Source organism: Gracilibacillus pellucidus, assembly GCF_033949965.1.
GTDB lineage: Bacteria > Bacillota > Bacilli > Bacillales > Amphibacillaceae > Gracilibacillus > Gracilibacillus pellucidus.
In genome coordinates this window covers 115,344-173,014 of sequence record NZ_JAWZSR010000007.1, presented here as the reverse complement: position 1 = coordinate 173,014, position 57,671 = coordinate 115,344, and the positions used below count along the sequence as shown (strand labels likewise).

At 36.5% G+C, this 57,671-nt stretch carries 56 protein-coding genes and 1 riboswitch (2 of these 57 cut by a window edge); of the genes, 24 read left to right on the top strand and 32 right to left on the bottom strand.

The features are described 5' to 3' along the window. The 7 genes from SH601_RS12965 to SH601_RS12935 all read right to left on the bottom strand — a co-directional run. On the bottom strand, positions 1 to 314 hold the 5' end (the start) of the coding sequence (locus SH601_RS12965; RefSeq protein WP_319958750.1) for a transporter substrate-binding domain-containing protein. Its footprint begins 547 nt before the window's first position; the window shows 314 of its 861 coding nt (coding positions 1-314); its start codon is at positions 312 to 314; its stop codon lies beyond the left edge, outside the window. A gap of 143 nt (positions 315 to 457) precedes the next feature. Continuing rightward, a complete protein-coding gene (locus tag SH601_RS12960; protein ID WP_319958749.1) occupies positions 458 to 1,309 on the bottom strand; it encodes a YihY/virulence factor BrkB family protein in 852 nt (283 codons plus the stop codon). Next, entirely contained in the window at positions 1,290 to 1,580 is a 291-nt protein-coding gene (locus SH601_RS12955) for a YtxH domain-containing protein (protein ID WP_319958748.1), read from the bottom strand. Before SH601_RS12955 ends, SH601_RS12960 begins: the two co-directional genes overlap by 20 nt. Positions 1,581 to 1,602: 22 nt before the next feature. Then, positions 1,603 to 2,082, bottom strand: coding sequence for a low molecular weight protein-tyrosine-phosphatase (locus SH601_RS12950; protein WP_319958747.1), 480 nt, complete (start codon positions 2,080 to 2,082; stop codon positions 1,603 to 1,605). A 41-nt stretch (positions 2,083 to 2,123) separates the two neighbouring features. Continuing rightward, positions 2,124 to 3,761 carry a putative bifunctional diguanylate cyclase/phosphodiesterase gene (locus SH601_RS12945; protein WP_319958746.1) on the bottom strand — a complete coding sequence of 546 codons (1,638 nt, stop codon included), beginning with the start codon at positions 3,759 to 3,761 and terminating at the stop codon, positions 2,124 to 2,126. Positions 3,762 to 3,838: 77 nt separating this feature from the next. Then, positions 3,839 to 4,207: a DnaJ family domain-containing protein gene (locus SH601_RS12940; RefSeq protein ID WP_319958745.1), complete on the bottom strand. Its 369-nt coding sequence runs from the start codon at positions 4,205 to 4,207 to the stop codon at positions 3,839 to 3,841. A gap of 6 nt (positions 4,208 to 4,213) precedes the next feature. Beyond that, a complete protein-coding gene (locus SH601_RS12935; RefSeq protein ID WP_319958744.1) occupies positions 4,214 to 4,864 on the bottom strand; it encodes an MOSC domain-containing protein in 651 nt (216 codons plus the stop codon). A 214-nt stretch (positions 4,865 to 5,078) separates the two neighbouring features. Between SH601_RS12935 and mreBH the strand changes: the two genes are divergently transcribed. Next, positions 5,079 to 6,089, top strand: coding sequence for a rod-share determining protein MreBH (gene mreBH / locus SH601_RS12930; protein ID WP_319958743.1), 1,011 nt, complete (start codon positions 5,079 to 5,081; stop codon positions 6,087 to 6,089). A 42-nt stretch (positions 6,090 to 6,131) separates the two neighbouring features. Then, positions 6,132 to 6,359 carry a DUF2164 domain-containing protein gene (locus SH601_RS12925; protein ID WP_319958742.1) on the top strand — a complete coding sequence of 76 codons (228 nt, stop codon included), beginning with the start codon at positions 6,132 to 6,134 and terminating at the stop codon, positions 6,357 to 6,359. 47 nt (positions 6,360 to 6,406) lie between these two features. Here SH601_RS12925 and SH601_RS12920 read toward each other — a convergent pair whose 3' ends face one another. The 3 genes from SH601_RS12920 to SH601_RS12910 all read right to left on the bottom strand — a co-directional run bounded on the left by SH601_RS12920 (position 6,407) and on the right by SH601_RS12910 (position 9,679). Further along, positions 6,407 to 6,856 carry an immunoglobulin-like domain-containing protein gene (locus tag SH601_RS12920; RefSeq protein WP_319958741.1) on the bottom strand — a complete coding sequence of 150 codons (450 nt, stop codon included), beginning with the start codon at positions 6,854 to 6,856 and terminating at the stop codon, positions 6,407 to 6,409. A 146-nt stretch (positions 6,857 to 7,002) separates the two neighbouring features. Continuing rightward, complete coding sequence (locus SH601_RS12915; protein WP_319958740.1) at positions 7,003 to 8,613, bottom strand: RICIN domain-containing protein; 1,611 nt, start codon at positions 8,611 to 8,613, stop codon at positions 7,003 to 7,005. Positions 8,614 to 8,908: 295 nt separating this feature from the next. Then, on the bottom strand, positions 8,909 to 9,679 hold the full coding sequence (locus SH601_RS12910) for a TIGR01457 family HAD-type hydrolase (protein ID WP_319958739.1): 771 nt from the start codon (positions 9,677 to 9,679) through the stop codon (positions 8,909 to 8,911). 254 nt (positions 9,680 to 9,933) lie between these two features. Between SH601_RS12910 and zwf the strand changes: the two genes are divergently transcribed. The 3 genes from zwf (at position 9,934) to SH601_RS12895 (ending at position 13,584) form a co-directional block, all read left to right on the top strand. Beyond that, a complete protein-coding gene (zwf, locus tag SH601_RS12905; RefSeq protein ID WP_319958738.1) occupies positions 9,934 to 11,418 on the top strand; it encodes a glucose-6-phosphate dehydrogenase in 1,485 nt (494 codons plus the stop codon). 125 nt (positions 11,419 to 11,543) lie between these two features. Further along, positions 11,544 to 12,101, top strand: coding sequence for a tyrosine-type recombinase/integrase (locus tag SH601_RS12900; RefSeq protein WP_319958737.1), 558 nt, complete (start codon positions 11,544 to 11,546; stop codon positions 12,099 to 12,101). A 16-nt stretch (positions 12,102 to 12,117) separates the two neighbouring features. Continuing rightward, positions 12,118 to 13,584, top strand: coding sequence for a potassium/proton antiporter (locus SH601_RS12895; protein WP_319958736.1), 1,467 nt, complete (start codon positions 12,118 to 12,120; stop codon positions 13,582 to 13,584). A gap of 27 nt (positions 13,585 to 13,611) precedes the next feature. On the opposite strand, the gene SH601_RS12890 is transcribed toward SH601_RS12895, so the two are convergent. The 3 genes from SH601_RS12890 to SH601_RS12880 all read right to left on the bottom strand — a co-directional run bounded on the left by SH601_RS12890 (position 13,612) and on the right by SH601_RS12880 (position 16,132). After that, entirely contained in the window at positions 13,612 to 13,776 is a 165-nt protein-coding gene (locus SH601_RS12890; RefSeq protein WP_319958735.1) for a hypothetical protein, read from the bottom strand. A gap of 45 nt (positions 13,777 to 13,821) precedes the next feature. After that, on the bottom strand, positions 13,822 to 15,243 hold the full coding sequence (gene gndA / locus SH601_RS12885; protein ID WP_319958734.1) for an NADP-dependent phosphogluconate dehydrogenase: 1,422 nt from the start codon (positions 15,241 to 15,243) through the stop codon (positions 13,822 to 13,824). A gap of 157 nt (positions 15,244 to 15,400) precedes the next feature. After that, positions 15,401 to 16,132: a Cof-type HAD-IIB family hydrolase gene (locus tag SH601_RS12880; RefSeq protein ID WP_319958733.1), complete on the bottom strand. Its 732-nt coding sequence runs from the start codon at positions 16,130 to 16,132 to the stop codon at positions 15,401 to 15,403. A gap of 182 nt (positions 16,133 to 16,314) precedes the next feature. On the opposite strand from SH601_RS12880, the gene SH601_RS12875 reads away from it, so the two are divergent. After that, the gene (locus SH601_RS12875; protein ID WP_319958732.1) at positions 16,315 to 16,587 is read left to right on the top strand and encodes an ACT domain-containing protein; all 273 of its coding nucleotides are present in this window, start codon (positions 16,315 to 16,317) and stop codon (positions 16,585 to 16,587) included. Positions 16,588 to 16,599: 12 nt separating this feature from the next. Continuing rightward, positions 16,600 to 17,961: a PFL family protein gene (locus SH601_RS12870; RefSeq protein ID WP_319958731.1), complete on the top strand. Its 1,362-nt coding sequence runs from the start codon at positions 16,600 to 16,602 to the stop codon at positions 17,959 to 17,961. Positions 17,962 to 18,026: 65 nt separating this feature from the next. Here SH601_RS12870 and SH601_RS12865 read toward each other — a convergent pair whose 3' ends face one another. Further along, positions 18,027 to 19,577, bottom strand: a complete 1,551-nt coding sequence (locus SH601_RS12865; RefSeq protein WP_319958730.1) for a PTS sugar transporter — start codon at positions 19,575 to 19,577, stop codon at positions 18,027 to 18,029. Positions 19,578 to 19,768: 191 nt separating this feature from the next. Next, a riboswitch (SAM riboswitch) is annotated at positions 19,769 to 19,875 on the top strand. 85 nt (positions 19,876 to 19,960) lie between these two features. On the opposite strand from SH601_RS12865, the gene SH601_RS12860 reads away from it, so the two are divergent. The 4 genes from SH601_RS12860 to SH601_RS12845 all read left to right on the top strand — a co-directional run bounded on the left by SH601_RS12860 (position 19,961) and on the right by SH601_RS12845 (position 23,021). After that, complete coding sequence (locus SH601_RS12860) at positions 19,961 to 20,986, top strand: methionine ABC transporter ATP-binding protein (RefSeq protein WP_319958729.1); 1,026 nt, start codon at positions 19,961 to 19,963, stop codon at positions 20,984 to 20,986. Further along, entirely contained in the window at positions 20,979 to 21,647 is a 669-nt protein-coding gene (locus SH601_RS12855) for a methionine ABC transporter permease (RefSeq protein WP_319958728.1), read from the top strand. The genes SH601_RS12860 and SH601_RS12855 overlap by 8 nt, the downstream gene beginning before the upstream one ends. 27 nt (positions 21,648 to 21,674) lie before the next feature. Beyond that, the gene (locus tag SH601_RS12850; protein WP_319958727.1) at positions 21,675 to 22,523 is read left to right on the top strand and encodes a MetQ/NlpA family ABC transporter substrate-binding protein; all 849 of its coding nucleotides are present in this window, start codon (positions 21,675 to 21,677) and stop codon (positions 22,521 to 22,523) included. A 120-nt stretch (positions 22,524 to 22,643) separates the two neighbouring features. Further along, positions 22,644 to 23,021, top strand: a complete 378-nt coding sequence (locus SH601_RS12845; protein WP_319958726.1) for an SLAP domain-containing protein — start codon at positions 22,644 to 22,646, stop codon at positions 23,019 to 23,021. Positions 23,022 to 23,032: 11 nt separating this feature from the next. Here SH601_RS12845 and SH601_RS12840 read toward each other — a convergent pair whose 3' ends face one another. Both SH601_RS12840 and SH601_RS12835 read right to left on the bottom strand, forming a co-directional pair. Continuing rightward, a complete protein-coding gene (locus tag SH601_RS12840) occupies positions 23,033 to 24,628 on the bottom strand; it encodes an ABC transporter permease (RefSeq protein WP_319958725.1) in 1,596 nt (531 codons plus the stop codon). Between the two features lie 4 nt (positions 24,629 to 24,632). Beyond that, entirely contained in the window at positions 24,633 to 25,520 is an 888-nt protein-coding gene (locus SH601_RS12835) for an ABC transporter ATP-binding protein (protein ID WP_319958724.1), read from the bottom strand. 144 nt (positions 25,521 to 25,664) lie between these two features. On the opposite strand from SH601_RS12835, the gene SH601_RS12830 reads away from it, so the two are divergent. Further along, complete coding sequence (locus SH601_RS12830) at positions 25,665 to 26,249, top strand: TetR/AcrR family transcriptional regulator (RefSeq protein ID WP_319958723.1); 585 nt, start codon at positions 25,665 to 25,667, stop codon at positions 26,247 to 26,249. A gap of 4 nt (positions 26,250 to 26,253) precedes the next feature. On the opposite strand, the gene SH601_RS12825 is transcribed toward SH601_RS12830, so the two are convergent. Genes SH601_RS12825 through SH601_RS12815 form a run of 3 tightly spaced genes read right to left on the bottom strand, consistent with a single transcriptional unit; the run spans position 26,254 to position 28,878 of the window. Beyond that, on the bottom strand, positions 26,254 to 27,090 hold the full coding sequence (locus SH601_RS12825; RefSeq protein WP_319958722.1) for an ATP-grasp domain-containing protein: 837 nt from the start codon (positions 27,088 to 27,090) through the stop codon (positions 26,254 to 26,256). Then, complete coding sequence (locus SH601_RS12820) at positions 27,087 to 27,968, bottom strand: ATP-grasp domain-containing protein (RefSeq protein WP_319958721.1); 882 nt, start codon at positions 27,966 to 27,968, stop codon at positions 27,087 to 27,089. Before SH601_RS12820 ends, SH601_RS12825 begins: the two co-directional genes overlap by 4 nt. Next, the gene (locus SH601_RS12815; RefSeq protein WP_319958720.1) at positions 27,958 to 28,878 is read right to left on the bottom strand and encodes a D-alanyl-D-alanine carboxypeptidase family protein; all 921 of its coding nucleotides are present in this window, start codon (positions 28,876 to 28,878) and stop codon (positions 27,958 to 27,960) included. Before SH601_RS12815 ends, SH601_RS12820 begins: the two co-directional genes overlap by 11 nt. Before the next feature lie 621 nt (positions 28,879 to 29,499). Between SH601_RS12815 and SH601_RS12810 the strand changes: the two genes are divergently transcribed. After that, positions 29,500 to 32,523 carry an efflux RND transporter permease subunit gene (locus tag SH601_RS12810; RefSeq protein ID WP_319958719.1) on the top strand — a complete coding sequence of 1,008 codons (3,024 nt, stop codon included), beginning with the start codon at positions 29,500 to 29,502 and terminating at the stop codon, positions 32,521 to 32,523. Between the two features lie 100 nt (positions 32,524 to 32,623). Here SH601_RS12810 and fabI read toward each other — a convergent pair whose 3' ends face one another. After that, positions 32,624 to 33,403, bottom strand: a complete 780-nt coding sequence (gene fabI, locus SH601_RS12805) for an enoyl-ACP reductase FabI (protein WP_319958718.1) — start codon at positions 33,401 to 33,403, stop codon at positions 32,624 to 32,626. A 178-nt stretch (positions 33,404 to 33,581) separates the two neighbouring features. Here fabI and SH601_RS12800 point away from each other — a divergent pair, with 178 nt between their 5' ends. Then, the gene (locus tag SH601_RS12800; protein ID WP_319958717.1) at positions 33,582 to 33,806 is read left to right on the top strand and encodes a hypothetical protein; all 225 of its coding nucleotides are present in this window, start codon (positions 33,582 to 33,584) and stop codon (positions 33,804 to 33,806) included. Between the two features lie 110 nt (positions 33,807 to 33,916). Beyond that, a complete protein-coding gene (locus SH601_RS12795) occupies positions 33,917 to 35,287 on the top strand; it encodes an alanine/glycine:cation symporter family protein (RefSeq protein ID WP_319958715.1) in 1,371 nt (456 codons plus the stop codon). Between the two features lie 575 nt (positions 35,288 to 35,862). Here SH601_RS12795 and SH601_RS12790 read toward each other — a convergent pair. The 4 genes from SH601_RS12790 to SH601_RS12775 form a co-directional block, all read right to left on the bottom strand. After that, positions 35,863 to 37,326: a protein adenylyltransferase SelO gene (locus SH601_RS12790; protein WP_319958714.1), complete on the bottom strand. Its 1,464-nt coding sequence runs from the start codon at positions 37,324 to 37,326 to the stop codon at positions 35,863 to 35,865. A gap of 122 nt (positions 37,327 to 37,448) precedes the next feature. Then, positions 37,449 to 38,435, bottom strand: a complete 987-nt coding sequence (locus SH601_RS12785; protein ID WP_319958713.1) for a GNAT family N-acetyltransferase — start codon at positions 38,433 to 38,435, stop codon at positions 37,449 to 37,451. Between the two features lie 44 nt (positions 38,436 to 38,479). Further along, on the bottom strand, positions 38,480 to 39,118 hold the full coding sequence (locus tag SH601_RS12780) for a hypothetical protein (protein ID WP_319958712.1): 639 nt from the start codon (positions 39,116 to 39,118) through the stop codon (positions 38,480 to 38,482). A 373-nt stretch (positions 39,119 to 39,491) separates the two neighbouring features. Beyond that, positions 39,492 to 39,836: an ASCH domain-containing protein gene (locus SH601_RS12775; protein WP_319958710.1), complete on the bottom strand. Its 345-nt coding sequence runs from the start codon at positions 39,834 to 39,836 to the stop codon at positions 39,492 to 39,494. Positions 39,837 to 40,267: 431 nt separating this feature from the next. Between SH601_RS12775 and SH601_RS12770 the strand changes: the two genes are divergently transcribed. Both SH601_RS12770 and SH601_RS12765 read left to right on the top strand, forming a co-directional pair. After that, positions 40,268 to 41,728 (top strand): hypothetical protein, encoded by a 1,461-nt coding sequence (locus tag SH601_RS12770; protein WP_319958709.1) that lies wholly within the window; start codon positions 40,268 to 40,270, stop codon positions 41,726 to 41,728. A 57-nt stretch (positions 41,729 to 41,785) separates the two neighbouring features. Then, complete coding sequence (locus SH601_RS12765) at positions 41,786 to 42,391, top strand: alpha/beta fold hydrolase (RefSeq protein WP_319958708.1); 606 nt, start codon at positions 41,786 to 41,788, stop codon at positions 42,389 to 42,391. A gap of 48 nt (positions 42,392 to 42,439) precedes the next feature. On the opposite strand, the gene SH601_RS12760 is transcribed toward SH601_RS12765, so the two are convergent. Continuing rightward, complete coding sequence (locus SH601_RS12760; RefSeq protein WP_319958771.1) at positions 42,440 to 42,982, bottom strand: GNAT family N-acetyltransferase; 543 nt, start codon at positions 42,980 to 42,982, stop codon at positions 42,440 to 42,442. A 125-nt stretch (positions 42,983 to 43,107) separates the two neighbouring features. Between SH601_RS12760 and SH601_RS12755 the strand changes: the two genes are divergently transcribed. From SH601_RS12755 to SH601_RS12735, 5 genes are all read left to right on the top strand, one after another. Beyond that, positions 43,108 to 43,542, top strand: coding sequence for a MarR family winged helix-turn-helix transcriptional regulator (locus SH601_RS12755; RefSeq protein ID WP_319958707.1), 435 nt, complete (start codon positions 43,108 to 43,110; stop codon positions 43,540 to 43,542). Between the two features lie 99 nt (positions 43,543 to 43,641). Then, the gene (locus SH601_RS12750; protein WP_319958706.1) at positions 43,642 to 44,580 is read left to right on the top strand and encodes a ring-cleaving dioxygenase; all 939 of its coding nucleotides are present in this window, start codon (positions 43,642 to 43,644) and stop codon (positions 44,578 to 44,580) included. Positions 44,581 to 44,602: 22 nt separating this feature from the next. Next, positions 44,603 to 45,553, top strand: coding sequence for a ring-cleaving dioxygenase (locus SH601_RS12745; protein WP_319958705.1), 951 nt, complete (start codon positions 44,603 to 44,605; stop codon positions 45,551 to 45,553). After that, positions 45,550 to 46,152 carry an alpha/beta hydrolase gene (locus tag SH601_RS12740; RefSeq protein WP_319958704.1) on the top strand — a complete coding sequence of 201 codons (603 nt, stop codon included), beginning with the start codon at positions 45,550 to 45,552 and terminating at the stop codon, positions 46,150 to 46,152. Before SH601_RS12745 ends, SH601_RS12740 begins: the two co-directional genes overlap by 4 nt. 316 nt (positions 46,153 to 46,468) lie before the next feature. Further along, a complete protein-coding gene (locus SH601_RS12735) occupies positions 46,469 to 47,641 on the top strand; it encodes a pyridoxal phosphate-dependent aminotransferase (protein WP_319958703.1) in 1,173 nt (390 codons plus the stop codon). Between the two features lie 46 nt (positions 47,642 to 47,687). Here the strand turns inward: SH601_RS12735 and SH601_RS12730 are convergent, their stop codons facing one another. The 4 genes from SH601_RS12730 to gdhA all read right to left on the bottom strand — a co-directional run bounded on the left by SH601_RS12730 (position 47,688) and on the right by gdhA (position 52,384). Then, a complete protein-coding gene (locus tag SH601_RS12730) occupies positions 47,688 to 48,617 on the bottom strand; it encodes a glycoside hydrolase family 43 protein (RefSeq protein ID WP_319958702.1) in 930 nt (309 codons plus the stop codon). Between the two features lie 101 nt (positions 48,618 to 48,718). Beyond that, entirely contained in the window at positions 48,719 to 50,554 is a 1,836-nt protein-coding gene (gene abc-f, locus SH601_RS12725; protein WP_319958701.1) for a ribosomal protection-like ABC-F family protein, read from the bottom strand. 183 nt (positions 50,555 to 50,737) lie between these two features. After that, complete coding sequence (locus SH601_RS12720) at positions 50,738 to 50,866, bottom strand: RAxF-45 family protein (protein WP_319958700.1); 129 nt, start codon at positions 50,864 to 50,866, stop codon at positions 50,738 to 50,740. A 135-nt stretch (positions 50,867 to 51,001) separates the two neighbouring features. Beyond that, on the bottom strand, positions 51,002 to 52,384 hold the full coding sequence (gene gdhA / locus SH601_RS12715) for an NADP-specific glutamate dehydrogenase (RefSeq protein WP_319958699.1): 1,383 nt from the start codon (positions 52,382 to 52,384) through the stop codon (positions 51,002 to 51,004). 145 nt (positions 52,385 to 52,529) lie between these two features. Between gdhA and gltC the strand changes: the two genes are divergently transcribed. Then, a complete protein-coding gene (gltC, locus tag SH601_RS12710; protein WP_319958698.1) occupies positions 52,530 to 53,441 on the top strand; it encodes a glutamate biosynthesis transcriptional regulator GltC in 912 nt (303 codons plus the stop codon). Between the two features lie 216 nt (positions 53,442 to 53,657). Further along, positions 53,658 to 54,554 (top strand): PhzF family phenazine biosynthesis protein, encoded by an 897-nt coding sequence (locus SH601_RS12705; protein WP_319958697.1) that lies wholly within the window; start codon positions 53,658 to 53,660, stop codon positions 54,552 to 54,554. A gap of 67 nt (positions 54,555 to 54,621) precedes the next feature. Here SH601_RS12705 and SH601_RS12700 read toward each other — a convergent pair whose 3' ends face one another. From SH601_RS12700 to SH601_RS12690, 3 genes are all read right to left on the bottom strand, one after another. Next, positions 54,622 to 55,635, bottom strand: a complete 1,014-nt coding sequence (locus SH601_RS12700; protein WP_319958696.1) for a quercetin 2,3-dioxygenase — start codon at positions 55,633 to 55,635, stop codon at positions 54,622 to 54,624. A 180-nt stretch (positions 55,636 to 55,815) separates the two neighbouring features. After that, positions 55,816 to 56,955 (bottom strand): mannitol-1-phosphate 5-dehydrogenase, encoded by a 1,140-nt coding sequence (locus SH601_RS12695; RefSeq protein ID WP_319958695.1) that lies wholly within the window; start codon positions 56,953 to 56,955, stop codon positions 55,816 to 55,818. A 5-nt stretch (positions 56,956 to 56,960) separates the two neighbouring features. Further along, a protein-coding gene (locus SH601_RS12690) for a BglG family transcription antiterminator (protein WP_319958694.1) crosses the window boundary here: on the bottom strand, positions 56,961 to 57,671 show its final stretch. Its footprint extends 1,365 nt past the window's final position; 711 of the gene's 2,076 nt are visible here — the last part of the coding sequence; the start codon falls outside the window, past its right edge; its stop codon occupies positions 56,961 to 56,963.

The following is a 57,671-nucleotide window of genomic DNA, read 5'->3' as shown; positions in this document are numbered from 1 at the left end:
ATTCTATCGCTTTTAATTGCAGACTGCATACTATCGATACCCATAATTTCAAATTCTACATTCAAACCAAGTCGATCCGCAACTTCTCTCATAATCTCTACATCATAGCCAGTGAGATTATTGTCATCGTCATATGTTGACGCTCCAACTAATGTACCAGAAGTACCTGCAACAATCACACCTTTATCCTGAATCTCTTCCCATTTTTCTGCATTCAGTTCCTCTGATGCATTTTGCTGCTCATCATCTTGACCACATGCTGCAAGTAAACAAACTATAGCTATAAAGCTAAGCATTACTAACCATTTCTTCACTTAATAACTCCCCTTTGTTATATTATAATCACACATTAAAAGATAACAGTTTATTCTTACTATTTCAATACTTTTGCAATCTGTTTCAAACATTTATTTAAACTGTTATAGTAATAACTTATACAAAAAGAGACTGTTCTACTTTATAGAAACAGCCTCTCCACTTTCACCATATTTTCTTCTATCTGAGCATTAATTTCCCCGCCAGTAATAATAATAATACCTGAAAGATAAAACCAAATCATCAGAATAATGACTCCACCTAAGCTTCCATACGTTGCCGAGTAATTTCCTAAAGACGTTACATAATACGAAAATGCCAGTGATGTTAGTTGCCAACAAATTGTTGCAAATATTGCCCCGATGTAAATATGTCTAAAATAAACTCGTTTACTTGGAGCTAATCGGTATAATAACAGTAAAACAACAAAGAAAATAACAGAGGAAATAATCCATCTAAGCGCATTCCAAATATGCAGGAAATCTTCTGATAAACCGAATAAGGAGAATAAATAAATACCTATCATTCGCCCAAAAATCGGTAGTAAAAATGCGATAATAATGATTAATAACATCGCAAGCGTCAAAATGATGGAGATTCCTCTCATCATAATAAAGGAACGCTTTTCCTCTATATTATACGCCTTATTAAAAGAGCGAACTAACGCATTAATTCCATTAGACGCTGACCATAATGTACCAATAATCCCAACTGACAATAATCCACCACTTCTGCTCCCCATAATTTGCGATAGGTTATCATGTAATAAAGTCATAATTTCTGGTGGTGCATATGTAGAGATAAAATTCATTATATCAATACTCTCGAATGGTAAATAACCTATCAATGTAACAAGGAACATTAAAAAAGGAAATAATGATAGTAAGAAAAAGTAAGATAATTGAGCTGATAACCCAGCTACATCATCATTTGACATCCTATTTACTATTTGTTTAATAAACGTTACGAATCGATTATTTAGTATACTTGCCATCTTCATCCCGTTTTTCCGATAAATCTGGTAGTTGATGAAGTGTATCTAACACAGATGTTAAGCCTGATGATACTAGCTCTGAGTATTTAGTGTAATTATCATTTAATTGATGGACAGCATCCGCTGGATTTTTCACATAATAACTTGCTTTACTACTACAACTTTTTAGCCTAGTCTTCACATAGACCCTAGTTTGGCGATCCGTTAATGTAATAAGTCCCCCTACGATTGCTCCAGCAATGATTCCTTTTACAAGTTTTTGTCTACCCATAATCACTTCATCCTTCCTTAGTCTATTTAACGTTTAGCTGATTCTCTTGGATAATGTGAGCTAATAACTGCTCGCAACCTTCTGTTACTAACTCATATGTGTACTCAAAATTTTTCGTGAAGTATGGATCAGGAACGTTTTGTTCTTTCGGTTGTTCAACGAAATCCATCAATTTCTTAACAGTAACATCCTTAGACTGATAAGAAAATTGTCCAAGGTCATCCATGTTTTGCTGATCCATTGCGACAATATATTGGAATGTATCAAGGTCTTCTTCTTTCATTTTTCTTGCTTGTTGTCCTTCATAAGAAATATTCATTTCATCTAGCTTAGCCCTCGTGCCTTGATGTGGCGGGTTACCAATGTGCCAGTCTCCCATCCCTGCTGAGTCTATCACAAATTGATTCTCTAAGCCTTTTTCTTTTACCAGATGACGAAATACTGCTTCAGCCATTGGCGAACGGCAAATATTCCCTAAACAAATAAATAATACATTAATCATATAATACCACCTCTTTTATTATCTTAATCATCTTTTCTGTGTTACATTAACAATTTCTCTTCAATCAAATCAGGAGTTAATGGCTTGCTATAAAAGTATCCCTGATAGTAATCACATTGTTCGTTTCTTATAAAGGATAGAATATCTTCTTCCTCAACACCTTCTGCAACTACTTTCAAACCAAATGTATGTCCTAATTGTATCATTGCTTTAATGATTTCTGCACTACCTGATTGATCACGCAGTTCGCGTAAGAACGATTGATCAATCTTTAAATAGTTAATCGGGAATTTTTGTAAATATCCCATCGATGAATAGCCAGTCCCAAAATCATCAATAGAAAGTGAGATACCCATCCTTCTCAACTCGTTCATTCTTTCAATACACTCTTCGGTATTTTGCATCACACTATTTTCAGTAATTTCTATTTCTAAATAGTTAGGATCCATTCCTGTTTCTTGTATAATTTGCTTTACCCTTATTAAGAAGTTTGGCTGTTGCAGCTCTACTGCCGATATATTGACCGCAACTATTACCGGACTCGCCCCACTCTTTTGCCATTTAACAAATTGCATACAAGCTTCTTTTAATACCCATTCGCCAATTTGGGCAATCATTCCAATTTGTTCAGCGATTGGAATGAAAATAGATGGTGAGATCTTACCCTTTTTACCATGTTCCCATCTAATCAGTGCCTCTACTCCAATTATTTCATCTGTGTTAACATCTACTTTCGGCTGGTAGGACAATGTGAACTCTTTTAATTTAAACGCTTTACGAATATCTGATTCTAATAAGATTAATTCGTTATACTGCTCACTCATTTGGCGTGTATATTCAATAATACAGTTCCCACCCTGTGTCTTCCCGTAATGGATAGCAACACTTGCTCGATTTACATATTCTTCAACATTTTTCGCCTTTTCACTAAAATAATTGATACCAATCGTTCCAGTCATGTAAAAATCTTTACCAACTATTTTCATTGGCTGTCTAATTAACTGAAGCATTTTTCTAGCAAAGTTGTTTACATCTACTGGTTCATGATTCATTAACATCACAAATTCGTCCCCACCTAAACGGTATACTGGACAACCATTAGGTACATTTGCTTGTAGTCGCTCAGCAATGATCGCAATGACTCTATCTCCAGAAAATTGACCAAGTGTATCATTTACATTCTTCAAACGGTCTAATCCAAATATTACGATAGCTCTCGGTAAAGCTTTCTCACTATTTCCTTCAAGTATTTCTGTTAAATCATCGAAAAATTTTTGGCGGTTCGGGAGGTTTGTTAGCATATCATGTGTTGCCATATAGTTCATTTCATTTTCTGTTTGTTTAAATGATGTAATATCAGTTGTTGTTCCAATTACCTCTACCACTTCATTTTCCTTCACAACTGGTAATAACGTTGTACATAAATCATATTTTTTATAATGATGCTCAAAACCCACCTCTTTTCCAGTGAAAGCTTCTCGTAATTGACTTTCGTTCGATACTATAAAGTCTGCTCCGATATTTTGGGGTAACTGTAACTTGTCTTGTAACTTCCCTGAGAGAAAAGTACAATGAAATTGATCTTGATTTTTTTTAACCACAAACAGTAGATTTTTGTTATGCGCTAGGATGGTGAGTAAATCATCATTACTTGGATAAAAATTGGATGTTTGCTGCATTCTTGTCACCTTTTTTTCTTATTTTCTTTCAGTATACGTCAAATAGAGTTAGGAAAAAAGTAATAGTTCCATCCTTTTCAAAACAATCGATTCATTTTACTCTGATACTTTTGATAGGTACCTGTTTGCTTCGTTTTTCGCTTTTCTAATATTAGTTGAAATTGCAGCTCTTTCATGGAAATTTGTTTGGTTATATGTTGCTTTTCTCCTTCATCTGTGCAACATTTTAACAAATCACGTAATGATGCTAGCTCTTTATTTAGTTGTACTTCCTCTGGTAGATACCCACTGTTTCTCATTATGCGATAACTCATGCGCAAGTCATCTGGTATATGCTGCAGCGGATCTTTCTTTTGTGGCTTTCCTTTTCCTTGAAGATGATCGAAATCTCCATCTTTAATTGCCTGTTTAATCCGTTCTTCAGCAAGTTGAGAAAAAACGTCCATCGTCTTTCACCCTATCTTTTTGATTCGTTTGATCAAGCTTTCTTTCACATTTGGCGCTAATGCATTGATTTGGCTGTACTCTTCCATCTTATCTTTATTTATTCGATCATGGTATAAACAGTAGAAAATATCCTTTGGCGTTACCTTATCAGGTGCTTCCTTTGTCTTTACTAATGTATCCGATGGTTTCACCCATCCTTCTTTTAATACGCGAAAATAATAACCACTAAAACCAGTTTCGGTCACAATTGCCGGCATGTCAGGAATACCATGCACTCTAGCAATTTTATAACAAGGACGCCTTGGTTGGGAAACTTGGATTTCCGCTTCTCCCAGTGTAAAAACATCGCCAATATAGAGAGCTTCCTCTGTTAAACCTGCAATGGTAATATTTTCGCCAAAGGCTGGATAATCAAATGTCTGGTCATACTTTTTCTGCCAAAATGAATAATGTTCCTTAGCGTACATAAGTAATGCTTTTTCAGGTCCACCATGGTTTTTTCGATCTGCCTGTCCATCATGTTCAAAACCTGTAAAAGTTAAATAATTCGCATGATCGACTGGCTTCTTTATAAACCCTGTCTCCAATTCCTTCCCCTCTATGCTGTAAACTTGTGGTTTCCCCACATTCAAAGATACTATTTGATAAGCTATCATCATCATCCTCCTCATCCTTATTTTTATTATAGAGGTTGTTGAAAAACGAACCAAATAATATGAGTATCTTTTCATGTAAAAAATTTCCACCACATAAACGGTCATAATTACAGAACCAATAAAGAACAATTATATATAGTAAGATTTTAGCCAGAGGGAGTTAACACTATTTACTCCTCGATAATAAGGATTATATTTTATTGGAGGTAACATCATGTTTTCAACAACAGAAATTGGAATAGACTTAGGTACAGCTAATATTCTTATATATACAAAAAATAAGGGAATTATCTTAAATGAACCGTCTGTTGTCGCTGTAGACACTAGAACAAACCAAGTAGTTGCAGTAGGTAACGAAGCAAAAAGTATGATCGGAAAAACACCTAGAAATATTGTACCCATTCGCCCATTAAAAGACGGAGTGATTGCAGATTTTGATATGACTGCACAAATGCTTAAAGCCTTCTTAAAGAAAGTGAGCAAAAAAACCGGTGTATCTACTCGTAAACCAAGTGTTGTCGTATGTACACCCGCAGGCAGTACAGCAGTTGAACGACGAGCGATCGATAACGCCGTAAAAAGCTTCGGTGCTAAAGATGTCCACTTAATTGAAGAACCTGTCGCTGCTGCAATTGGGGCAGACTTACCTGTTGCAGAACCACAAGCAAGTATGATAGTCGATATCGGTGGTGGAACGAGCGAAGTCGGCATTATTTCCTTCGGTGGTGTTGTTTCAAGTCGATCTGTGCGCGTTGGTGGTGACCATATGGATGAGGAAATCATTCAATATGTAAAAAGAAAACATAATGTGTTAATTGGTGAAAGTACAGCAGAAAAAGTAAAAATGGAAATTGGTTATGCAACTCCAGAACATCCCGAGGAAACAATGGAAGTTAGAGGTCGAGATCTTGTTACAGGTTTACCTAAAGTAATTACATTACAATCAACAGAAGTTCATCGCGCTTTCCACGAAGTACTTGAATCCATTTTACAAGCAGTGACGGAAACATTAGAGAGCTGTCCACCTGAATTAAGTGGCGATATAGTCGATCAAGGGATTACCATTACTGGTGGCGGTGCACTATTAAAAGGTATGCGCGAATGGCTATCAAATGAAATCAACGATGTACCTGTTCATTTAGCAGAAAATCCATTAGAGTCTGTCGCAATTGGTACAGGCCGTTCATTACAAATGATCCAGAAGCTACAAAAGGCAATCAAATAATATGTGCTATACTAAAGGAAAAATGAAAGGAGTTTTTCCTTTATGGAATCTTTATCAAAAGCAAAACAAGAAGATATGATTGCCGCCTTACAAGATTTCTTTGTACAAGAACGCCAAGAAGAGCTTGGTAATATTGAAGCAGAATTTATGCTTGATTTTATCAAAAAAGAACTTGCTCCAGCCTTCTATAACCAAGGCGTTCGAGATGCACATCAATTTTTCAGTGAAAAGCTGGAGGATGTTTTTGAAATAGAGAAGATGGAGAAATAATAGCTACTCTGTTCGCGAGATAGAATTATCTCACGAACAGATACTAGTTATTCAATTTCAAATTCTGCCGATACCACTACTTCTGGAAGAATTGGTTTTATTACTCGATATCTTCCTGGTATAAATGAAAAATCTAGTTGATCCACAGCAACATTTTGACTATAAGATTCACCTGGCTTCACAATAACACCAATCGCCTGAAATTGCGCATCTTTTTTAAACGGAATCTGATACCAGTTACCATCTACATATATCTCTACAGAGTGTTCCAATCCAAAAGTAATATCTGTATCACTGTTATTAAAAATCTCCATCGTGATCAAATCTACATTCTCCGGATATTTGTCTTTTTCGAGGGTCATTTTGTACTCCTCTTGTTCCACTATGTCACCATACTCCGATTTTGACAACGTTTCTGTTAAATCCTCTTGACACCCAGCTAAAAATAGAAACAAAACCAATATAAACCAGATACAAGCTTTTGTTTGCTTCGACATATGCTCCTCCTTTTAAGAAGTACTTATGTACAGGATACCCTTTTTATTCCATTATGACACGTTATTAAATCAAACTAAACATGTTTCTATCTTATTAAAAAAGCTAGTCATTAGTTATTTTCTAATGACTAGCTTTTTCCACTCTATCAATTTGCAGATACGATACTCCACTGTTGATTAGCGCCTTTATTATCTTGCCATTGCACTACATTACCGCCATTGTCATTAGATCGTCCTTCTACTTCTAATGCTTTTCCACTATGACGATTAATAAACCTTACATATCCATCCTTATTTGGAACTGCTGACCATTGTTGATTTGTTCCGTTTAAATTCGACCATTGTACAATATTTGCACCATTTGCGGCAGAAAATTCATAAACATCTAATGATTTACTGCTATTTTGATTAACGATATTGTAGTAGCCTACCCCATTCCGGGTAATAGACCAATTTTGGCAGGAACAACCATTACTAGTCCATTGTTGCACATTTGCTCCATCACTTGTATCGCCCTCAGCAACTTCTAAAAGCTTTCCACTATGTCTGTTTACAAGTTGATATGCCGTATTAGCTTGCAATGATGGTGAATGAAACCTTGTATTTCCAGAGATCGTATTGCTACTACCTGCTTCATTACTTACTAAAGTTCCATTCGTATCAATACTATTATTAATAATGTTATTATGACTCGAATTACCCGTTAATCGAATACCAGGATTATTATATCCGTCATAAGTAGAGATAATATTATCTGCTACTGTATTATTACTTCCTGGAGCAAGGCGGATGATAGATTCTGGATTTAGTGAATTCTGCACAATCGTATTGTTAGTAAAGGTGTTGCCGTCTGCCTGAACTAAAATACCATGAATTCTTGAATCAATAATCGTATTACCAGTAATCGTATTATTAGTAGCACCTGTTAAAACAAAAATTCCTCTTGGATAGCTCTGAATAACATTATCTTCTACAATATTATTTGCTCCACCGTTTGGTATTCGAATTCCGCCATAACTGTCATTCTGTTGCTCGGTATTTATCACTTGGTTATTTCGCACCGTTGTGTACGTTGCACGTGATAAATTAATCCCACTTCCACCAACTGAGTTAGTAATGAGATTATCTGTTATTTCTACATTCGTAAATTCACCGACAGGGTAATTCTCTGCACCAGTCGCAATAGAATGTCCACTTGTCTGATCAAACACACTATTTGTAATGACAGAATCCCGCATTCTTCTTAAAATTGCCCCATTCGTTGCATCTTTTATTTCAATAGAATCTAATGTTAAATTACTAATTTTCGCATTAATATTAAAACCACCAACTTGACTTAACCCTTCAGAAGATCGATTGGTTCTATCTGCATCAAATGTTATATTTGAAACGCTTACATTTAAATCATCTGAATTACCGTGTAAAATTGGATTACCAACTACATAACTAGAGCCACTACCCATTTTTTTAATAACTGTTTGTCCAATACCGTCACCAACTAAGTGCACTCCTGCATGGAAACGTAATTCTTCTGCTACATAATAAGTACCCGCTGGTAAATAAACAGTTCCTTCTACACCTCGGTCATAAAAATAACGCATGGCGTTATGAAGGCGATTAGTTTGAGATACATGCTCATCTGCTGTAACACCAAATTCTGTCGCATTAACAGTCTCAGCATGTACATCTGCATTTACCGAAATAATAGAAAGTACGATTACTAAAGCAAAAAAGATAATACATTTAATAAATTTCAAAGGTAAACACTCCTCACATATTCAATTTTCTTATTACAATTAGATGTAAAAAAACTGAAAAAGAAACACAGCAATTTCCAGAGCTATAGCAGACGACTAGTATATGTTTTCACCTTATACTCCCACCTCTTTTACGCATGTCATACTTTCAATGTATCATCTCTTATCCCATCTATCAACCATACTTTATTGCAAAATTAATACATTTTTGTAGTAAAATGTGTAACTTTCACAATACCAAAATACAAAAATTGCAACACAAAAAAAGAGCCGCTCATATGACAGCTCTTTACACTTATTCACCAAACGTCCACTCCGCTAAACTATCAATCGTATACGTTGGTTTTGTTTCAATGGACTGTAAATCTTCTTTTGTTGTTACTCCCGTGTGAACTAGTAAGGAGTCAATTCCTGCATTAATACCTGCAAGAATGTCTGTCGCATAATTATCGCCAACCATTAATGTTTCTTCTTTTGATGTACCTAGAACTTCTATTGCTTGATCGACAATGATAGACTCGGGCTTGCCGATAAATTTCGGTTGAACACCTGTTGTGACAGACAAGACAGAAATTAATGAACCGGCACCCGGTAAGAAACCACGTTCTGTTGGTAAAGCTATGTCACCATTTGTCGCAACAAAATTCGCACCAGATCGAATATTCAGTGCACCTTTTGCTAACTTTTCATAGTTGATCGTGCGGTCTAATCCCATCACAACAAAATCGGCGTCTTCTTCCACAATTTCCAGACCACATTCTTCTAATGCCATATGTAATCCTTCTTCACCAACAGGATAAACTTTGGCACCTGCTTTTTGCTCTTTAATATATGTTGCTGTTGCCATACTCGTTGTAAAAACATGTTCTGTTGTACTAGGCACACCCATATCCACTAATTTCTTGGAAACATCGCTAGGGTGCTTCGTAGAATTATTTGTTAAGAAAAGATATGGCAGTCCTCTCTTCTCTAATTCTTTAACAAACTCAATTGCCTCTACTATTTTTTCCGTTCCTTTGTATACCGTCCCATCAAGGTCTATTAAAAATCCTTTATATGCTTTCATCCATATCCTCCTAAATTAATAGAATATTCAGTGTATTTTATTATGTCATTTAATTAATACATGATAGTATATATTTATAACAAAAAAGTTAATAATTATTTGTATGTTACCATGTTAATTAATTTAACAGAAGTATTTAACGTGGTAAAATATAAAAGTATGCTGTTATATTATTAAATTTGATGGTTAGAAGCATATTGTAACAACATATGCGTTAACTCGTAAATATATAATCAGAAAGGTAGTTATAGTCAATGACAACGAATAATCCGAAAGCAGTAATCGTTATTTTTGGTGCAACAGGGGATTTAGCAAATAGAAAACTATATCCTTCTATTTATCGACTATACCGAAACGGAAAGCTATCTGATAACTTTGCCGTAGTAGGTGTAGCAAGACGTCCATGGACAAATGATATATTCCGTGACAAAGTCAAAGAATCTATCGACAATTTCGACGATCCACATATTGATAAAGATGAATTTGCAAGTCACTTCCATTACAATCCGTTCGATATTCAAGATCTTGAACATTATCAAGCGCTAGATGGATTGATTAAGGAACTAGATACCAACTATCAAACAGAAGGAAATCGCCTATTCTATTTCTCTATGGCGCCTAACTTCTTTGGAACACTTGCAGCAAATCTGAAATCTGAAGGCCTTACTCAAACAGAAGGCTGGACTCGCTTAGTAATCGAAAAACCTTTCGGTCATGATTTTGAGTCAGCGCAAGAACTCAATGAGCAAATTCGTGCAGCATTCACAGAAGACCAAATTTATCGTATTGACCATTATCTTGGAAAAGAGATGGTACAAAATATCGAAGTTATCCGTTTTGCCAATGCATTGTTTGAACCGTTATGGAACAATCAGCATATTTCTAATATCCAAATCACTTCAAGTGAAACACTTGGTGTAGAAGAACGTGGACGCTATTATGATAGTGCAGGTGCATTAAAAGATATGGTCCAAAACCATATGCTTCAAATGCTTGCACTTATCGCAATGGACATGCCAATTAAATTAACACCTGCAGAAATCCGCAGTGAAAAAGTGAAAGTGCTTCGCGCATTACGCGTATTTGATGAGAAAGAAGTAGATGAGCATGTCGTACGCGGACAATATGGTGAAGGTACTGTTAATGGTGAGCAATTGCCTACATATCGTGAGGGACATGGGGTTGATCCAGAGTCCAATACAGATACGTTTGTCGCTGCGAAATTAATGATTGATAATTTCCGTTGGGCTGGCGTTCCATTCTATATCCGTACTGGTAAACGAATGGAGAAAAAAGCAACAAAAATCGTCGTAGAGTTCAAAGACTTACCAATGAATTTATACTATGATAAAGAACATGATACAAAACCAAACCTTTTAGTTATTCATGTACAGCCTGATGAAGGTATTACATTACATCTTAACGCTAAAAAAGGTGACTATAATGCATCATCTACGCCAATTACTTTAAGCTATGATAACAACGCTAAAGACAAGATGAATACACCAGAAGCATATGAAACATTATTGAATGATTGTATGCACGGTGATTCAACTAACTTCACACACTGGGATGAAGTAGCATTATCTTGGAAATTTGTTGATGTTATCGCAAATGTTTGGGCAAATAAAAAAGCAAACTTCCCTAACTATAAATCTGGAACAAACGGACCAGAAGAAGCTGATCTTCTATTAAATAAAGATGGCTTCGAATGGTGGGATGTATCACCAGAAGAATAACATCCAAAAAAGCAATCAGCTACAAACGGCTGATTGCTTTTTTTATGCAAACCGAATCAATTAGTTTATATGTTACAAAACCTTTGATATAATAGATATTAAGTAACCTACTTGGAGCGATGTTTATGGAATTTGTTTTCCCGATTAAAGATATTGATACCATTAGGAAATTAAAAGTACATTTAAAAAAACGTTCACTCCGTGATTACCTTTTATTCGTATTTGAAATTAATACGGGTATGCGTATTAATGACTTGTTAACCCTACAAGTCAAACAAGTATGGAATGGTGAACAACCGCATGAATTTATCCAGTCAACACATTACACCTTTAACAAACCTATTTATCTAAACACAAAAATATGTCAAGCACTCAAACTCTATCTCGAACAAACAAATTTATCTGCTAATGATTACTTATTCAAAACAAAAAATGCCTCCTCCCCTATTACACGGCAGCAAGCTTATCGTATTATCAATAAAGCTGCGCGAGAAATTGGAATCCATGAAAAAACGGGTATTCATACGTTACGTAAAACATTTGGATATCACGCGTATAAAAAAGGAATTGCGATCTCGATCATAAAGGATATTTACGGCCATTCCACCACAACGGAAACACTTCAATACATTGGAATCGAACGAAACCTAGAGACTTCTATTAAAGTAGATGTAAACTTATAAAGAAAGGAAAATGCCTATGACAGGAGAAACAATTGCAACAGATTATTTTATTTTAACAATAGGCTTATTATTTATTATTGGGGTAATTACAACCAAATTTTCTAGCAGAATAGGTGTACCAGTGCTTATTTTATATATTGCACTTGGAATGATTGTTGGTAGCGATGGATTTAATTTAATTTATTTTAATAACTATAGTCTGACACAATTAATCGGGATGGTAGCACTTGTTATTATTTTGTTTGAAGGTGGGCTCCAAACGAAATGGAAGAATATTCGTCCTGTTATCGGACCTTCCATTTCACTAGCTACACTTGGCGTTGTCATAACTACTGTCGTAGTAGCTGTTGCAGCTAAGTTCATTTTAAACGTAACATGGTTAGAAGGTTTTTTATTCGGTGCTATCGTCGGTTCTACTGATGCCGCTGCGGTTTTCGCTGTATTAAAAGGGCAAAATATTAAACAAAGAATTGGTTCAACACTTGAAGCAGAATCAGGTTCCAACGACCCAATGGCCATGATTTTGACTATTTCCTTTATTGAACTCATTACCAATGAACAGTCTTCCTACTTTATGCTAATTGGTTCTTTCGTTTGGCAAATGGTTGCTGGTATTATTATTGGACTGCTCTTAGGTTTCGTAGCAGTTTACTCGATCAACAAAATTAATTTAGATTCAAGTGGACTGTATCCTGTCTTTGGTTTAGCGTTTGCCTTTTTAACATTTAGTTTAACTGACATTGTACAAGGAAGTGGTTTGTTAGCTGTCTATGTATTAGCTGTTTATATCGGTAATGCAGAAATTTCGTATAGACATTCGATCTTCCGATTCAATGAAGGAATCGCATGGATCGCTCAAATTCTTATGTTTACGATATTAGGACTACTTGTTTTCCCAAGTGATTTATTTACACTTGATATTATTTGGAAAGGGTTAGTTATTTCACTTATTCTCATTCTACTTGCTCGACCAATCGCTGTATTTATTAGTACATTCAAGTTAGGTTATACCGTTAAAGAAAAAGCATTTTTATCTTGGGCCGGCTTAAAGGGTGCCGTACCAATCGTTCTAGCAACATTCCCAATGGTAGCAGAACTCGAGCATGGACGATTATTCTTTAATGTTGTATTTTTCGTTGTTCTTATCTCTGCGCTAATTCAAGGATCGACTATTTCCATTTTGGCAGAAAAATTAGGTTTATCAGGTCGTACTCGCACCGAGCCAATGCATAGTTTAGAACTAATCTCAATCGGTAAAGCGAACGCTGAAATGATTGAGTTTGAAGTACAAGATCAAGCAGCACTCGTTGAGAAACAGTTAGTAGATATTGATTTTCCAAAAGACACTTTAATAAGTGCCCTTATTCGAAATGATGAACTTGTTACACCAACAGGAGATACCACTATACAAAAAGGTGACATATTGTTTATATTGGTTTCTAAAAAGAACAAAAAGCAAGTAAAACAATTGTTAGAGCAATAGCCGTTATTGCTTGGTTGAGGATTTTGGTCATTCATCAGCGTTATGAGTTACCGGATTTTTGCTTTTGCTAATTTCCAGGCTCTCATCAGGCTTATGAGTTACCCTATTTTTCTCTTTCACCTGTTTTCGGGCACTCATTGCGCTTATGAATGAACGATTTACATTCACATATCTATATTCTTTTATAATCAATAAAAAACCTCTTACCATCATTCTAGGTAAGAGGTTTTTCTTATATTAGTCTTCTAACCATTCAGTGTGGAACACGCCTTCTTGATCAACACGTTGGTAAGTGTGAGCACCGAAGTAGTCACGTTGTGCTTGAAGAAGATTTGCTGGCAATGTTTCTGTACGGTAGCTATCATAGTAAGCTAATGCACTAGCAAAGCCTGGTACTGGAATACCACGTTCCATAGCGATTGAAAGAACTTTACGTAGCGCTGTTTGGTAGCTTTCCACGATTTCTTTGAAGTATGGATCAAGCAATAAATTCGCAAGCGCTGGATCACGGTCATATGCTTCTTTAATTTTTTGTAAGAATTGTGCACGGATGATACATCCACCACGGAAAATCATAGAAATATTTCCGTATTGTAAGTCCCAACCGTTTTCTTCAGAAGCTTCGCGCATTTGAGCGAAACCTTGTGCATAAGAAACAATTTTACTCATATAAAGTGCTTTACGGATAGCTTCAACAAGCTCATCTTTATCGCCTTCATATGGTTTTTCCTGTGCTGATGGACCTTGTAATACTTTGCTTGCATGTACACGTTCTTCTTTCATAGCTGAAATGAAACGAGCAAATACAGATTCAGTGATTACTGGTAATGGCACACCTAAGTCTAATGAGCTTTGGCTTGTCCATTTTCCTGTACCTTTTTGACCTGCAGTATCAAGGATAACATCTACCATTGGTTTACCAGTTTCTTTGTCTTTCTTCTTGAAGATATCTGCTGTAATTTCGATTAGGTAACTATCTAGTTCCCCTTTGTTCCACTCAGCGAATACTTCATGAAGCTCATCTGCTCCAAGACCAAGTACATTTTTCATGATGAAATATGCTTCACAGATTAACTGCATATCACCATATTCAATACCGTTGTGTACCATTTTTACATAGTGACCAGCACCATTTGGTCCGATGTACGTTACACATGGATCTTCATTCACTTTAGCAGAGATTGCTTCAAAAATAGGTGCAACTTTATCATATGCTTCTTTTTGTCCACCTGGCATAATAGAAGGTCCTTTAAGAGCTCCTTCTTCCCCACCAGATACACCAGTTCCGATGAAGTGAATACCAGATTCATCTAACTCTGCGTTACGACGCATTGTATCTTTGAAGAACGTATTACCACCGTCAATTAAAATGTCACCTTCATCAAGAAGTGGTTTTAAAGAAGCAATTGTCGCATCCGTTGCTGGACCAGCTTGTACCATAAGCATGATCTTACGAGGTTTTTCTAAAGAATCAACGAATTCCTCGATCGTTTCTGCACCGACAAAGTTTTTACCTTTTGCCTCATTATTCAAAAAGTCTTCTGTTTTTTGATAAGTTCTATTAAATACTGCTACAGAGTAGCCTCTGCTTTCTACGTTAAGAGCAAGGTTTTTACCCATAACAGCAAGACCTATCACACCAAATTGTTGTTTTGACATCCTCTTTATTCGCTCCTTTTTAAAGTCACTATGTAATATCCATATCTATTTTAGCACGAAATGAAAGATAACAGTAGTGATCTGACTATTTCACTTTATATTATATCTTATTTACTTAAAAACAAGCACTGAAAGCAATATCCAACGGCTTTTTCACCTATAAAACCCATTCCTCAATTGCTCTTGCTACACCATCTTGATGATTGGATGTCGTTTCCCAGTCTGCAACACTTTTTACTTTTTCTTGTGCATTCCCCATCGCAACACCAAGCCCAGCTTGTTCAATCATTTTGATATCATTTAAACTGTCTCCCATAGCCATTACTTGCGACATATTTATATCAAGACGCTCACAAACTACCTCAATAGCAGCTGCTTTATTCACACCAACTGCATTGACTTCAATATTAGTTGGACTGGAGTTACTTAGTTCAATACCTTCCCAGCTTTCTATCGTTTGCCAAATCTTATCTTTTGTTTGCTGCTCTCTTGTATCAAAGCCGAATTTTAACCATTGATGTGCTAAAATATCTTCTGGTACTTCCCCACGCCAGATTTGATCTGTTGAGGATAGCCATGCCCATGTTTGATGTTTCTCTTTTAATTCAACGAGTTTTTCAATGACACGTGCATCAAGTGTTTGTCGAGCAATTAGTTCACCTGTCATCGTCCATACTTCACTTCCATTAACCGTAATTAAATAATGAATATCTAATTCTTTTGCAATATCAGAGCTTGTCTGATAATGTCTTCCTGTAGAAATAATTACTTCTACACCTTTTTCACGTGCTTTTTGGATTGCTTTTTTATTTGTTTCAGATACTTGATGGTCATTACCTAACAAAGTACCATCCATGTCTAAAGCAATTAATTTTATATCCTTTTTCATGAAAAAACTCCTTCCATCAGGCATTCTTCTTTATTGTATGCGATGATTTGTTATTTAGCAAAAAAGGAAGCTTAGGGTATAATAAAGTGAGACCTATCAGAAAGATGTAGGAGATTTGCAGACGTTTGCACTATGATAAAAAACGAAAGCATACCATTACAACAAAAAATGAGGTGACATATATGGAAAAAAGAGCAGTAGTCAGTGTAGTTGGTAAAGACCAAGTAGGAATTATCGCGAAAGTAACAACAATCATTTCAGATAATGATGTCAATATTTTAGATATTAGCCAAACCATTCTTGAAGGATTCTTCACCATGATTATGTTGATTGAAATCAAAGATCCGAGTAGTCTTGAAACATTACAAAAAAAATTCCAACCGCTTGAGCAAGAACTAGGACTAAAAATCAACATTCAATTAGAAGATGTCTTTCAAGCAATGCATCGCGTATAAGGAGGAAAACAGATGCCAATAGCGTTTACGGAAATTCAAGAAACGATACGTATGGTGGAAATGGAACACCTTGATATTCGTACAGTAACGATGGGAATCAGCTTACGTGACTGTGCCGACCATGATTTCGAAAAAGTAAAACAAAAAGTATACGAAAAAATTACTAGCTACGCGAAAGATCTACAGTCGACAGCTAATCAAGTAGCGAAAGAATATGGTGTGCCGATTATTAACAAGCGAATTGCCATCTCTCCTGCTGCAGAACTATTAGGTAACGCAACAAAAGAACAAGCAATTGAATTAGCAGAAACATTAGACAAAGCAGCACAAGCATTAGAAGTAGACTTTATTGGTGGTTTTTCAGCCCTCGTACATAAAGGTATTTCTAAAGGAGAGCAAATCTTGCTTGATGCTTTGCCAGAAGCTTTAAGTAAAACCGAGCGTGTTTGTTCCTCTATCTCTATTGCTACAACTAGAACAGGTATTAATATGGATGCAGTGGCACAAATGGGACAGATTATTCACCAAACAGCAGAATTAACAAAGGACAATAACAGTATTGGTTGTGCAAAATTAGTTGTTTTCTGTAATCCAGTTGAGGATAATCCATTTATGGCAGGTGCTTTTCATGGAGCTGGTGAAGGGGAAGCTGTCTTAAGTGTTGGTGTAAGTGGACCGGGAGTTGTGCTTAATGCATTGAAACGATACCCTGATGCAGACCTTGGTGAAGTATCAGATGTTATTAAGAAAACAGCGTTCAAAATAACAAGAGCTGGTGAAATTATTGGTCGTGTTGTAGCAGAACGTTTAAATGTACCATTTGGTATTATGGACCTTTCTTTAGCACCAACCAATGCACAAAATGATAGTGTAGCTGAGATTTTAGAAGAAATCGGCCTAGAGCGTGTTGGTACACACGGTACAATCGCTGCTTTAGCATTAATGAATGACGCAGTGAAAAAAGGTGGCGCAATGGCTAGTTCTTATGTAGGTGGTCTTAGTGGTGCATTTATTCCAGTCAGTGAAGATAACGGTATGATCCGTGGTATTGAGGACGGTGCACTAAGCCTTTCTAAATTAGAGGCAATGACATGTGTCTGCTCCGTTGGACTTGATATGATTGCCTTAGAAGGAAACGCAAGTCCTGAAACATTATCAGCGATTATTGCCGATGAAGCTGCAATTGGTATGATTAATAAGAAAACAACGGCAGTACGTGTAATTCCTGTTGTCGGAAAAGAAGAAGGCGAAACAGTCGAATTCGGTGGTTTACTTGGACGTGCACCAATTATCGGTGTGAATCCATTCTCTTCTGAGAAGCTCATCAAACGTGGTGGTAGAGTTCCAGCACCATTACAATCATTGATTAATTAAACGAACTTTCTTTCATACAAACAGAAAGCCGAGCAATTTCCAAAAAAAGAATTGCTCGGCTTTTGTTATTTTTTCTTATGAAATGTATTCACAATTAATGTAATCGTAAATGCTATTAGCAATGGAACAATCATCGCGATAATAAATCCAACAGCATTATTCGCTAATAATGGTGCTGTAAAAGTTGGTACGTATGCTGTTCCTCTTATATCAAATAAGCCAACTAACGCACCTCCGACACTACCTGATAGTAACGCACCTGCAAATATCCATTTGTTAGAAAACATAAAAGGATATGCAGATTCTACAAATGTACCGAATCCCATATTAATAGTAAAACCTGGCGCTGCAACTGCTGCTTCCCCTTTATCACGTGGACGAATAATATTAGCTAAATTAATTCCAGCTGCAACCATCACTAGCCCAACCATATCAACTGCACCTAAGAAGCTATTCCCTGTTCGTTCCATCTCTAGTAAAACGATTGGCAATATCGCTGCATGATACACTCCTCCAATTATTGCTGGCCAGATAAGTACACCTGCAATTGCACCTGCTAAAATAGGATTGAAGGCAACAGCTGTTTCAATCAATTCTTTAATCCCATCGCCGATAAATAAAGCTATCGGAGCAATGAAATAATAAACTAACAATCCTGCTATTAAACCCGCAACACCACCTGCAGCAATATTAACCGTAGTCATCGGAAAACGCCACTCAACGAATTTTCCAAATAAGAAACGAACAAGTAATCCTGCTAAAATACCAGCAATCATCCCACCGATAATTCCACCATCAATTGCGAGCACTCCTGCTATTACGCCCGCAACGATTGATACTTCATCTAATTCTGATACTTGTTTTGCTGCTATTACTGCAATCATAACCGGCAGCGCCCCAATTAATAAATCAAACACATCACCCAAAGGATCGAAACCCGGTATTTTACTTAACGCTAATACTAGCGCCATCGCAATAAAACCAGGTAAAGCAGACATCATAATTCCTCTAATATTAATATTTTTCAAGCCTGTTCCCGTTGTCATGTGCTCATCATGTTTACCAAGAATTGGTTTATATGAAATAGCTAACTTTTTACTTAAAGCAGTAACAAAGGAAACCGCTCGTGTACGGTTAGTTGTACCTGTCGTACCTGAAGTGGAAATAACGTTAGCTCCCTTACTAGCGATATGTGCCATCGACGTACCACCGGTTCCAACGATTGGTATCTGCCCTCTTACCGCAGCATCGATCACTTGTTTATTCGTTTCCTCTGGATCACCACTCAATACAATTAAACCATCTACATTACCTTGGTCTATTTTTTCAGCAATCTTCGTATCTAGTAATTTTGCTTCTTGATTAATCCCTATCAAGCGCTCCTTATTACTTTTAACAAAATTGCCCTCTTCATCTATCGCCCATAATCTAGCATTTGTTTTATTTTCTTTTGCATTATCCATTGATTCATCAGCACCGATAAATTGCACAGCGGTTATTTCTAATCCTGCGCTGTCAGCTTGTATCCTAATCTCTTCAAGTAACCTGTCTGGATCTTTCCCACCTAAATTAAATAGATTCCCCCCACTACTTCCTACAATGATGATATTCTTCATAGCTATTTCCCCCACGGATGAAATGTATTTCTATTTTTGAAAGTCTGTTTTCTATTATAGACTACATCGTTTTATCACGCTAGTGTGATAAAGTATTTTCTCTTTATTCTGAATAATTTAACTTTTTGATTATGAATTGACGAATATTTCGTATAATGATATGATATAATGCATAAAAATGTATACGAAATCTCTTATCAAGAGTGGTGGAGGGACTGGCCCTATGAAACCCGGCAACCGTCAGCAAAACTGACAGGTGCTAATTCCATCAAGGCTTATACGCTTTGAAAGATGAGAGGACAATTGACTTAGTATCCCTTCTGTCCTCTTGAACAGAAGGGATTTTTTATAGGTATAATACCTACACAGAGAGGAGTGTTAACATGATTCGTATTAAACATTTATCGAAACGTTATAAGACGAAAAATCAAGAAGTTCAAGCCGTTGATAATGTTTCACTTGATATAGCCAAAGGCGAAATCTTCGGCGTGATTGGGTACAGTGGTGCTGGGAAAAGTACGTTTGTCCGACTGATCAATCGTTTAGAAGAACCGACAGACGGTTCAATCCTGATTCATGATAAAGATATTACCAAAATGCCAAGCAATCAGTTAAGAGAGAAACGACAAAAGATTGGTATGATCTTTCAGCATTTCAACTTATTATGGTCTCGTACTGTTTATGACAATATCGCGTTTCCATTAGAAATTGCTGGGGTGCCGAAGTCCAAGCGAAAAGAAAAGGTATTGGAATTAATTAATCTTGTCGGACTTGCTGGTAAGGAGAACGCTTATCCTTCACAATTAAGTGGTGGTCAAAAGCAACGGGTTGGTATTGCAAGAGCATTGGCTAATGACCCAGAAGTTTTATTGTGTGACGAAGCAACTTCCGCACTTGACCCAGAAACGACCGATGATATTTTAGATTTACTCGTTTCCATTAACAAGAAACTCGGACTTACAATCATTTTGATTACGCACGAAATGAATGTTATTCAAAAAATCTGTCATCGTGTTGCCGTTATGGAAAATGGAAAAGTTGTAGAAACTGGCGAGGTACTCGACGTTTTCGTAAAACCAACATCTAAAACAACAAAACGATTTGTACAGCAGCTTAATCCATTAGAACATGAAAAAGATAACTTAGCTGCATTTATCAATGACCGTGAAGATAGTGAAGTAGTCAAACTACACTTTATCGGTGACCGGGCAAAACGAGCACTTATTAGTGAAGTAGCAAAAACATTCGATGTAGAAATTAACATCTTACAAGGTTCTGTTACACCGACACAAGAAGGAGCTTACGGTACATTATTTGTCGAATTAATCGGTGAGAATAGCGTGTTACAAGAAACAATTGACTATATGAAAAACACCGGTGTGGAAGTTGAGGTGTTAAGAAATGTTTGAAACATTATTTCCTAATGTTGTAATGGAAGATATGTGGGTTGCAACACTTGAAACATTGTACATGACAATTATTGCTGGTATTGGCACTTTTGTGTTAGGTATTCTCCTCGGATTGTTATTATTTCTTACTGACCAAGGTAATTTATGGGAGAATAAATTCATTAATTTTATTACAGGGCTTGTTGTCAATGTGTTTCGTGCCATACCATTTATCATACTAATCTTATTGCTATTCCCGTTCACTGATTTCCTAATGGGAACTATTCGTGGCTGGAAAGCTGCATTACCTGCATTGATTATCGGTGCTGCTCCATTTTATGCTCGCCTTGTCGAGATTGGTCTAAAAGAGGTCGACAAAGGGGTAATCGAAGCAGCTAAATCGATGGGTGCCAAAGCATCTACTATTATTTTCAAGGTTCTCTTACCAGAATCAATGCCTGCAATTATCTCTGGTATTACCGTTACAACCATTTCATTAGTTGGTTACACAGCAATGGCAGGTGTAATCGGAGCTGGCGGTTTAGGTGACTTAGCTTATATGAAAGGTTTCCAAAGCTGGAATTTTGATGTAGTATTTGTATGTACTGTGTTCATTGTTATACTTGTATTTATTTTTCAATTTATTGGGGACATGCTATCCAAAGCGATAGATAAAAGATAAAAGTGATTCATGAAAGGATGACAAACGATGAAAAAACTATTAGCTGTATTGTTTACAACATTATTACTGTTTGTTCTAGCGGCCTGCGGGACTTCTGAAGAGGAAGAAAGTTCTAATAATGAAGGAGAAACTTCAGGTGATTTAACAGAAATTGTCGTTGGTGCTTCTGCTGTACCACACACAGAAATCCTTGAAAAGGCTGTTCCATTATTAAAAGAAGAAGGTATTGACCTACAAATCGAAACATACCAAGATTTTGTCCTACCTAACCAGGATTTGGATAGTGGTCTAATAGATGCTAACTATTATCAACATATACCTTTCTTAGAAAATGAAAGAAATGAAAAAGGTTATGACTTCGCTAACCTTGGTGGAATTCATATTGAACCAATCGGTATTTATTCTAAAGGCATTGAAAGTATAGATGATATTGAAGAAGGTACTGTATTTATCATGAGTCGTAATACTCCTGAACATGGTCGTATCTTATCATTACTTCAGGAAGCAGATTTAATCACACTAGATGAAAATGTGAATCCTGATGATGCTACGGTAGATGATGTTGTTGATAATCCATTAGATTTAGAATTTGAAACAAGAATTGAGCCAGCATTCCTAACACAAAACTACGAAAGAGAAGAAGATGCACTTGTTGCTATCAACACAAACTATGCTATTGAGTTTGGCCTTGTTCCAACAGAAGATGCATTAATTCTTGAAGAATCTGATTCACCATATGCTAACTTAATTGTTGCACGCTCAGAAGATGAAGATAATGAAGCATTACACAAACTTGTGGAAGTTTTACGTTCAGAAGAAATCCAAACGTTTATGGAAGAAGAATATAACGGTGCTATTATTCCTGTTAATGAATAAGCTAAGAATGTAGCGTAAAGGTCGAACGAATCTGTTCGGCCTTTTTCTTTTACACTGTTTTTTCTTCATATTATAGCCTTCCCATTATTTACTGATATAATGATGATTGGAGGTGTATTCATGCAAAAGTTATTTTTTGAAGATGCGTGGGACAGAACGATTAGTAAAGAAGATCGTTTAAACATAAAGAAGGTTTTTGAACAAACTAAAAAAAATGCTGAAGAGGGGATTACGTTTGTTCCGGTTAGAAGTGCAATTAATCATCGCAATGACTTACTCATTATCAGTTTAATTCATAATTTCCAACCGGAAGGAACAAACTTAACAAACATTACCATCCAACTTTTTCAAGGAGACAGGCACATTGCTAGTCGCCATATCAAGGAAGAACGACTTCGATTGTCAGCTAAAACAAGCATGCCGTGGACTTTTATCTTCCCTGAAATAGGCTATGAAAACCAACATCCTACTCATTATTCATTGAAGGTGGAGCATTAATTCTGCCCCACCTATCCTATTTCGTCTCGATTACGATAACCAATTTGACTAATGACTAATACGACAATACTGATTATGAGCAACACAATTAATGGTATCCACGTAAATTCTTCTACCGGAATTTGTGGGATGTAATGAAAACTAGATAAGCTCGCTAACCAATTAGGAATATCTAACATCCCACCTAAATACACCGTAAAGAAGGAGAAAACTAAATACCCCCATATAAACGACGTCCATTTAGGTAAGAAAGCGAACAAAAGATTCGCTAACGCTAAAATAATCAGCATCGCTGGTAAATAGGACATACCGGCCTTTAAGAAGTTCGTAAATGGGATTGGATCGTCCATCACCGCTGCACCTGCTACCCACAATCCATATATAGCAATGACTAAAGAAATGACTCCAACCAATAGGGAAATCGTCAAATAGTAACTCATTAATTGATAACGTGAAATCCCTGTCGTTAATAAATGATCGTTCCGCTCCTTCTTCTCTTCTGCGCGAATCTTCAAAAACAGTAACACCATCGGAATGGTTGCGAAGATGGCGATTATCACCATTAACATAGTCATAAACTGTTCTGTTAACGTATAATCTGGATGCTCTCCTAACATTTGCTGCAACATATCATTATCAGCAAAAAATGATTCTAAATCACCTAAAACAGAACCATAAGAAGCACCAAGTACAAACATAGCGACTAACCAGGCAACAATGGCAACACGTTGCAAACGTAGCAGTAACCCAAAAGGTGATAACAATAACTTCGAGGCCTCTTTCCTGCCTAATCTGGCTGGCAGTAAACTAGAACCTAAATCACGTCGATTGTGCAGATAAAAAGCAAGTAGAGATAGAATTAGTGTCATCATCATTGCTACAAACACTGGCCACCAATAATTTTCCACATATACTTCTGCTCGCAATATCAAACCTAATGGTGAGAACAAACTTACTATTTCACTACTTACATCACCAATAGCTCGAATTAAATAAGCAACGAGTAATACCGTGATAGATAATCCCAATGCTGCACGTGATGTTTCCGTCAATTGTGTAATGACTGCCGTAATCGCCGCAAACATCCAACCTGAGATGGTTAGAATCACACCATACATTAGCGAGCCTGTTACATCCATACCTTCTACATTCAAGATAATTAAACTAACTGTTGTCACAACTCCGATTAACAGGTTAACAAAAGCAACCAATATACCTGCACTGCTTAAGCTTGCTAATCTGCCAACTGGTAAGGAACGAATTAATTCATATTTCCCTTCTTCTTCTTGTTTTCGTGTTAATTTAATCATCATAAAAATACTCATTAAACAAAGCACAATTGCAGTAAATAGGAGCATTTGATTAGCCATCATCGCACCAGTTGTATAATTATCTATACCATAAACTGGTCCTACCATCGCAACCATTACAGGGTTTTCTAATGTTTGTGCCATTGTATTTCGCTCTGCTTCCGAACCAAATAGCCCATTGAATGATCCTGCTACTAATACCGTCATTCCAACAATAGAAATCATCCAAATGATACTAGCTAACCAATTTTGTCGAAAATGGAACTTCAACAGTAATGGCAATTGATGAAACAGCATATCATCACTCCTTCTCCATCTGATAGTGACGCATAAATAAATCTTCTAATGTCGGTGGAGTACTTTCCATTCGCTTTACCCCTAAATTGCCAACTAATTGCATGACATGTCCAAGTTCTTCTGGATCTACTTGAAATGTGTAAACACCAGATTGTTCATTGAATTGATGAACTCCACGATGCTCCTTAAGGGATATAGCTGATTCAACTGTTTCGATTACCATATTCGTTCTTGTTAAGTGACGTAATTCTTCTAGCGTACCTGTTTCAATCATCTCACCTTGTCTAATGATGCCAACACGATCACAAAGCTTTTCTACTTCCGATAAAATGTGACTGGATAATAGAACACTTTTCCCTTCACTTTTCACTTCTTTTACACATTGCTGAAAATGTTGCTCCATTAATGGATCTAATCCTGACGTTGGTTCATCTAAAATAAACAAATCAGCATTAGAAGCAAAAGCAGCAATTAAAGCAACCTTCTGTCTGTTACCTTTTGAGTAAGTGCCTGCCTTTTTACGAGGATCAAGCTGAAACCGTTCAATCAATTGGTCACGCTTTTCTTTGTTAATCCCACCTCGGAACGTTAAAAAAGTATCAATGATCTCCCCACCTGATAAGTTTTCCCATAGATGTACATCTCCTGGTACGTATGCAACCTTACGATGAATGTCCACAGCATCTTTCCAGACATCTTTGCCAAAGATTTTCGCACTTCCTGAAGTTGCTTGAATAATTCCTAATAACACACGAATAGTCGTCGATTTCCCGGCACCATTCGGCCCAATAAAGCCATAAACTTCCCCTTTATTCACTTCAAGATCAATACCATTCAATGCAGTAAACGTACCAAATTTCTTCGTTACCCCTTTTACCTCCATCATGTTCATATCAAAACCTCCTAAGTTTTGAAATATTCAACCTTATATATTTCATAATATAGAAACTCCTATCGTTTATCAAGCATTTTTTGAAATAATTAGATTGTTACATTTCATAATTTTGTTTAAAATAGAAGAGAAGAGGTGACAGTAATGGATGGATTTAAAAAACGAACCGAACAGAAAATGAAGAACATATTAGAAACATCCCTGCAACTTTTTACCGAAAAGGGCATTAAAAATGTACCAATTGCCACAATAGCAAGGGAAGCAAATGTTTCACAAGTTACGATATATAATTATTTTGAAAGTAAAAATAATCTTATTTATGAAACAATGGTATATTTTGTGGAGAGGGAATATCAGAAATTCCAAGATGTTATGGATAGTGATCTGCGTTTTCCTCAAAAAATTGAAGCGTTTGTTTTCAACAAAACACAAGACGCAGTAAAAATAAATGAAGAATTATATCAATATATAATGAATAGTTTTACTACTGAGGGATCATTTCTCGCAAGAATGTATCAAGAAAAAACGATTCCACTATTCACGCAATTAATTGATGAGGGGAAACAATCAGGCTATATTGATCCGAACATCTCCAATACAGCCATCATGATGTATATTCAAATGTTTACTGAATATATGAAAAAAGACGAAGCAGTCGAACAGATATTACCATTAACAGAAGATGTTACGAAATTATTCTTTTATGGATTAATGGGAAAACGAGACTGAAAATTTACTGGACACTTTTCATATTGTGCAAAATATATTCGATATACAGCTTGGCAATATTTATATCTGTCAAGCTTGTCAGTGTTCTGCTACCAACAATGTCCTCTATTTCGTTGAACAAAAGATTATCCTTTTCATCAAAGACAAAATCAATACCTGCAAAATCAACAGGGAAAATAGTAATGATTTTTTGAACTAGTTCATGTTGTTCAGCAGATAATTGATACAAACTAGCTTTCCCACCAAGCGTATAGTTAGCTCGAAAATCGGTAGTAGACTCACGTAGTACACTACCAATTATTTGATCTCCCATGACGAAAACACGTAAATCTTTTCCAGGTGTTGCTTTTTTCTGTACAATATATCGCTCATGCACAAGTGGCAGAAGATCTGCTACTGATTCGATCAAATAAACTTGGTTACCACCTCTTCCACTAACTGCCTTTACAACAACAGGAGAGGCAAACGAACTTGCTAACAACTCTTCCTTACTGACAAACTGTGTATCTATCATCGGAATGCTATATTTCGCTAGTAATTGATGGGTTCTAGCCTTATCATTCGCAACAGTTGCTACCCTCGACTGATTAAAAACACGTATACCTAGCAAGTCAAGTTGTTCTGACAAAAGGGGATCAATTGCACGCATGATTACAAATGCAGGATTAGTCTTGCCTTGCCACTCTACAAAAAGCTGACCATTTCGTACTCCATACACTAATTCATGATGCATAACAAGATCTAGTTCAATCCCTAGGAGCTGTGCTTCTGTAATCAGCCAATCAATAAATCCATGATTTTTATTAGCATCTTCCTTGCGGTAAATCAACCATGCCTTCATGAAATAGTCTCCTTTATATACTTCAGCATCGCTTGTGTCAAATCAATCCCCGTACAATCGTAAATATTTTTAAAATGGGCATTAGAATTAATTTCACAGAGGATTGGTTCACCATTTTCACCAATTAGTAAGTCCACACCTGCAAAATCTGCACCGACTAATTTTGTACATGTTATTGCTAGGTCTTTTTCTTGTTCACTTGGCTGATAAGTATACATCTTCCCACCTGCTGTAACATTTGCTCGAAAATCATGATCAGACTTACGTAACATCGCTGCCTTTACTTCATCTCCTACAACATTTAAGCGGAGATCTTTACCATAACTTGTCTGAATAAATTCTTGAAAAAGGAATGGTTTGTTTCCAAGCTCTGTCACTTTATCATATAATTCTTGCTCATTATGAATTAAGTAAACTTGCTCACCAAATGAGCCAAATGCTTCTTTGATTACCATAGGAAATCCAAGGCTCTCTATTACATGTGATAAATGAGAAGTATCTGTTAAATCTATAAATATTTTCGGTGCAATAATAGTCTTCGGCATACGGATACCATGTCCTGCAAGTTGTTGATACGTTAATGCTTTATCATCACAGATTTCTATAGCGCTCGCTTGATTAAACAATCTAAGTCCCAACTCCTCTAACTGTCGGGCCAAAAACAAGTCTTTATCCCAAAAGAAAACGAAATCTGGCAATTCTATCGGAGGCTTAATTATAGCTTTTCCTCCTTCAATAAGAACAACCAGCTCGTTATTTTTCATTGGTGTTAATTCGATATCGAACGCTAGTGCCGTTGTCTTCAGCCATTCTACTTGCTCTGAAAACTTTTTACTGTAAAGATTTCCATTGTAAATGATCCATCCTCTATGTTGCATTATGCTTCTCCTTGTTATCTTTATCGTCCCAATCAAATGCTTCTTCATATAACTCTGTTGTTTCGGTAAAACGTTCGGTCATAGAGGACGTCCCCATTACAACAGAAATTAATCGGACTCCATCTCTTTCCACTGTTCCTGTAAAACCGTAACCAGCTATATCCGTATAACCAGTTTTTAAACCATCAACTCCATCAAAAGCAAACTCTCCATCTAGCATCCAATTCGTATTCGGATATGAATGACCATTCGCTTGATAGCTAGGCTGCTCTATTACTTGCAATAATCCCGGGAACGTGTCAACTAAGTATTTTGCTAACCATGCCAAATCATGTGCAGACATTTTATTTGCATCCTCAACATTCCCTACTGAATAGTATTCATCTAAATCTTTATTATCCAGTCCTGTACTATTAACAAATGATGAATCACGTAAATCAAGTTGTGCTGCTCGTTCGTTCATTTTTGCTACAAATAACTTTTCGCTATTGCTAACCGTTTCTGCTAGTGCGATAGCAGCCCCATTTGCTGAATGTATTGCCATTGCCTCAAATAACTCTCGTACCGTATAGCTAGTATCTTTCGACAAGTCAACTGAAGCAAATCCGGGCTGATGTGAAATATGATAAGCATAGTCACTAATTTCTACCTCGCTATCCCAATCAATTGTTCCACTCGCAATTGCTTCTAAAACAAGTAATTCTGTCATCATTTTCGACATACTCGCTGTCGGTAATGCTTTATCACTATTCTTTTCATAAATGACATGACCTGTTTCCGCATTCATCAACATAACAGAGTTCGCTTCTAATTCCACTCCATCAATATGCCAAAATCTATCTAACGGTTTTGTCGGGAAAGTTAATTCCTTCTTTATTTTTTGTGAATGAGGAGATGTTTGAGCAGACATTGCTCCATTCTCCCCTGTAGTTTGATTACAACCACATAACATTATTAAAAGTATAAGAAAAGCGCCAGATGCCCGTTTAGAAACGTCGCGGCTGGAGCAAATCAACTGAGATAAAGGAATCACGGTGAGCTCGCGATCCGATGATGACTTATCGTAGGGAGATTCGTGAAGTCGCCTAGTTTCTGGGCGCTTGGAGCTAGACAGACACCAAGATTTTATACTTTCTTTCCATATTATAAAAAAACGTTTCATTCGTTTATACCACCATAGTTTATGTTATATTTAAAAGTTGTGTTTTTTTGATAAGACACACCCTTTAGTATAGCATAAAGTAATAGATCTATCAGTTCAAAACTCGATAAAACAACAGTGCAATCAGTTAAAAAATTATGGATGATTACACCATAGTAAAACATCAACTACGCCTCTAGTCTTAGAAAAGTTACGCCCGAAGGACAATACCTCAAGTACCACTCAACCGTTACAATAAAATTGCTAGAAATATTAAGTCTTCATCTTACATATTCTCAAATGTACAGCATGAAATTTCATACAACATAAACATCTCAGTTTCTTTAGAAGGCTTACAAAATATTTATGAAAAATCAGGAGGAGATATTATTGAAGTGGCTAGCTTTTATTGTCAAACGGAAAATTCTTGTTAGTTTAGTTGTTGTGTTAGTTTTAGTATTAGGCATTCAAGCGATACTTAAACTTGACCAAGAACTGATGCCCCCTATTAACATGGATGCGGCATATGTCGATATCAATGCCGGAGATATGACGGCAATTGATGTAGAACAAACGATTACTAATCCTTTAGAGCGCCAACTCGAAGGGATCGATGGGGTTGAGACTATTACCTCTAACTCTTCCATTGGTCAAAGCACTACCACGATTACACTTGCAACAGATCAGGGCGAGGAAGTGATTCCTGAAATAGAAAATGCCGTCCAAGCACTTGCTGCTGATACGAGCACTATTCAAAATTATGCCGCAGGATTATACTCTACATCTGGAGGCTATGAATTTTACCTCGATTTATCTGGCGACGATATGGTAGAGATAACAAACTTTGCCGAAGAGGTATTAAAACCTCGGCTTGAAAATCTAAAAGAAGTGCAAGAAGTTGCTTTAGAAGGAGCTTATCAAGAAGAAATTGTCGTATCATTTAATCGTGATGAAGTGATCGATCAAGGAATCGATCTCCAGCATGTTATTGCAACTATTAACGAAGCAAATACCGAATCCACCATTGGACAATTAGAAAGTGAAGAGGACAGTCCTTCATTAAGATGGATTTCTTCGGTTGACTCAACTAATGCCTTAAAGAATTTACCCATTCAAACCTCAGACGATATCATTAGCCTAGATGATATTGCAGATATTTCTCTTCAACCACAAGAAAACAATTCCGTTGTATGGAAAAATGGATCAAAAGATTTTATATTAGTGCAAATCAGCCGTTCTTCTGGCTCCACCGAAATTGACATGTCCCATGCTGTTCGAGATGAAATTGATCAAATAAAAGAAGAAGGACTAATCGATGAATTTGCACTACATGAAATAGTAGCACAAGCTGATTATGTAGAAGAAGCACTTAGTGGAGTTACCGCAAATATTATTATTGGTGCGATCTTATCCATCTTTATTTTATTTCTTTTCCTTCGTAATATAAGGGCAACACTCATTATCGGCTTTGCCATACCTACATCCATATTACTTACTTTTATCGCGATGTGGCTATTTGATTACAGCTTTAATATGCTATCGTTAATTGGATTAGGTTTAGGAATTGGAATGATGGTTGATTCCTCCATCGTTATTTTAGAATCGATTTACCGTAAGCTAGAACAAGGATACGATAAGCTGGATGCTATTTTACAAGGAATAAAAGAAGTAGCAACAGCTGTTATTGCTTCGATGCTAACAACAATCGTTGTCTTTGTACCTATCGGTCTAATCAGTGGTGAAATAGGAAGATTTATGATCATGTTATCAATGGTCGTAGCAATCACATTAGTCAGCTCTGCTCTTGTCTCTTTTACGGTTATTCCGACATTTGCTGATCGCTTTTTGAAAAAGAAAAATGACCGTATCAAAGTAAACAACGGTCGTCTTATAACTGGCTACACTCATTTTGTAAAATGGATTGTGAAGAAAAAGCGAAATAGTGCAGCAATCATCGGTTTATTTATTGTCATTTTAGCAGGTTCCTTCTTCCTTCTGCCAAAGATTCCGATGACAATTATGCCAGACGTTTTTAATCGTTATACCGAACTAATAACTGAATTAGAGCCTGGTGTAACACCTACAGAAAAAAATGAAATTATTGAAGAAATAAATCATACACTTAGCAACATTCAAGACGTAGAAGCTAACTATGTAATGGAAGATGAAAACATACTCATTAATATCATTAACTTAACAACAGGTGATGATATTACGAGAGAACAAAAAGAAGTCAACGAAGACATTTCAAAATCTTTACGTGAATTACAGGATACACTACCAATAGCAAGCATACAAAGCTCTGTATCTGCAGATGCAAACTTACCTATTCAACTAATCGTGAAAGGTGATGACTTAAATGAGCTTGAATCGATTGCTGATAACTTCGCAGATGAATTATCCGAGATATCAGGTATTGTCGGTGTTAATCACTCAGGAGAGCGTACTTCCATAGAAGAAGTAATTGAACTAGATGAAGAAGCCATTCAAGATAGTGGACTAAGCTCCTCTTCTGTGAAAAATTATATGGAGCAAACACTTTTAGCGATGCCTATTGATGAAATAATGTTGGATAATAAAGAAATACCTATTCAAGTAGAATGGGAAGATAAAATTACAAAGAAGAAAGCTTTACTAGACATGGAAGTACCAACATTAGAAGGTCCGAAAAAATTATCGACATTCATTAAGCTGAAGGAAACAGAGATCCCGAACCAAATTAATCACATTGATGGTTCAAGATATATTACGATATCAGCTGAGATGGAAGAAACAGACTTAGGCTCTGTTAATAGAGAGGTACAACAATTAATCGCCGACTACGACACACCTGACGGGTATCAAATAGATATCGCTGGTGATTTAGAGCAACAACAGGAATTAATGATGGAAATTCTAAGTATTATCGGGATTGCGATTTTCCTTGTTTATTTAGTAATGGCAGTTCAATTTAACCATCTATTCCATCCGATTATTGTTATGTCTATTATTCCAATGACAATCGTCGGCGTCATCTTAGGTCTGTTCTTCACTCAAAGAGAATTAAGCGCCTTATCTGCTATGGGAATTATTATGCTAATCGGAATTGTATTGAACAATGCAATTTTGTTCATTGACCGTACGAAACAACTAAGAAGTGAAGGTTATATCGTTACAGATGCTCTAGTCGAAGCAGGCCGAAATCGAATACGTCCTATCTTTATGACTAGCTTCACTACAGCTGCAGGTATGCTTCCACTAGCCATTACAACTGGCATGTCTAGTAGTTACCAAGCACCAATGGCTACCGTTATTATATCAGGATTACTATTCGCAACATTTATCACATTGCTATTAATCCCAGCTGTTTATCGATTGTTTAGCTCGAATAAGAAATTGAAGCGTGCAGAAAGAGAGAAAGCGGAGATGGAGTGATGGATACATCCATACTTTATTTCAATTAAATTTTATAGCCACTTTCCTATTATGTAAACCAAAAGCCAAACAAACCACTCGGTCTGTTTGGCTTTTTCAATTATCCTAAAATGTTATAACCAGAGTCAACGTAAACAATTTCACCTGTTACACCTCTGGATAGGTTACTAAGCATTGCTAGTGACATGTCACCAACTTCTGCTTGAGTCACATTACGTTTTAATGGTGATTCTTCTTCGATTTTGTGTAAAATTTCATTGAATGATGGAACACCTTTTGCTGCTAATGTTTTGATTGCACCTGCAGAAATAGCATTCACACGAATATTATCTTGTCCTAAGTCCATTGCTAAATATTTAACAGTAGACTCTAATGCAGCTTTTGCAACACCCATCACATTATAGCCTGGCACGACACGCTCCGCACCTAAGTAGCTCATTGCTAAGAATGATCCACCTTCTGTCATGAATGGTTTCGCCTCGCGAGCAACAGCGATTAAACTATATGCACTAGTATCTTGTGCAAATGCGTACCCTTCACGAGATGTTTCGACAAAGCTATTATTCAAATCTTCACCATGAGCGAATGCGATAGAATGTACGACACTATGAATCGTACCAACTTCTGTACCGATTTTGCTAAATGCTTCTTTAATGCTATCGTCGTCGTTCACATCACAAGAAAGTACTAGTTTTGCTTCTAGTTCTGTTTTTTCTAGCATTTTTGTTAATTTCGTTAATGAACGTTCTTTACGATATGTAAAGATTAAATTTGCACCTGCTTGATGTAGCGATTTTGCCACTCCCCATGCTAGGCTTCGTTCATTTGCAACACCCATTATTACGACATTTTTACCTTCAAGTTTTAATAAATCTTCCATAATGCCCTCCTAATAATACCTTAATATAAGCTATTAGTACCTACTGCTAATTTATTTTTACTATAACATATTTTTGCGGAAATAAAAATAATTCCTAAGTATCAAGCCTGCTTACCACTTCTATGTATAATCCTCATCATCTGGAACAAATTAAGTAAAAAAAGATAGGTGATTACTGATGATGATAACATTAATTATTCTTTGTATTATTATAGCGTTGATTGGACTTTTTTACACGTTAAAAGTCGGGAAAAAAATGAATCAGCAAAAAAGCGACTATGACACTGATAATGAAACAGTATCCAACCACCCGATATTAATTAATCCCATTTTTCTCACCTATATTTTCGGGTTTGGCGGATTAATTCTGTTTATTATTTATCTAAGCTCTAAATACTATTAAATCAACCGTCCTAAGCTTGTTTCTGTCAAATAGATTATCACACTTGTTGACATTCTTGTTCTTTTATAAGAATATTCTAGATACAAAAAGATGAACAGGAGGGAAACGAGATGGGTTGGCTATCAACGTTTAATGAGCGAGGAGCAGCATTTTTTGATACTGTTGGTGGCTGGATTTGGGGACCGCCACTACTCGTGTTACTAGTTGGAACAGGGTTATACTTAACGTTTCGTCTAGTATTTTTACAATTTAGATTACTCCCTTACGCACTAAAACAAGTTTTTAGTAAAAACCAGGATAAAGATTCTAAAGGGGATATTAGTCACTATCAAGCTTTGACAACCGCGATGGCCGCGACAATTGGTACGGGTAATATCGCTGGTGTGGCTACAGCGGTTGTTGCTGGTGGACCTGGTGCTGTATTTTGGATGTGGATTACAGCATTAGTTGGGATGGCAACTAAATATTCAGAAGCACTATTAGCTGTTAGGTTCCGTGTGGAAAATGATAAAGGCGAAATGTCTGGTGGACCTATGTATTATTTAGAACGTGGATTAAAAAATAAATCCATCGGAAAATTTTTAGGTGTGCTATTTGCTATTTTTGCGACAATGGCCTCCTTCGGGATTGGAAACATGGTTCAATCCAACACCGCAGCTTCTTCTTTACAAGAATCCTTTTCCATTAGCCCTTTTGTAACAGGGATAGTCTTTACTGTTTTAGCCGCATTAGTAATTCTTGGTGGTATAAAGAGTATTGGAAAAGTAACAGCTTTCTTTGTACCTATCATGGGAGCTTTCTATATCTTAGGTGGACTTCTTTTAATTGTCTTAAATATTGATTTAGTTCCTAGTGCTATTCGTTTTATTTTTGAAGATGCATTTACAGGAAGTGCAGTTGGTGGCGGATTACTTGGGACTGTTATTCGTTATGGTGTTGCACGTGGTGTATTTTCCAATGAAGCAGGTCTTGGTTCTGCACCGATTGCAGCAGCTGCAGCTCGAACAGACTATCCGGCAAGGCAAGCGTTAGTTTCAATGACACAAGTTTTCTTTGATACGATTATTGTTTGTTCCATCACAGGTATTGCTATCGTTATGGCAGGCCAATGGGATGCAGGTCTAGACGGCTCTGCATTAACAAGTGCAGCATTTAGTCAGTTCTTAGGTACAGGTGGTTCCTATATTGTGACATTTGGTATTTTATTCTTTACCTTCTCTACGATTCTCGGCTGGTCGTATTACGGAGAAAAATCGATTCATTACCTTGCTGGAGCAACAGGTGTGAAAATTTATCGCTATATATTTATCGCATTCATCTTCGTCGGTGCCGTTGTTTCACTCGATGTAGTGTTTAATTTCTCTGATGTAATGAACGGCTTAATGGCCTTTCCAAACTTAATCGGTGTTTTAGCACTATCTGGTATAGTGGTTGCTGAGACGAATAAGTTTTTGAAAATCAAACGACAAGAAAAGAAATAGTCAAGAATCCGGGCCTTTCGCAGGTTCGGATTTTTTATTACTTATTAAATAACTGATACCAACTACGCCACCAATCTCTTTTATTGTATAATGACGATTAGATATCCACTCTGAATACATCAACGTCTGGGGTATCAGACCAAAAAGTAGGATTTTGCGATGAAATTGTCAATGCCATATACCTCTGTTTATTCTGACAGCCCCATTTAGAAAACACTTTATTTATTGAATCAGACTACAGATTTTGGGCTACCATAAATGATAGTGAGTTTACCTACAATATTTTATTGATGTGCGCTTCATTTTTGTTCATAAATGTGTTTATCTACAATTTCCTCTTGATACTCGCTTCGTTTTGTTCATAAATGAATTTATCTACAATTTCCTCTTGATACCCGCTTCGTTTTTGTTCATAAATGTGTTTATCTACAATTTCCTCTTGATACTCGCTTCGTTTTGTTCATAAATGAATTTATCTACAATTTCCTCTTGATACTCGCTTCGTTTTTGTTCATAAATCTACATTTCCCTCTAGTGTTTATCCTTAACAAAAAAGACTGCTAAAGAGCAGTCTTTCACGTTCCACAAAATGTTTGGAATGGTCTATCTGGTGTTGGTGGTAACACCGCAAATTCTTCTTGGTTTTCTGTATAAGCATATGGATTTGCTAATGCATCCAGTAATTTTTCCAATAAGCTGTAATCATGATGACTTACCGCTTTTTCTAAAGCGTCTTCTACTAAATAGTTTCTTGGTATAATGGAAGGATTATTGGCTTTCATTAATTGTTGCGCTTGTTCGATTGTTTCTTCTTGGTCAGCTAATCGTGCTTGCCATTTCACGTGCCATTTCTTAAACATATTTGATTGGAATAGTCTAATATCGGTATCGAATTGACCTAATGTTAGAGAGCGGAATGTATTCGTGTAATCTGCTTTATGCTGTTCCATTAAGTCTAACAAACGATAAATCAATTCCAAATCTTCTTCATTTTCACCAAACATACCTAATTTCTTACGCATACCGGACAGCCATGCCTCTTCATAAATATCTAGGTATTCTTGTAGAGCTTGTTTTGCTCCTGCTAGTGCCTTTTGTGTATCATGATCGATTAATGGCAATATTGCTTCAGCAAAACGAGTTAAGTCCCATCCACCGATATCAGGTTGATTACCATAAGCATAACGCCCTTGACGATCAATAGAACTAAAAACCGTACTCTTGTCATAAGTGTCCATAAATGCGCATGGTCCATAATCAATGGTTTCCCCACTAATTGTCACATTATCCGTGTTCATCACACCATGGATAAAGCCAACTAACTGCCATTTAGCAATTAATTGTGCTTGATTTTTGATGACGGCTTTGAAGAATGCTAAATATTTTTGTTCCTCTTCTTTTACTTCGGGATAATGGCGATCAATTGCATAATCCGCTAACTTTTTCAGATCTTCTTGTTCTCCCCATTGCCGAGCATATTGGAATGTACCGACACGAAGATGACTACTAGCAACTCTTGTTAAAATCGCACCTGGAAATTCTACTTCGCGTTCAACAGATTCTCCAGTTGATACTACAGCTAAGCTTCTATTCGTTGGAATCTTAAGCCCATGCATTGCTTCACTTATCAAATATTCACGAAGCATTGGGCCTAACGCTGCTCGTCCATCTCCTCCACGGGAATATGGCGTTTTTCCTGAACCTTTTAACTGAATATCATGTCTTTCTCCAGCTTGATCGATATGCTCACCAAGTAAAATCGCTCGTCCATCACCTAGCATCGTAAAATTACCGAACTGATGCCCTGCATATGCTTGTGCAATCGGAAGTGCTCCCGACGGTAGGCGATTTCCGGAAAAAAGATCTGCACTATCCTTTAATATAGATGCATCTATACCTAACTCTTTCGCTAAATCATGATTAAACAACACGACTTTTGGATCGGCTACAGCTGTAGGCTGCACACGCGAATAAAAAATGCCCGGTAAGCGTTGATAACTATTGTCAAAATTCCATCCTTCATTGCTTGTAATTGTCATACGTTCTCCTTTCGTGAGACAAAAAGACATCTCCTCTAATATCTCTAGCATAACATAGGAGCTTTAGTATTAATATTAGTTAAATTGGAGCTATATATTCATGAAGGTTGCTGCCACTTTCGTTAATCAATCCATCCACGTTCTCTACCATAAGCTAAAAGTGCTTCATATGGATCTTCACCTGCTAAATGTAAAACGTTACAAAAAGCCTGCTCTGTTTTCAGTCCTTGTTGCTTCAGTAAGACAATATCCTTTTTCAGCTCGGGCATCTCTTGCAAAATATTATACTCAATTAGCATATGTAAGTAAGCATATTGTTTCGTTACAGGTTGTGATTGGGCAAATAGTTCAAACTCAAACCCTTGATAAAAGAAGTTTGCCTTTACTACATGATTTCCTCTTATTTTCGTTGATTTCAATGTGAAACTATCTAAGTGACGATATAGCGATAGAAGGCGCTGTTCAAACCGTTCGAGATTATTTACTTCCATAACAATATCCAAATCTGAATCAGCTGTCGCAATATCTATCGGAATTGTTCCACACAATGTTGGATTATGCGCTTTGAAATCATCCATAACTCCTAATTTTTTGATAGCTACATATGCTTTTTGTTGTGTAATAGTACCTTTTCTCAAATAGCTCATGTTCTCTTCTATTAAGTCTTGCGTTAAGCGCATCATATCACGGCATTGGATACCATTTTCGATAATCACTTCATCATAATGTTTCACAAAAAAGTCTTTATCGATTTCTGTTATTTCAAAACCACACTTTTGATAAAGTGCTAACTGATCAATACTTGAGTTACCTGTACCTACTTCAATGGATTTATACCCATTTTGTTTAGCCGATTGGATAGCGTGTAACACTAATTGTTTGCCGCTCCCTTTTCCTTGATGAGATTCTGCTACCACTACATTGACAAGTTCTATCGTCTGTACACTTATCGGAAGTAAAATATAGACACCTACCACTGTATTTTCTAGTTCCGCAATATAGCACGTTCCCTTTGATAGGTATTCTTCAACAAGAGAAGTCGATGGATCTGCTAATAATAATAAATCCATTGGTGCATGTTCATCTTCTGTTAATTTTCTTATTTTCATGTTTTTTCACCTACACATTAGAATGCAGTAAGTATATCACAAAATCACCGTATTTTAACATCTGTTGCTACCAAACTTATCATTAATAACAACTCCATACCATTAATAAAAGCTGTACTTTCTATATTAAATGGAATTACACTTCCAATTGCCATAATAAGTGTTCCGAGCAACATCCACTTCCATTTTGCTATACGATACAGCAGAAAACCTGTCAATAATAGAATACTACTAATCGCGATAATCATAACAGCTGCCCCACCCGGTTCTCTAACTGGAACATAATGAAGAATACCATATTCCGCTAGTGGCTTTAACTCTATATGTAAAACAACAGCTATCACTTCGATAAGTATTAAGATACATGTTAATAAAATCGCGATACACCAAGCTATATTACTACTCCACTTTTTGCTCCCTACTCTTTGCAATAAACCTAAACAAAAGAGAATAAGTGTTGGCGTAATAATCGCATGAATCCAATATCTGCCCATATGTAGTTGTTCTAACAAGTTTCCTTCTCCAATATAGTTTCCCAATGCAATGACAGCATTATCAATGATTAATCCTACAATCACAACATATAGAAAACTAGTGAGACGCAGTTCTCTTTGTTTGATCAAACCCGTCAAAAGTAATATTACATACATGAGAGTAAACAAGACATAAAAATAATAATCCATTACTTTGCTCCTTCTCCTGTTAGTAATGGATAGTCTGCCCACTTCCTTTTTATTTCATTAATTTTGTACAACAAAAAAAGAGAATCCTTTAAGGAGTCTCTTCATGTTTTGATGGGTTAATGAACTCGTTAAGCACAAAAACTGCAATGACTGCCATAATAGTGCCGTAAATATAATGGCCACTAGTGAAATTAATGATTGATACGACAATTGATAAAATCAGTGAACACAAAAGAGCTATCTTGTTCATCATATCCATCCTTTTTATTTTATATTACCTAAATTATACCATAAAATCTTTTCTATAACATCAAACGAAAGGCTGATACTACAAAAAAAAGACTCCAAATAAATCGGAGTCTTTCCCACAAATCTATTCTACAGCACTAAATTCATGTACCCATACTTCCATTTTAGGTAACCACGGCATACCTGGATGAATGGATAAGATTGCTTCTTTATATGCTTCTAAGCTTTCATATCCTTCTCTAATCGCATCCTCATCTGTTAATTCACCAAGCTTTTGGCTGTATACATTATCTATTTTGAATTTTTTATCTTGTAATTCCATTATTTCACCGATATCTGCATAACGACCATTACGTCTAGTTGCTGTTTTCTCACCTTTGAGGACTTTCTCTACGTCCTCTTGAATAGTTACCAAACGGTCAACACTGCAGGTTTTCGGTGGTAATGGTTGGTTACTTTGTTTCGTCATTATCTAACACCTTACCTTTCCTTTTTCTATTATATCTTCAAACAGAGTTTGCGACAATTCTCTTACCTTTTTTTAAAGACTATATAGTATGAATAAGACTTTATCACTAACTAAAAGCAGTACATACGAACCATCACAAACCTTTCCATATATGGATAAGAAACAATATAACAGGTAAAAAGATTCAAAAATCCTTTTACCCGTTGCATGCTCTACCATTATATGTATATACTGTTTTTGGCCGGCCGATTATTAATTACCACAAAAGGTAGAAAATAGGATGACGAATAATGTCTTATAGACTACTAATATAGGAGAATCGGACTTTAATCATATAATAACATACAGCAAAACGAAATAAAGTTGGGTACTCTACTTATTTATGAACTTTTTATGAAAACAATAACAAATCTATAAAAGGTGGTATAGTAGTGAAGAAAAGTTTTGATTACAAGAAAAAAATGAATAAAAATAGAAGCAATGTCACTAAACGTGTCGCTGGATTAACATTAGCAGTTTCTATTGGTGTTGCCATTCCTGTCGCTCCTGCTACTTTAAGCTCAGCAGATCCTCTTGGGTTAACTAATTCTGTAGTTGTTAATGCTGCTGAGGTAACTGATTTACTTGATCATCATGATGTGTTAACAAGCACATATGCAGGTGATTCAACCGATCAATCATATTCAAACTATACATTGCGGAATACTGCTAATCCTACAGTAGCAATTAATTTAGATACGGATTATATCTACACGGTTAAGTTTCCAGATGAACTCGCATATTTGTTAAATAATGACCAAATAGTAGATACAATCAAAAACCAATTCGACTTTTCAGGAAAAGTCGTTGGTAATGATGGTGAGCCAGAGAGCTTCACTTCAAACAATTATGATCCCGCTCCATATGTTACTATTAATCATGCAACCAACAGTGTGGAATTTAATATAACAGAATTCCATAAAGGGTATAATCTAACTCCATATACCGAAAAAAGACCATATACAGATGTGTATGAAACATACATGTTTAGAATGCTTATGACCACAGATTATCAAGAGATCGCTCAAGGAGATTACATATTTCACATAGGCTTGACAGAAGGTTCCGTTGATCTAGATGCAGTATCAAATGCACGTGTTGAAACTTTAACAGTTGAAAGCGGACCAGTTAATACACCAGAGGATCCGGTTGATAATGAGAACCAAGATACAAATGAAGATCCTGATAATGAAACTGACCAAGAGCTTGATCTGGATTCAGACAATGACGACAACCTTGATTCTAACGAGGACTCTGATAATGAGACTGATCAAGAGCTTGATGAAGATTCAGATGATGACGACAATCTAGATTCTAACGAGGACTCTGATAATGAGACTGAACAAGAGCTTGATGAGGATTCAGATAATGACAACAACCTAGATTCTAATGATGACTCTGACAACGAGACTGATCAAGGCCTTGATGGGGATTCAGATAATGACGACAACCTTGATTCTAACGATGACTCTGATAACGAGACTGATCAAGGGCTTGATGAGGATTCGGATAATGACGACAACCTTGATTCTAATGATGACTCTGACAACGAGACTGATCAAGGACTTGATGGGGATTCAGATAATGACAACAACCTAGATTCTAATGATGACTCTGACAACGAGACTGATCAAGGACTTGATGGGGATTCAGATAATGACGACAACCTTGATTCTAACGATGACTCTGATAACGAGACTGATCAAGGGCTTGATGAGGATTCGGATAATGACGACGAGAATAAACTCCCTGATACAGCTACAAGTACATGGAAATATGGCATGGCAGGTGCTATCGCTTTATTATGTGGTATTGCAACACAGATTATAGGGCGTTTTAAACGTACAGAATAGATAACTGCACTCAGTAGGAGTTTTACGAACATTTACACCGTTATAAAGGAGGATATTATGAAATCTATTAAACACTCATTATTAGGTATTATCATACTTGCATTATTGTTTTTTGGTATTCCAATCACATCTGCTGCACAGGAATCTGACATTGATTTTGACAAACCAGTTGTCTTAGTTCACGGTATTGGTGGTTCATCTACTAATTTTTATAGTATTGAAAGAAAACTAAGAAGTGTAGGTTATAGCCGAAGTGATCTATTTGCTATTAACTTTACCGATCGATCAGGTAATAATTATCGTAACTCACGTCAATTAAGAGATTATATCGATGATGTGCTTAGAAGAACTGGTGCTGATCAAGTAAATATCATTGCACATAGCATGGGTGGTTCTAATACATTACGTTATTTAACTCAGCTTGGTGGCGTAAGTAAAGTAGATAAAGTCATTACACTCGGTGGTGCTAACCGTTTAGGTGCAACTTCTGTTCCTTCTGGTGTAGATTTCACCTCTATTTATAGTAGTTCAGATCTCATTGTATCTACTAGTCTATCTAGAATTAGTGGTGCAAACAATATTCATGTTTACGGTGTATCCCACCTCGGCCTATTAACAAATAGCCGTGTACAAAACTTAATTGTAGAAAACTTAAAAAATTAACCATAGTTAAAAGCCGCTTGGTGAGATTACCAAGTGGCTTTCTTTTATCTATTCAGACCATTCACTTGCTAGCACACCATACACCACATGATCAACAAAATGATCATATATGTATTCAGCACTTCTAATATGTCCTTCCTCGACAAATCCTAATCGCTCTGGAATATTTCTACTTTTCTGATTTCCCACTGCTGCTCTAATCTCCACTTTATTTAATTGTAGTTCTTTCAATGCATAGTCTGTTAACGCTTTTGCTACTCTTGCCATAACACCATTACCTTGATAATCTTCTCCAAGCCAATAACCAATATAAGCAATTTTATTCGTCCAATCGATACTATTGAACCCTGCTACTCCAACTATTGCACCTTTGTATAAAACAACCGTATTTAAACTCTTATTATCTGCATAGCCTCTGATACATGAATCGATAAACGCTTTTGTGTCTTCAACTTTAACTGTTCCATCAACGAAGTTTAACCATTCTCGCAAATACTCTCTCGAATGATTGATTAATTCAAACACTCTGTCTGCATCACGCAATTCAATTAATCGTAAAGATAATTCCTCATCTATCTGATGGACAAATATATTATTCCTCCTCAATGGTAAATTGAGAATATTCTACCAAAAAATAAACGAACAATCTATACTATTGACAAAATTTATATATTTTTATATAATTATCTCGAATTCGAGATAAAAGGACTGATTAAATGAACAACGAAGATTTATCATTAAAACTTTTTGTTGTTTTAACACGCGCACTTTCTTCTATTAGAAAACGTGCAGAAGAAGATATAAAAGAACTTGGGTTAAATCCTACTGAATTTGCTGTACTTGAATTTATTTATAGTAAAGGCGAACAGTCTATCCAAAAGATTGGACAAAAAGTATTAATCGCTAGCAGTAGCATTACTTATGTTGTCGATAAGCTAGAGAAAAAACAATTAATTAAAAGAAAACCTTGTCCAACCGATCGACGTATAACTTTTGTCGCATTAACAGACGAGGGACAAGCAATAATGGATGAGTTATTCCCTCAACACAAAGAATCTTTAACAAAAATATTCGAGGGATTAGATCGTGAAGAAAAACAAGTAATGATTGAACAACTAAAAAAATTAGGCTATCACGCTGAGAAAAAGTAATTTTTTTAGCCAGATATCTCGAATTCGTAATAATTATATTTCACTTAAATTAAATAGGTAATAGTAAACAATAGATAACTAATTGAGGAGTGAACCACTATGACAAAACAAACAGCTGGTATTCACCATATTACCGCAATCGTCGGACATCCACAGGAAAATGTTGATTTTTATGCAGAGGTATTAGGCTTACGTCTAGTAAAGAAAACAGTAAACTTTGATGATCCTGGAACCTATCATTTATACTTTGGGGATGATGGAGGTAAACCTGGCACAATCATCACCTTTTTCCCTTGGGCAAATGCTCGTCAAGGTAAAATTGGTGATGGACAAGTCGGCGTAACTTCTTACGTAATCCCTGAAGGTGCGATGGCATTTTGGGAGGAACGCTTAGATCAAATGGATATCCCTTATACAAAAATGAAACGATTTAACGAAGACATCCTTGCATTAAGAGATCCACACGGTCTTCATATCGAATTAGTTGCACGTGCAGAAGGCGATCCAAACAATTGGACATTCGAAGATATTACACCAGAAGTTGCAATTAAAGGATTTGGCGGAGCAACACTTTATTCTTCTCAGCCTGAAAAAACAGCAGCACTATTAGAAAATGTTTTAGGATTAGAACTTGTTGGTACCGAAGGTGATTTCCAACGTTTCCGTGCACCAGCAGCGATCGGAAACATCATCGATTTAAAAACCGTAGCAACTGGACGTGGTGATATGGGTGTTGGTACTGTTCACCATATCGCTTGGCGCGCAGAGGATGATGAAGATCAACTGGATTGGCAACAATATGTAGCAGATAATGGCTACCGTGTAACTCCTGTACAAGACAGAAATTATTTTAATGCCATTTACTTTAGAGAGCACGGCGAAATCTTATTTGAAATCGCAACAGACCCACCAGGATTTGCTTACGATGAATCATATGAGACAATGGGAGAGAAATTGATGCTACCCGAGCAATATGAAGGATTACGTAGCAAACTTAATGAACATTTAATACCTATTACCATCCAACAAGATCGTTAACTATTAGTCAGGAGGTCGTCATATGTTAAGCACAACCGGCATTCATCACATCACTGCAATGGTCAATGATGCACAAAGAACGATTGATTTTTATGCAAGTGTTCTTGGATTACGTCTAGTCAAAAAAACGATTAACTTCGATCGTCCCGAAGTGTATCATTTATACTTCGGCAATGAGACAGGTGACCCTGGAACAGTCATTACCTTCTTCCCTTGGCCCAAACAACTAAAAGGAAGAATCGGAACGGGACAAGTTGGTGTAACTAGCTATGCTATACCAGAAGATGCGTTAGCTTTCTGGCAAAACCGACTAAAAACTTTTCAAATTGAGTATCAAACAGCTACCCGTTTTGGTGAACAATATGTACAATTCGAGGATCCGGATGGATTACTAATCGAACTCGTGGAACGCAAAAACGGGAAGCTTAGCACTTGGGAATTCGGTGGTATCACTAAAGATGTTGCCATCAAAGGCTTTGCTGGTGCTATTTTATACTCTGCACAACCAAATGAAACAGCATATGTATTAGAAGATATATTAGGATTACAAACTGTTGGGCAGGAAGATGAGTTTTTACGTTTTGCTACAGATGAAAGTACTAATCAGATGATTGATATTAAATTGACTGCTTCTGTAAGAGGATTAATGGGTGCTGGTACGGTTCATCACATTGCATGGCGAGCAAAGGATGAACAAGAACATCAAAGATGGCGAGAATTACTGACTGATAAAGGATTCCATCCAACAGAATTTAAAGATCGCAACTATTTTCAAGCAATTTATGTCCAAGAAAAAGGTGGGATTCTCTTCGAAATCGCGACTGATGAGCCAGGGTTCACTGTTGACGAAGAACTAGAACACCTTGGTGAACAATTACAATTACCTGAATGGCTAGAAGCGAAACGAGAAGAACTCGAAGAACTTGTACCAACTATTGAGGTACGTACATTAGAGGAGGAGGAGCAATCATGAAACACATTTTTAATAAAGGAAAAGATGCTAGTAAACCAACATTTTTATTACTACATGGTACTGGTGGTACTGAATTAGATTTATTGCCAATTGCTGGCCAAATCGATGATCAGGCAAATGTATTAAGTGTACGAGGAAATGTGTCCGAGAACGGCATGCCACGCTTCTTTAAGAGACTTGCAGAAGGTGTGTTTGACGAGGAAGATTTAATCTTTAGAACGAAAGAATTACATGACTTTTTAGATGAAGCTGCTGAAAAATATGAGTTTGACCGCAACAATATTATTGCCATCGGATATTCTAACGGAGCAAATATCGCAGCGAGCTTAATGTTCCACTATCAAGACTCTTTAAAAGGCGGTATCTTGCACCATCCAATGGTACCGAGAAGAGGAATTGAACTACCTGATCTAACAGGAAAAAACGTCTTTATTACTGCAGGTACAAACGATCCGATTTGTCCGGCATCTGAAACAGAAGATTTACAGGCATTACTTCAATCAGCAGGAGCCGATGTTACCGTTCATTGGGAACAAAATGGACACCAACTAACATTTACTGAAGTTGCAGCGGCAAAAGAATGGTTGGCAACAAAATAGCATTTTTCCATTATTAAAATAACAGAAAACCACGTCTATGAGCATGTCTTCAATAGGCGTGGTTTTTCTACCAGTTACACCGATATCTACATCTACTTTGTCTTCTCCACCACATACTGCTAAAATAAGCCTTATAACTGCATTGATAAAGTGAGACTTCAATCCGAAACCTGGTTCCACACTTAGCTTCCTTGTTTTACGGACATTTGTACCGAAATCAACGAAGAAAAAGTGGATTTACTAAGTAGAGGACGCAACAAACTCAACAGATGCGATTCATTACATCCTCGAGAATAGATAGATGGAGCGTGATAATATGCTAGAATTTGAACAATCCTGTACATTAAAAAGATTGCCTGAACAATTTTTCGCTAAGCTAGTTCAAACTACACAAGCATTAGTCAAACAAGGACATGATGTCATCAATCTTGGACAAGGTAACCCAGATTTACCGACACCTGACTTTATTGTAGAAGCATTACAAGAAGCTAGTGAACATCCAAAATTTCATAAGTATTCTCCATTTCAAGGCTATCCTTTCTTAAAGGAAGCAATAGCTGACTTTTATCAACGAGAATACCAAGTTGAGATTGACCCAGAGACAGAAGTCGCGATCATGTTTGGCTCTAAAACAGGACTTGTAGAGATTAGTCAATGTCTATTAAACCCAAAAGAAAAAGTACTCGTACCTGACCCCGGCTACCCAGATTATATGTCAGGCATAGCCTTAACAGATGCGCTCCCTATCCATATGCCGTTGAAAGAAGAAAATCAATTTTTGCCTGATTACAAACAAATAGCAGAAACAGACTTAGATGATGCAAAATTAATGTTTTTAAATTACCCAAATAATCCTACTGCTGCTACTGCAACAAAAGATTTCTTTGATCAAACAATCGATCTTGCGAAAAAACATCACATTTGTGTCGTACATGATTTTGCCTATGGTGCAATCGGATTCGAAGATAAAAAACCACAAAGCTTCCTCCAATCAGAAGAGGCAAAAGATGTCGGCATTGAGATGTATACTTTATCGAAGACATTCAATATGGCTGGCTGGCGTGTAGCTTTTGCCGTTGGTAATCCTTCGGTTATTAAAGCAATCGAATTAATTCAAGATCATTATTATGTCAGCATTTTTGGCGCCATTCAATCTGCCGCAAAAACCGCACTAGACAAAGGAAAGAGTGCCATACACGCATTGAATCATACATATAAAGAAAGAAGAGATACTTTTTTACAACAAGCTGAGAAGATTGGTTGGCAAGGTGGAACAGCGAGTGGCTCATTTTTTATTTGGATGCCTACACCAAAAGGATATACATCCGAAGCATTTGCTAATCTTTTACTAGAAAAAGCACATGTTGTCGTTGCCCCTGGTAATGGCTTTGGTCCAAGTGGAGAAGGCTATGTTCGAATTGGTTTACTAGGTGAACCTGAACGATTACGCGAAGCATGTGACAGAATTGGAAAATTGTCATTATTTTAATAGGTGTACGGTTGAGGATAGCGCACCCCAACCGTATACATCATTATTACACACTAGTTTTTCCATACGCATGCACTAAAGCATCGTATTCATCTACTGTAATCGGAAGCACACCACCATGCTTGGAGTGAACAGGAATATCCATGTCTTGTTCACTCTTTGTATACTGAGCACCAATCAAATCATCCGTAAAATAAGGGATATATCGCTTCTCCACTGCATAATGGTCAAGCAATAAACACCATCTATCCTCTCCTATTAATTTAAAACAAGCTGGTCCTTCCACTCCAACGATAGAAGATAAATTAGTCGTTAACGGCGTGAATTCTCCTAATAAATGATCAGAGACTTCTACGGTTATACTTTTTACCGTTTCATCCTTAGAAAATCGATAATAAAACCCATTTTCTTCTATAATCGTTGTATCAATCACATCATTATCACGTTCTATATATAATTTTGGCTTGGTAAAGCCCTGAAAATCAGTTGTTTTAGCATAATATATCTTTTGTTTATCTGCTCCATAATTTTCACGCGATGCCCAAAATACTAAAAAATCCTCTGCTTCTTGATCATAAATAGCTTCAGGTGCCCATACACACCCCGCTGTTTCTGTCCCTACCTTGACTAATCGTTGATCAGACCAATGAACAAGGTCTTCTGATTCCCAAACAGTGATATGCTGACTTCCTGACTTTTGTACTTCCTCCCAATCCTTGCGATAATACATCGATAAATCTGTGCCTATTAAGAAAAATTTGTTTTTTTTCGGTGAACGAATCAAAAATGGATCTCTCACACCACGCTCTCCTCTATTCGACCGTAATACAGGTTGCTTATTATTCAATGTTTCCCACTTGATTCCATCTTTACTTACGGAAAAATACACCTGTTCCAAATCTGGACTATTCTTGTCTTCATGAATAAAATGTACAAACAAATAGGCCTTATATTCACTTACTTCTCTTAGTTTCATGCTTATCATCCTTTTTAGTAAACGTTTTCAATTTGTCTTCTATTATCATAACATAGAATTTAGGAAGAAGAGAGGGGCCATTTTCAAGAGCCCCTCTCGGATTACTTATCTAACTGTTCACATAGTTGATTCCACTGCTTCTCTTTTTCTTCTTTCTCCTCCGATAATTGTTGGATCAAATTCCAATCATCACTTGCAAGTAATTGTTGGTCTAACTCCATTATGCTTTCTTCTAATATCCTTATCTTCTTTTCTATATTGATTGATTTCTTTTTCTCTTTAACAACGGGAGTGACATCTTCTTTTTCCCTTCGTTCAGCCATTTTCCGCTTAGCCCATGTGTAATTTCCAGCAAAATGATACAGTTGTTTTTCGTCAATCCAATATACTTCGTCAAAAAGCTTATTAAGAAAATAACGATCATGAGATACCGCTATAATTGTACCTTGAAAGCTTTCCAAGGCTTCTTCTAATACTTCACGTGATTCAATATCTAAATGGTTTGTCGGCTCATCAAGAATGAGTAAATTAATGTCTTGGTACATCATTTGTGCTAATCTTAATCGCATTCTTTCCCCACCACTTAGCTGCTCTACCTTTTTGAAGACATCATATCCATAAAACATAAATCGCGCTAGAATATGCCTTGCATCACCTTCTGTCACTTTTACCTCATCTCTAAATGTCTCGATAACCGTAGCATCTTTCGTATTGAAGAAAGTATGTTGCGATAGATATCCAATTTTCACATTACTTCCTAGCTTTACTTCTCCTTTGTCAGGCTCGAGCTGTTGCAATACTAGTTTGATTAGCGTCGTTTTTCCCGTACCATTTTCGCCAATTACTGCAACACGCTCTCCATAAGTGACATGCATATCGATGTCACGGAATAGTTGTTTTTCGTCAAAAGCTTTTGAAACTTCTTGCAGAGTGAGTACATCATTCCCACTACGATCTGCTCCATCTATCTTTAGATTCATCTTTTTCCGCTCTATTATCGGCCTTTTTAGTTTTTCCATTCTTTCTAATGCTCGCTCCATATTTCTTGCTCGTTTGTGCAAGTCTGCATTTGGTGGTGTTGCCCGATTCGCCCATTCTCTTAAACGTTTAATTGACTCTTTCATTTTCTTTATTTTTTTCTGTTGTTCCTCATAGGCCTGAAATTCTCGTAACAGTCTTGCTTCTTTTTCCTTCACAAAACCAGAAAAGTTTGTATGATAAGTCGTAATTTCTCCATTATCCATATCAATAATCTTACCAACTACCTCATCAAGGAAATATCGATCATGCGAAATAATCAGAACCGTCCCATCATATTCCTTTAAGAAATTGCCGAGCCATTCCACTGCCATTAAATCTAAATGATTCGTTGGCTCATCTAAAAGCAATAAGTCTGGTTTTTGCAATAACAGTAAGCCTAAACCGACTTTCGTTTTTTCGCCTCCACTCAGCCTTGCAAAAGGTAGTTGCAGCAACGAATAAATATTTAACCCGCGTACAATTCCCTCTATTCTAGATTCTATTTCATAACCGCCACTCAAACTAAATTGATCTTGCAACTGTCCATATTCTATAATCAATTTTTCTAGCTTATCAGCATTTTTCTCTATACTCATATTATTTTCTAGCTTTTTCATTTTTTCTTCCATTTGTAACAAAGAGTGAAAAGCTGTCTTTAATACTTCTTTAACCGTTATCTTCTCCTCGTATTGTGGAATTTGTTCAAGATAACCGATTTTCGCTCCTTTTTTCCAATGAATTTGTCCTGTATCAGGTGTTTCTACACCAGCTAGTAAGCGAATCAAAGTTGTTTTCCCACTACCATTTGGTCCAACTAAACCAACACATTCTTTTTCTTTTATTTCCATTGTTATATGCTCAAAAATAGAGCTTCCTCCATACATTTTTGCTATATTATTTACACTACATACAATCATGTAGACATCCTCCTTTAAACGTAAAAAAGGCTATGAGAAGACATAATCTTCCCATAGCCTCAAAGTTAGACTTGTTATAGAACATACAAAGATTTTGTTCTATAGACATAAAAAAGAAGAGCATGAAAAAGCTCTTCTTACATACCGTTCTATATTTGTGGGGTAAGAGATGTTTTCACTGTTTTAGCTTGCTATTGAGTTGTTAAAAAAAGGCATACGTATCCCGTTAACAACTTCAATCGCAAATTTTGCACGGCTAAAATAAAGAAATTCAGTCCAATAACCGTACGCAAAAACAGCTTGATTCATCATCTTACCACCACCTCCATTCGTTATCGTTATTTATATTTTATTCGTTCAAGGAAATCTTTTCAAGTGTTTTACCAAAAATAGTTTTTTCATCATTGTGCAAACATCAGTAAAACACCCACTGATTGACGTCTCACTTTATATAACACCTTGTGCAATCATTGCATCTGCGACTTTCACAAATCCAGCAATATTGGATCCTACCACAAGGTTTCCTGGTACTCCATATTCCTCAGATGCTTTCACACTATTATGGTAAATGTCTTTCATGATCGCCTGTAGCTTCGCATCGACTTCTTCAAATGTCCAAGAAAGCCTTGCAGAGTTTTGAGCCATTTCTAATGAGGATACCGCAACTCCACCTGCATTAGCTGCTTTCGCTGGAGCAAACAACACATTATTTTCATGGAATACATCAATTGCTTCTAATGTAGATGGCATATTAGCACCTTCACCAACTGCTTTGACTTGATTGGCAACTAATTGTTCTGCTGCTGTTTTATCAAGCTCATTTTGCGTCGCACATGGTAAGGCAATATCACAAGCTACTGACCAAATTTTTGTATGATCTTCTACAAACGTTGCATTTGGATGAATTGCTACATACTCATGAATTCTTTTATTATCTACTTCTTTTAACTGTTTAATTGTCTGTAGATCTATACCATTCTCATCATAAATATAACCACTTGAATCACTACAAGCTACAACTTTTGCTCCAAATTCGATCGCCTTTTCCATCGCATATATGGATACATTCCCTGATCCAGACACGACAACATTCGCATCCGCAAAACTTAGTCCGTTTGCTTTCAGCATTTCGTCTACAAAATAAACCGTTCCATAACCTGTTGCCTCTGTACGGCCGAGACTACCACCATAACCAATAGCCTTACCAGTTAAAACACCCGCTTCAAATGTTCCACGGATTTTTTTGTATTCACCAAACATATAGCCAATTTCTTTTGCACCTACACCAATATCTCCTGCTGGCACATCTGTATGTGGACCAATATGCTTACTTAACTCTTTCATAAAACTTTGACAAAAACGCATAATTTCATTATCAGATTTTCCTTTCGGATCGAAATCTGCTCCACCTTTACCTCCACCAATCGGTTGGCCAGTTAAGGAATTTTTGAAGATTTGTTCAAAACCAAGGAACTTAATAATACTTCCATTAACAGAAGGATGGAATCGTAAACCACCTTTATAAGGACCAATAGCACTATTAAACTGAACACGGAATCCACGGTTTACATGTGCCTTTCCTTGGTCATCTACCCACGGCACACGGAAAACAATCATTCTTTCCGGTTCTACTATTCTCTCCACTACTGCTTGCTCCATATAGGTTGGATTTTTAGTTAATACAGGAATTAAAGATTCTAATACTTCTTTAACAGCCTGATGGAATTCTTGTTCATTAGGATTACGCTGCTTTACTTTTTCAAATACTTGCTCGACATATAACTTAGCCGATTCTTCTTGTATATCTTGAACTTCTTCAAGGGTTTTCATCACGTCAGCTCCTATTAATTGATAGATTGTCTTAAAACACTTTCTTTTTAGTGTGGTTTCATTTTATAATTTTAAGTATAATAGCTTCAATATTTAAAAACGATTATATTAATGCGTTTAACGCATTTCATATGAGGTGATCCATTTGGAAATTAGACAAATTAAATACTTTATGGAAGTAGCGAAAAGAGAGCATATGACAGATGCTGCCGTTCATTTACATGTTGCACAATCGTCTATAAGCCGGCAAATATATAACCTAGAGAACGAGTTAGGAGTAGACTTATTTATCCGTGAAGGTAGAAGCGTCAAGTTGACGCCTTTAGGAGAGATTTTTTTCGAAAGAATGAATCAAGCGATGTATCTAATGGACGAAGCTAAAAGAGAGGTTCAAGAATACTTAGATCCCAAAAAAGGGACTGTCCGTATAGCTTTCCCTATCAGTATGGCGGCACATACATTACCATCCATTATTTATGCCTTCCGCAAGCGTTATCCAGAAGCCCAGTTTGAGATGAGTAATGCACTTTATTATGACCTCATTGATGGGGTTGCTGACGGCAATTTTAATCTAGCAATGATCGCGCCAATGCCTGATAAAAACAATGAAAAAATCAACGGTACCACTTTATTCACAGAAAATATCGTTGCTCTCGTTCCACTTAACCATCCATTAGCAAAAAGAAAATCAATTATGTTGGAAGAATTAAGCGAGGATCCTTTTGTCGTGCTACCAGAGGGATTTGTATTTCGCAATCAAGTTGTTGCAGCATGTGGTAAAGCAGGATTCTCTCCTAAAATATCATTTGAAGGGAAAGATATTGATGCACTAAAAGGATTAGTATCGGCAGGGTTAGGGGTAGCATTAATGCCAGAAATGACATTAGTAGATAATACCCCGGTATCAACTGTGATGATTCCTCTCACAGATCGGACCGTAACGAGAACTGTCGGAGTAATCTTTCCAACACAACGAAAACTTTTGCCGACAGAAGAGTTATTTTATGATTTCTTGCTTGAAATTTATGGAGGGTTAAGCGCATTAAAAAACGAATAGTTTTCATTGCAATAAACGCATACGACGTCATTAACTACATAAAATCAATCGGAAAATCCTATTGAACCGTTCCGTTACATGCAAAATCCGAATCATATTCTAACTTAAAAATTTGTATTTTCTGAAAATAATCATTAGACAACTATTTTTTTTCTGTTTATCAGTATACAATGACGCCTATATTATTAAAATTTAAGCAATGGGGGACAACCATTTATGAAATCAATAACTGTTTACCATTATGATGCATTTAGCAAAGAACCGGGGAAAGGAAATCCAGCAGGTGTTGTATTCGATGGGGGAAAATTGACTGATTCAGATATGCAACATATCGCTTCACAAGTTGGCTTTAATGAAACTGCTTTTCCTCTCGAATCAGAAATTGCTGATTTAAAAATTCGTTTTTTTACACCTGGGCATGAAATGAATTTATGTGGGCATGCAACAATGGCTACGGTGTTTGCCTTCCATTCAAATGGCTTACTAGATGGGAAAACAAGTATTACTATTGAAACAAAAGCAGGGATTTTACCGATTACCATTCAATCTATTGCAAAAGACGAATCATTCATTACGATGAAGCAAGCTACACCGGAATTTAAAGAGTTCAATGGTTCAAAACAGGATTTAGCCAAATCGATAGGTCTAGAAGAAATAGAGCTTCATGATGAACTGCCGATTTTATATGGAAGTACAGGAACTTGGACATTATTAGTACCAATTAAAAGCTTGAGTGCCTTTAACCGTATGAAACCTAACAATAATGAGTTCCCATCTGTATTAAAAGAAATGCCTAAAGTGTCTGTACATCCTTTTTGTATGGAAACATATGATAGGGATGCTGACATGCACGCACGACACTTCTCTTCTCCCTTTTCAGGGACTATCGAAGATGCCGTTACAGGCACTGCTTCAGGAGTAATGGGGGCGTATTATGCTACACATATAAATACCGATTTTAAAGATTCTCTGCAACTATTGATTGAACAAGGACAGGAGATTAATAAAGATGGCAGGGTTATAGTAGATGTTTCAAGGGGTAATCATTCATTTGATATCGCTATTAGAGGTAGTGCAGTTTTTGTGAAGGATTTTCAGTTATTACTAGAGTAAACATACAGAAAAGGTTTAGATAGTACTCTAAGTGGGGAGCATACTCGTTTCTCCCCACCATTTCTATTTATTCCTGATCGATAATCTTCAAATCTAGATTGTCAATATTTTCTAAAACTCTATCAAATCTTAATTGGTTTGGCTCATTTGGGAAAGTATGATATTCATACGGATCTCCTAAAGCCCGAAAGAATGGTTCAAATAGCCCTGTTGCTAGTAAACCTACCATCTTTGTATAATGAGAATCAAAGCGATAAGCGTGCACGGTATTCTCTGGTACATGGAGAAAATCACCAGGATATAATTCGATTTCTTCTCCATTAGCCCACATGGTCATCTTCCCTTCTAGACAGAAAAATGTTTCCGTATGATGTTCGTGGTAATGATCATTAATCCTTTCTCCTTTTGGACCTTCACTAGCAACAATGATAAAATGACCATCCGTATTTTTTTGAGATGTAATAATTCTGTGCAGTTGATCACCAGCTACTAAACGCTCCCCTTCTCCAGCTTCAAGCACATAAGGCGTTATGCTATCAGGAAGCTTATTATTGTCTACTAACTTAGCATTTGCCATTTCACGCTCCCATAGAAATCTAACATCCATAGTATTCGACGCCTCCATAAACTTCTCACGCGGAACTTCATTACCAGCATGGGGCGGACGTTCGACATATCGATATGGTTGACCTATGATTGAATACAAGCCGGCTGTTTCGCCATTTGCTGTATAGGATATAAATCTTGTTCGATGCCCCTGCATTCGATAACTATGGATGGTTCCAGGTGGAATATGGGCATAATCGCCAGGTAAAAGCAAATAACTCTCTTCATCTATAGAGAGTTCTAACTTGCCGTCTAGTAATAAAATTCCTTCATACGTTTGATCGTGAACATGAAATGGAAAAGAATCTCCTTTTCCACCTGAAATCAACACAATTTCAAATTTATTATCTGTACTTTTTTTATCCGCCATAAAAGTGGCCACTTGGCTCCCAAAAAGAAAGCGCTCTCCTTCTGCTGCGCGAAGTAGATAAGGTTTTTTCATCATAGGTAGTCCCGTAAACATAGTTGATTGCATACTATCACTTCTTCCTTTTCAAATTTTACCATTCTAATTAATTATAGAATATAGAAAACAAGACTTCAATTAGTAAAACACTTCACTGTTTTTTTCAATATTTCACTCATTTTGTGTCAGTAAATGAATCCAAAAGAAAAAACGGTCCAGCTTTCGTATAGCTGAACCGTTCTGCATCGTTTATTTTAACAACTCATATTGTTTAATAACTTCTTGTGTTATTTCGCTATCTTCTGGTAAATTACTTACTTCTTGTAGCACTTTAGCGATGCCATTTTCTTTAATCATTGCTTGAATTTTTACTGCTTCTGCGTCTTCTTGATGGTCAAATAGTAATGCAGCAGCAATTGCTTTTGCTAAGTTTGTGAAAGATAAACCTGCTTTTTGCGCTTCTGTAGCCGGGCGAACTAAACGATCTTCTGGTCCAAGCTTTCTCATTGGAGCACGACCTACTCTTGTCACCCCATCATTTAAATATGCATTTTTGAAGCGATTAATAATTTTCTTGATGTAGTTAAAATGATCTTCTTCATTTAAACCGTATTGTTTTACAAGATAGTCACCAGTTTCTTTTAGTGTTGCTTCTACTTGTTGTGCAATAGCTTCATCTGCTAATGTTTGATCAATAGTTGATTTACCATTTAAGTAACCTAGATATGCAATGACTGCATGTCCTGTATTTACTGTAAATAGTTTACGTTCGATAAATGGAGCTAATTCACTAACAATTGTCATTCCTTCTATCACAGGGATATCTTCTTCTGTTTCTACAACCCACTCATAGTATGGCTCTACTAATACATCAAGTGATTCGTTATCTTCTTGAATTGGTACAATACGATCCACTGCAGAATTAAAGAAGTACACTCTGCCAGCTAATCTTTCTTTCGTATCTTCATCCAAATTGTCTAAAATGTGCTGCTCTAAAATGTCTGTTGCCCCAATTTGATTTTCACAAGCAATGACATACAATTTTTCATCTGTTTGATATACTCGTTCAGCAATACCACGTGCCATTAACGGAGCAATTCTTGGTAAAATGTTTGGTCCAATCGCAGTTGTTAAGTATGTTGCATTCGTGATTGCTTCGATTACTTCATTTTCTTGTGTCATATTGTTTAACCCAGCAACATGGTTAATTGTTGTTGTCTCTTGTTGATCTGTCGCTAATTTCACTTGATAGCTCTTTTGTTCATTTAATTGATTAATAATTTGCTCTGCAATATCTACAAATGTTACGTGGTAACCTGATTCAGAAAATAGAGCACCGATAAATCCTCTACCAATATTTCCTGCACCAAAATGCACTGTTTGTTTCATTCTTATCATTCCTTTATCCATTTATTTTGGAGGTATTCGGAGAACAAATCCTCTAATTTACCTCGTATCATTGCTTCATTAGAAGATGAATAAATCATCATGGCATAGTCATCTTCTATTAGACTTGTGCTGATCAAACTAAGTATTTCTTGCTCCTTTATGCTTAGCTTTTCTGGAGAAAGCATTAAAAGTAAATTTTTCATCTCTACATTCTTGCCATCCATCCCTTTAATAAGACAAGGCTTTTCTAAATGACATACTTGAAAGACAAGCTCTTTTATTCCTTCATGTCGACAATGATACAGCCCCATATTTGTACGGGGAATTCCTAAACCACCCATTTTTTCTCGAGCTGCTAATTTATCTAATATCGGTTCCGCCTCTTCAACCAGTTGCTTACACTCCAATTCAGCTAACATTTGCTGCAACACTTGTTGGTATGTGTCAGCTTGCTTGCGATGGAGGCGAAAATGATCCATGATTGCCTCTATACTTTTTTGAACATCTTTCATTTCCTGCAACACATCTCGTAGACTGGACCTTTTTTGATTACTAGCTTTGTTAGCGTTAGAAGTATATGCCGTATGATTCGTTAATTGTTGAATATTACTCTGTAAAAAGCTTCGAATCATTTGAATGTCTTCATCACTTAAAAGTGGTGAGACTAATATATAATGCAAATCATCAAATGGTAGACGAACAGTCGAAATGACGAT

What these genes read in the sequence shown, in the direction of transcription:
- SH601_RS12960 (WP_319958749.1), bottom strand. Translation starts at nt 1,309, where the DNA reads ATGGCAAGTATACTAAATAATCGATTCGTAACGTTTATTAAACAAATA.
- SH601_RS12955 (WP_319958748.1), bottom strand. Translation starts at nt 1,580, where the DNA reads ATGGGTAGACAAAAACTTGTAAAAGGAATCATTGCTGGAGCAATCGTA.
- SH601_RS12950 (WP_319958747.1), bottom strand. Translation starts at nt 2,082, where the DNA reads ATGATTAATGTATTATTTATTTGTTTAGGGAATATTTGCCGTTCGCCA.
- SH601_RS12945 (WP_319958746.1), bottom strand. Translation starts at nt 3,761, where the DNA reads ATGCAGCAAACATCCAATTTTTATCCAAGTAATGATGATTTACTCACC.
- SH601_RS12940 (WP_319958745.1), bottom strand. Translation starts at nt 4,207, where the DNA reads ATGGACGTTTTTTCTCAACTTGCTGAAGAACGGATTAAACAGGCAATT.
- SH601_RS12935 (WP_319958744.1), bottom strand. Translation starts at nt 4,864, where the DNA reads ATGATAGCTTATCAAATAGTATCTTTGAATGTGGGGAAACCACAAGTT.
- mreBH (WP_319958743.1), top strand. Translation starts at nt 5,079, where the DNA reads ATGTTTTCAACAACAGAAATTGGAATAGACTTAGGTACAGCTAATATT.
- SH601_RS12925 (WP_319958742.1), top strand. Translation starts at nt 6,132, where the DNA reads ATGGAATCTTTATCAAAAGCAAAACAAGAAGATATGATTGCCGCCTTA.
- SH601_RS12920 (WP_319958741.1), bottom strand. Translation starts at nt 6,856, where the DNA reads ATGTCGAAGCAAACAAAAGCTTGTATCTGGTTTATATTGGTTTTGTTT.
- SH601_RS12910 (WP_319958739.1), bottom strand. Translation starts at nt 9,679, where the DNA reads ATGAAAGCATATAAAGGATTTTTAATAGACCTTGATGGGACGGTATAC.
- zwf (WP_319958738.1), top strand. Translation starts at nt 9,934, where the DNA reads ATGACAACGAATAATCCGAAAGCAGTAATCGTTATTTTTGGTGCAACA.
- SH601_RS12900 (WP_319958737.1), top strand. Translation starts at nt 11,544, where the DNA reads ATGGAATTTGTTTTCCCGATTAAAGATATTGATACCATTAGGAAATTA.
- SH601_RS12895 (WP_319958736.1), top strand. Translation starts at nt 12,118, where the DNA reads ATGACAGGAGAAACAATTGCAACAGATTATTTTATTTTAACAATAGGC.
- gndA (WP_319958734.1), bottom strand. Translation starts at nt 15,243, where the DNA reads ATGTCAAAACAACAATTTGGTGTGATAGGTCTTGCTGTTATGGGTAAA.
- SH601_RS12880 (WP_319958733.1), bottom strand. Translation starts at nt 16,132, where the DNA reads ATGAAAAAGGATATAAAATTAATTGCTTTAGACATGGATGGTACTTTG.
- SH601_RS12875 (WP_319958732.1), top strand. Translation starts at nt 16,315, where the DNA reads ATGGAAAAAAGAGCAGTAGTCAGTGTAGTTGGTAAAGACCAAGTAGGA.
- SH601_RS12870 (WP_319958731.1), top strand. Translation starts at nt 16,600, where the DNA reads ATGCCAATAGCGTTTACGGAAATTCAAGAAACGATACGTATGGTGGAA.
- SH601_RS12865 (WP_319958730.1), bottom strand. Translation starts at nt 19,577, where the DNA reads ATGAAGAATATCATCATTGTAGGAAGTAGTGGGGGGAATCTATTTAAT.
- SH601_RS12860 (WP_319958729.1), top strand. Translation starts at nt 19,961, where the DNA reads ATGATTCGTATTAAACATTTATCGAAACGTTATAAGACGAAAAATCAA.
- SH601_RS12855 (WP_319958728.1), top strand. Translation starts at nt 20,979, where the DNA reads ATGTTTGAAACATTATTTCCTAATGTTGTAATGGAAGATATGTGGGTT.
- SH601_RS12850 (WP_319958727.1), top strand. Translation starts at nt 21,675, where the DNA reads ATGAAAAAACTATTAGCTGTATTGTTTACAACATTATTACTGTTTGTT.
- SH601_RS12845 (WP_319958726.1), top strand. Translation starts at nt 22,644, where the DNA reads ATGCAAAAGTTATTTTTTGAAGATGCGTGGGACAGAACGATTAGTAAA.
- SH601_RS12840 (WP_319958725.1), bottom strand. Translation starts at nt 24,628, where the DNA reads ATGCTGTTTCATCAATTGCCATTACTGTTGAAGTTCCATTTTCGACAA.
- SH601_RS12835 (WP_319958724.1), bottom strand. Translation starts at nt 25,520, where the DNA reads ATGAACATGATGGAGGTAAAAGGGGTAACGAAGAAATTTGGTACGTTT.
- SH601_RS12830 (WP_319958723.1), top strand. Translation starts at nt 25,665, where the DNA reads ATGGATGGATTTAAAAAACGAACCGAACAGAAAATGAAGAACATATTA.
- SH601_RS12825 (WP_319958722.1), bottom strand. Translation starts at nt 27,090, where the DNA reads ATGAAGGCATGGTTGATTTACCGCAAGGAAGATGCTAATAAAAATCAT.
- SH601_RS12820 (WP_319958721.1), bottom strand. Translation starts at nt 27,968, where the DNA reads ATGCAACATAGAGGATGGATCATTTACAATGGAAATCTTTACAGTAAA.
- SH601_RS12815 (WP_319958720.1), bottom strand. Translation starts at nt 28,878, where the DNA reads ATGTCTGCTCAAACATCTCCTCATTCACAAAAAATAAAGAAGGAATTA.
- fabI (WP_319958718.1), bottom strand. Translation starts at nt 33,403, where the DNA reads ATGGAAGATTTATTAAAACTTGAAGGTAAAAATGTCGTAATAATGGGT.
- SH601_RS12800 (WP_319958717.1), top strand. Translation starts at nt 33,582, where the DNA reads ATGATGATAACATTAATTATTCTTTGTATTATTATAGCGTTGATTGGA.
- SH601_RS12795 (WP_319958715.1), top strand. Translation starts at nt 33,917, where the DNA reads ATGGGTTGGCTATCAACGTTTAATGAGCGAGGAGCAGCATTTTTTGAT.
- SH601_RS12790 (WP_319958714.1), bottom strand. Translation starts at nt 37,326, where the DNA reads ATGACAATTACAAGCAATGAAGGATGGAATTTTGACAATAGTTATCAA.
- SH601_RS12785 (WP_319958713.1), bottom strand. Translation starts at nt 38,435, where the DNA reads ATGAAAATAAGAAAATTAACAGAAGATGAACATGCACCAATGGATTTA.
- SH601_RS12780 (WP_319958712.1), bottom strand. Translation starts at nt 39,118, where the DNA reads ATGGATTATTATTTTTATGTCTTGTTTACTCTCATGTATGTAATATTA.
- SH601_RS12775 (WP_319958710.1), bottom strand. Translation starts at nt 39,836, where the DNA reads ATGACGAAACAAAGTAACCAACCATTACCACCGAAAACCTGCAGTGTT.
- SH601_RS12765 (WP_319958708.1), top strand. Translation starts at nt 41,786, where the DNA reads ATGAAATCTATTAAACACTCATTATTAGGTATTATCATACTTGCATTA.
- SH601_RS12755 (WP_319958707.1), top strand. Translation starts at nt 43,108, where the DNA reads ATGAACAACGAAGATTTATCATTAAAACTTTTTGTTGTTTTAACACGC.
- SH601_RS12750 (WP_319958706.1), top strand. Translation starts at nt 43,642, where the DNA reads ATGACAAAACAAACAGCTGGTATTCACCATATTACCGCAATCGTCGGA.
- SH601_RS12745 (WP_319958705.1), top strand. Translation starts at nt 44,603, where the DNA reads ATGTTAAGCACAACCGGCATTCATCACATCACTGCAATGGTCAATGAT.
- SH601_RS12740 (WP_319958704.1), top strand. Translation starts at nt 45,550, where the DNA reads ATGAAACACATTTTTAATAAAGGAAAAGATGCTAGTAAACCAACATTT.
- SH601_RS12735 (WP_319958703.1), top strand. Translation starts at nt 46,469, where the DNA reads ATGCTAGAATTTGAACAATCCTGTACATTAAAAAGATTGCCTGAACAA.
- SH601_RS12730 (WP_319958702.1), bottom strand. Translation starts at nt 48,617, where the DNA reads ATGAAACTAAGAGAAGTAAGTGAATATAAGGCCTATTTGTTTGTACAT.
- abc-f (WP_319958701.1), bottom strand. Translation starts at nt 50,554, where the DNA reads ATGATTGTATGTAGTGTAAATAATATAGCAAAAATGTATGGAGGAAGC.
- SH601_RS12720 (WP_319958700.1), bottom strand. Translation starts at nt 50,866, where the DNA reads ATGATGAATCAAGCTGTTTTTGCGTACGGTTATTGGACTGAATTTCTT.
- gdhA (WP_319958699.1), bottom strand. Translation starts at nt 52,384, where the DNA reads ATGAAAACCCTTGAAGAAGTTCAAGATATACAAGAAGAATCGGCTAAG.
- SH601_RS12705 (WP_319958697.1), top strand. Translation starts at nt 53,658, where the DNA reads ATGAAATCAATAACTGTTTACCATTATGATGCATTTAGCAAAGAACCG.
- SH601_RS12700 (WP_319958696.1), bottom strand. Translation starts at nt 55,635, where the DNA reads ATGCAATCAACTATGTTTACGGGACTACCTATGATGAAAAAACCTTAT.
- SH601_RS12695 (WP_319958695.1), bottom strand. Translation starts at nt 56,955, where the DNA reads ATGAAACAAACAGTGCATTTTGGTGCAGGAAATATTGGTAGAGGATTT.